The 57,671-nt window shown below is 35.1% G+C and carries 43 protein-coding genes, 1 tRNA gene and 3 pseudogenes (1 of these 47 running past the window's edge); 23 read left to right on the plus strand and 24 right to left on the minus strand.

Features of this window, described 5'->3' with window-relative positions; all coding sequences use genetic code 11:
• Window positions 1–430 (minus strand): annotated as a pseudogene (locus H8B04_RS06495) (hypothetical protein); the annotation flags it as partial.
• Window positions 431–650: 220 nt separating this feature from the next.
• Between H8B04_RS06495 and H8B04_RS06500 the strand changes: the two are divergent.
• Complete coding sequence (locus H8B04_RS06500) at window positions 651–1,316, plus strand: replication initiation protein (protein WP_223815305.1); 666 nt, start codon at window positions 651–653, stop codon at window positions 1,314–1,316.
• Window positions 1,317–2,092: 776 nt separating this feature from the next.
• Here the strand turns inward: H8B04_RS06500 and H8B04_RS17455 are convergent.
• The 4 genes and pseudogenes from H8B04_RS17455 to H8B04_RS06515 form a co-directional block, all read right to left on the minus strand.
• Entirely contained in the window at window positions 2,093–2,215 is a 123-nt protein-coding gene (locus H8B04_RS17455; protein ID WP_394354872.1) for an integrase core domain-containing protein, read from the minus strand.
• A gap of 74 nt (window positions 2,216–2,289) precedes the next feature.
• Window positions 2,290–2,943 (minus strand): annotated as a pseudogene (locus tag H8B04_RS06505) (IS3 family transposase); the annotation flags it as partial.
• Window positions 2,940–3,218, minus strand: a complete 279-nt coding sequence (locus tag H8B04_RS06510; protein ID WP_190301817.1) for a transposase — start codon at window positions 3,216–3,218, stop codon at window positions 2,940–2,942. The gene H8B04_RS06510 and the pseudogene H8B04_RS06505, both read right to left, overlap by 4 nt.
• A 14-nt stretch (window positions 3,219–3,232) precedes the next feature.
• Window positions 3,233–3,517: pseudogene (locus H8B04_RS06515) on the minus strand (transposase); the annotation flags it as partial.
• 90 nt (window positions 3,518–3,607) lie between these two features.
• On the opposite strand from H8B04_RS06515, the gene H8B04_RS06520 reads away from it, so the two are divergent.
• Window positions 3,608–5,098, plus strand: a complete 1,491-nt coding sequence (locus H8B04_RS06520; protein WP_190301818.1) for an IS1634 family transposase — start codon at window positions 3,608–3,610, stop codon at window positions 5,096–5,098.
• 315 nt (window positions 5,099–5,413) lie between these two features.
• Here the strand turns inward: H8B04_RS06520 and H8B04_RS06525 are convergent, their stop codons facing one another.
• Together H8B04_RS06525 and H8B04_RS06530 are read right to left on the minus strand one after the other, a co-directional pair.
• The gene (locus H8B04_RS06525) at window positions 5,414–6,862 is read right to left on the minus strand and encodes a sulfatase (protein ID WP_223815306.1); all 1,449 of its coding nucleotides are present in this window, start codon (window positions 6,860–6,862) and stop codon (window positions 5,414–5,416) included.
• A 55-nt stretch (window positions 6,863–6,917) separates the two neighbouring features.
• Window positions 6,918–8,288, minus strand: coding sequence for an alpha-L-fucosidase (locus tag H8B04_RS06530; protein WP_190301820.1), 1,371 nt, complete (start codon window positions 8,286–8,288; stop codon window positions 6,918–6,920).
• Window positions 8,289–8,525: 237 nt separating this feature from the next.
• On the opposite strand from H8B04_RS06530, the gene H8B04_RS06535 reads away from it, so the two are divergent.
• From H8B04_RS06535 to H8B04_RS06555, 5 genes are all read left to right on the plus strand, one after another.
• On the plus strand, window positions 8,526–9,050 hold the full coding sequence (locus H8B04_RS06535) for an RNA polymerase sigma-70 factor (RefSeq protein WP_149915216.1): 525 nt from the start codon (window positions 8,526–8,528) through the stop codon (window positions 9,048–9,050).
• 60 nt (window positions 9,051–9,110) lie between these two features.
• Window positions 9,111–10,220 (plus strand): FecR family protein, encoded by a 1,110-nt coding sequence (locus tag H8B04_RS06540; RefSeq protein WP_149915215.1) that lies wholly within the window; start codon window positions 9,111–9,113, stop codon window positions 10,218–10,220.
• Between the two features lie 137 nt (window positions 10,221–10,357).
• Entirely contained in the window at window positions 10,358–13,795 is a 3,438-nt protein-coding gene (locus tag H8B04_RS06545; RefSeq protein ID WP_223815307.1) for a TonB-dependent receptor, read from the plus strand.
• Window positions 13,796–13,804: 9 nt separating this feature from the next.
• Window positions 13,805–15,769, plus strand: a complete 1,965-nt coding sequence (locus H8B04_RS06550; protein WP_190301821.1) for a RagB/SusD family nutrient uptake outer membrane protein — start codon at window positions 13,805–13,807, stop codon at window positions 15,767–15,769.
• 151 nt (window positions 15,770–15,920) lie between these two features.
• Complete coding sequence (locus tag H8B04_RS06555) at window positions 15,921–16,385, plus strand: sulfatase-like hydrolase/transferase (RefSeq protein ID WP_223815308.1); 465 nt, start codon at window positions 15,921–15,923, stop codon at window positions 16,383–16,385.
• A gap of 1,675 nt (window positions 16,386–18,060) precedes the next feature.
• Here H8B04_RS06555 and H8B04_RS06560 read toward each other — a convergent pair.
• The 6 genes from H8B04_RS06560 to H8B04_RS06585 all read right to left on the minus strand — a co-directional run bounded on the left by H8B04_RS06560 (window position 18,061) and on the right by H8B04_RS06585 (window position 29,896).
• A complete protein-coding gene (locus tag H8B04_RS06560; RefSeq protein ID WP_190301822.1) occupies window positions 18,061–18,282 on the minus strand; it encodes a hypothetical protein in 222 nt (73 codons plus the stop codon).
• 165 nt (window positions 18,283–18,447) lie between these two features.
• A complete protein-coding gene (locus H8B04_RS06565; RefSeq protein WP_190301823.1) occupies window positions 18,448–19,584 on the minus strand; it encodes a DNA cytosine methyltransferase in 1,137 nt (378 codons plus the stop codon).
• Window positions 19,577–20,650: a PD-(D/E)XK nuclease family protein gene (locus H8B04_RS06570; RefSeq protein WP_190301824.1), complete on the minus strand. Its 1,074-nt coding sequence runs from the start codon at window positions 20,648–20,650 to the stop codon at window positions 19,577–19,579. Before H8B04_RS06570 ends, H8B04_RS06565 begins: the two co-directional genes overlap by 8 nt.
• Entirely contained in the window at window positions 20,647–26,685 is a 6,039-nt protein-coding gene (locus H8B04_RS06575) for a DEAD/DEAH box helicase (protein WP_190301825.1), read from the minus strand. The genes H8B04_RS06570 and H8B04_RS06575 overlap by 4 nt, the downstream gene beginning before the upstream one ends.
• Window positions 26,682–29,525, minus strand: coding sequence for a hypothetical protein (locus H8B04_RS06580; protein ID WP_190301826.1), 2,844 nt, complete (start codon window positions 29,523–29,525; stop codon window positions 26,682–26,684). The genes H8B04_RS06575 and H8B04_RS06580 overlap by 4 nt, the downstream gene beginning before the upstream one ends.
• A 284-nt stretch (window positions 29,526–29,809) precedes the next feature.
• Window positions 29,810–29,896 (minus strand) — tRNA-Ser (locus tag H8B04_RS06585).
• Between the two features lie 78 nt (window positions 29,897–29,974).
• On the opposite strand from H8B04_RS06585, the gene H8B04_RS06590 reads away from it, so the two are divergent.
• The 3 genes from H8B04_RS06590 to H8B04_RS06600 are packed head-to-tail and all read left to right on the plus strand — an operon-like array spanning window position 29,975 to window position 33,026.
• Entirely contained in the window at window positions 29,975–30,466 is a 492-nt protein-coding gene (locus H8B04_RS06590; protein ID WP_190301827.1) for a SixA phosphatase family protein, read from the plus strand.
• Between the two features lie 20 nt (window positions 30,467–30,486).
• Window positions 30,487–32,490 (plus strand): thioredoxin domain-containing protein, encoded by a 2,004-nt coding sequence (locus H8B04_RS06595; RefSeq protein WP_190301828.1) that lies wholly within the window; start codon window positions 30,487–30,489, stop codon window positions 32,488–32,490.
• A 35-nt stretch (window positions 32,491–32,525) separates the two neighbouring features.
• Window positions 32,526–33,026: an FKBP-type peptidyl-prolyl cis-trans isomerase gene (locus tag H8B04_RS06600; RefSeq protein ID WP_190301829.1), complete on the plus strand. Its 501-nt coding sequence runs from the start codon at window positions 32,526–32,528 to the stop codon at window positions 33,024–33,026.
• A 170-nt stretch (window positions 33,027–33,196) separates the two neighbouring features.
• Here H8B04_RS06600 and H8B04_RS17460 read toward each other — a convergent pair whose 3' ends face one another.
• From H8B04_RS17460 to mnmD, 3 genes are all read right to left on the minus strand, one after another.
• A complete protein-coding gene (locus H8B04_RS17460; protein WP_190301875.1) occupies window positions 33,197–33,385 on the minus strand; it encodes a lipocalin family protein in 189 nt (62 codons plus the stop codon).
• Entirely contained in the window at window positions 33,385–33,555 is a 171-nt protein-coding gene (locus H8B04_RS06610) for a hypothetical protein (protein ID WP_190301830.1), read from the minus strand. The genes H8B04_RS17460 and H8B04_RS06610 overlap by 1 nt, the downstream gene beginning before the upstream one ends.
• Window positions 33,556–33,653: 98 nt before the next feature.
• Window positions 33,654–34,340, minus strand: a complete 687-nt coding sequence (mnmD, locus tag H8B04_RS06615; protein ID WP_317166087.1) for a tRNA (5-methylaminomethyl-2-thiouridine)(34)-methyltransferase MnmD — start codon at window positions 34,338–34,340, stop codon at window positions 33,654–33,656.
• Between the two features lie 42 nt (window positions 34,341–34,382).
• Between mnmD and H8B04_RS06620 the strand changes: the two genes are divergently transcribed.
• The 5 genes from H8B04_RS06620 to H8B04_RS06640 all read left to right on the plus strand — a co-directional run bounded on the left by H8B04_RS06620 (window position 34,383) and on the right by H8B04_RS06640 (window position 41,170).
• Window positions 34,383–35,633: a dicarboxylate/amino acid:cation symporter gene (locus tag H8B04_RS06620; protein ID WP_190301831.1), complete on the plus strand. Its 1,251-nt coding sequence runs from the start codon at window positions 34,383–34,385 to the stop codon at window positions 35,631–35,633.
• Window positions 35,634–35,809: 176 nt separating this feature from the next.
• Window positions 35,810–36,214 (plus strand): cytochrome c maturation protein CcmE domain-containing protein, encoded by a 405-nt coding sequence (locus H8B04_RS06625; protein ID WP_165290483.1) that lies wholly within the window; start codon window positions 35,810–35,812, stop codon window positions 36,212–36,214.
• A 26-nt stretch (window positions 36,215–36,240) separates the two neighbouring features.
• On the plus strand, window positions 36,241–38,715 hold the full coding sequence (locus tag H8B04_RS06630) for a heme lyase CcmF/NrfE family subunit (protein ID WP_190301832.1): 2,475 nt from the start codon (window positions 36,241–36,243) through the stop codon (window positions 38,713–38,715).
• Window position 38,716: 1 nt separating this feature from the next.
• Window positions 38,717–39,484, plus strand: coding sequence for a Rossmann-like and DUF2520 domain-containing protein (locus tag H8B04_RS06635; RefSeq protein WP_190301833.1), 768 nt, complete (start codon window positions 38,717–38,719; stop codon window positions 39,482–39,484).
• Window positions 39,485–39,610: 126 nt separating this feature from the next.
• Complete coding sequence (locus tag H8B04_RS06640) at window positions 39,611–41,170, plus strand: FMN-binding glutamate synthase family protein (protein WP_190301834.1); 1,560 nt, start codon at window positions 39,611–39,613, stop codon at window positions 41,168–41,170.
• 41 nt (window positions 41,171–41,211) lie between these two features.
• Here the strand turns inward: H8B04_RS06640 and H8B04_RS06645 are convergent, their stop codons facing one another.
• Window positions 41,212–41,652 (minus strand): MarR family winged helix-turn-helix transcriptional regulator, encoded by a 441-nt coding sequence (locus tag H8B04_RS06645; RefSeq protein ID WP_165290487.1) that lies wholly within the window; start codon window positions 41,650–41,652, stop codon window positions 41,212–41,214.
• 107 nt (window positions 41,653–41,759) lie between these two features.
• Between H8B04_RS06645 and H8B04_RS06650 the strand changes: the two genes are divergently transcribed.
• On the plus strand, window positions 41,760–42,137 hold the full coding sequence (locus H8B04_RS06650; protein WP_190301835.1) for a hypothetical protein: 378 nt from the start codon (window positions 41,760–41,762) through the stop codon (window positions 42,135–42,137).
• Window positions 42,138–42,185: 48 nt separating this feature from the next.
• On the opposite strand, the gene H8B04_RS06655 is transcribed toward H8B04_RS06650, so the two are convergent.
• Both H8B04_RS06655 and H8B04_RS06660 read right to left on the minus strand, forming a co-directional pair.
• On the minus strand, window positions 42,186–42,977 hold the full coding sequence (locus tag H8B04_RS06655; RefSeq protein ID WP_165290489.1) for an amidohydrolase: 792 nt from the start codon (window positions 42,975–42,977) through the stop codon (window positions 42,186–42,188).
• A gap of 76 nt (window positions 42,978–43,053) precedes the next feature.
• Window positions 43,054–44,052 carry a polyprenyl synthetase family protein gene (locus tag H8B04_RS06660; RefSeq protein WP_223815309.1) on the minus strand — a complete coding sequence of 333 codons (999 nt, stop codon included), beginning with the start codon at window positions 44,050–44,052 and terminating at the stop codon, window positions 43,054–43,056.
• Between the two features lie 89 nt (window positions 44,053–44,141).
• Between H8B04_RS06660 and H8B04_RS06665 the strand changes: the two genes are divergently transcribed.
• Window positions 44,142–45,302, plus strand: coding sequence for a glycosyltransferase family 4 protein (locus H8B04_RS06665; RefSeq protein ID WP_190301836.1), 1,161 nt, complete (start codon window positions 44,142–44,144; stop codon window positions 45,300–45,302).
• A gap of 4 nt (window positions 45,303–45,306) precedes the next feature.
• Complete coding sequence (locus tag H8B04_RS06670) at window positions 45,307–45,639, plus strand: metal-sulfur cluster assembly factor (protein ID WP_165290491.1); 333 nt, start codon at window positions 45,307–45,309, stop codon at window positions 45,637–45,639.
• On the opposite strand, the gene H8B04_RS06675 is transcribed toward H8B04_RS06670, so the two are convergent.
• Genes H8B04_RS06675 through H8B04_RS06685 form a run of 3 tightly spaced genes read right to left on the minus strand, consistent with a single transcriptional unit; the run spans window position 45,636 to window position 48,261 of the window.
• Window positions 45,636–46,940: a cation:proton antiporter gene (locus H8B04_RS06675; protein ID WP_190301837.1), complete on the minus strand. Its 1,305-nt coding sequence runs from the start codon at window positions 46,938–46,940 to the stop codon at window positions 45,636–45,638. The two genes, H8B04_RS06670 and H8B04_RS06675, sit on opposite strands and share 4 nt — an antisense overlap.
• Before the next feature lie 3 nt (window positions 46,941–46,943).
• Window positions 46,944–47,423 (minus strand): cation:proton antiporter regulatory subunit, encoded by a 480-nt coding sequence (locus H8B04_RS06680; RefSeq protein WP_165290493.1) that lies wholly within the window; start codon window positions 47,421–47,423, stop codon window positions 46,944–46,946.
• Window positions 47,424–47,478: 55 nt separating this feature from the next.
• Entirely contained in the window at window positions 47,479–48,261 is a 783-nt protein-coding gene (locus tag H8B04_RS06685; RefSeq protein ID WP_165290494.1) for an MBL fold metallo-hydrolase, read from the minus strand.
• Between the two features lie 116 nt (window positions 48,262–48,377).
• Between H8B04_RS06685 and recJ the strand changes: the two genes are divergently transcribed.
• From recJ to H8B04_RS06700, 3 genes are read left to right on the plus strand one after another with little or no spacing between them, the layout of a single operon-like run.
• Entirely contained in the window at window positions 48,378–50,078 is a 1,701-nt protein-coding gene (gene recJ, locus H8B04_RS06690) for a single-stranded-DNA-specific exonuclease RecJ (RefSeq protein WP_165290495.1), read from the plus strand.
• 31 nt (window positions 50,079–50,109) lie between these two features.
• Window positions 50,110–50,844, plus strand: a complete 735-nt coding sequence (lptB, locus tag H8B04_RS06695; RefSeq protein ID WP_165290496.1) for an LPS export ABC transporter ATP-binding protein — start codon at window positions 50,110–50,112, stop codon at window positions 50,842–50,844.
• 26 nt (window positions 50,845–50,870) lie between these two features.
• On the plus strand, window positions 50,871–52,388 hold the full coding sequence (locus H8B04_RS06700; protein WP_190301838.1) for a GH3 auxin-responsive promoter family protein: 1,518 nt from the start codon (window positions 50,871–50,873) through the stop codon (window positions 52,386–52,388).
• On the opposite strand, the gene H8B04_RS06705 is transcribed toward H8B04_RS06700, so the two are convergent.
• Together H8B04_RS06705 and H8B04_RS06710 are read right to left on the minus strand one after the other, a co-directional pair.
• The gene (locus tag H8B04_RS06705; protein WP_190301839.1) at window positions 52,385–53,098 is read right to left on the minus strand and encodes a tetratricopeptide repeat protein; all 714 of its coding nucleotides are present in this window, start codon (window positions 53,096–53,098) and stop codon (window positions 52,385–52,387) included. The two genes, H8B04_RS06700 and H8B04_RS06705, sit on opposite strands and share 4 nt — an antisense overlap.
• Window positions 53,099–53,110: 12 nt before the next feature.
• The gene (locus tag H8B04_RS06710; protein ID WP_165290499.1) at window positions 53,111–53,665 is read right to left on the minus strand and encodes an RNA polymerase sigma factor; all 555 of its coding nucleotides are present in this window, start codon (window positions 53,663–53,665) and stop codon (window positions 53,111–53,113) included.
• Between the two features lie 70 nt (window positions 53,666–53,735).
• Between H8B04_RS06710 and H8B04_RS06715 the strand changes: the two genes are divergently transcribed.
• Window positions 53,736–55,748: a PKD domain-containing protein gene (locus tag H8B04_RS06715; protein ID WP_190301840.1), complete on the plus strand. Its 2,013-nt coding sequence runs from the start codon at window positions 53,736–53,738 to the stop codon at window positions 55,746–55,748.
• A 5-nt stretch (window positions 55,749–55,753) separates the two neighbouring features.
• On the plus strand, window positions 55,754–57,671 hold the 5' portion of the coding sequence (locus H8B04_RS06720) for a CHAT domain-containing protein (protein ID WP_190301841.1). It continues 626 nt past the right edge of the window; the window shows 1,918 of its 2,544 coding nt (coding positions 1–1,918); its start codon is at window positions 55,754–55,756; its stop codon lies beyond the right edge, outside the window.

The following is a 57,671-nucleotide window of genomic DNA, read 5'->3' on the forward strand; positions in this document are numbered from 1 at the left end:
AATCAATTTCTAAAAGTCTGCCTGGCTCATGATCAAAATGCATAGTAGAATTACCTTTACGCAAATGATCCTGTAAAAGTTCACAGAATCTAGAATAACCAAAACCATCCGGGTATTCAGAAATATAATCTTGCCACAACAATTGACGAGTTACACCTACACGGCGAAGTTCAGTAGTAAAATATTCATAATGGGATTCTAAATGTAATTGTCTTGCATCTTTTACTACAGTCTCCTTTTTATCAATATTGAGATAAACTTGAAGATCATGGTCATTAAACAATAGAAGCTCCTGAATGCTTAGGCCGCTAGAAGTAAAGGTTTTAATATACCCAGCTATCGTCCGTCTATTTATACCTGTCTCTCTTTCTATTGATCGTTGAGAAAAACCACGCTCGACAAACAGTAATATCTGTCTAATTTTTTGCATACTTAGAGGTTTATTTGCCATAATTAGGAATATATCTGATCCCTAACTTAGCAATCATTTTATCTAAATATCCAGTGGTGTACTTTGTCGCGGAATAATTGGTGTAGTATGCGCCGGAATGTCAGTTCAAAATATACATAAGATTATTCTAACTGATGAATCAAACCTGTACAACGCTATTAATTAGTGGTGTACTTTGGAGCGGAATGACTGGTGTACTTTGCTGTGGAATGGTGGTGTAGTATGGTCCGGAATATTCACTGATAAACCAAATAATTCCTCAATAGTAAAAATCAACATGAATGTTGTAGTTGCAAGACTTTTCATAAATTTCTGCAGGAATGAAAAACGTGAACCAATATATTATTCAAAAATCAATACAAATATCAGGCTTATTACAAAAAGCAAAAATACCATCAAACTTTATATTTATTTATGTCTCTGGAGAAATGTAAATTTTCTTAGAAAGAATTTTGTAGAAATTTGTGATATTTTAGGGTTACCTAAATCCTATTATAATCCCAATAATTTTAAGAAGCACATAATTGAGGTAGCCTATCCCATTTTAAAAAAATTTGGTGATGTATGGTATGAATTAGAGGATACAAAAATATCTAAGAATAACAAGAATGAATACATACTAGAATGTAAAATTTACACTAAAGAGAATGCAGAAAATGAGGCATTGAAGAAAAACAACATAATCAATATGATGAAGTTGCATTTCAATTTAAATGAAAAAGACATATCAGACATTAGTGACATTATATCATCTACCTCTACTAAAGCGTTGTCAGAAAAAATAATATATATAAATGATAACCTAAAAGGTGTTCATAATAAGGCAGAATACGTAAAAAAAGCATTAATCAATGAATTCAAGTAAAAAATGTTGGGTTTATTTAACAGAAGGAGTTATAAGTTGGGTTTTCTTACACGTAAATGTTGGGTTTCTTTAATACAAAGTTGGGTTTTCTTAATAGAAAAGTTGGGTTTTCTTAATAATTACGCCACAAAATTTAAAGATAAATAATTGAATAAAAGCGCTTTATAAGACTAAAAAATTTCCCTACAATATATCAATAGATTAACAAATATATTATCAAGTAAAATATGACAGCTGTTTAGTGAGAATTTCGCATTGTAAAAGTGGTATTTTTATTGATTTTCAATAAAATCAAATCTTTGATATTTTAGAATCAATAATGAAAAAGCGAAAGTTGGGTTTTCTTAATAACTCATTAAAAAATTGAAATTAATATAATTTATGTGACCTTTGGGTCACAAATTTTCGTTGTTTAGAGAATGATATAATTTAAATGCTTTAATATATATTATAATTACAGATTATGTTTTTTAAAAGTGATATTAGATTGTGACCCAAAGGTCACAAATGAAGATTGTAAATAATTCTTCATTGTCAGTTGGAAAATTGATACTTTGTTATATTGTTATATTGCTATATTGCTATATTGTTATATTGTTATATTGTTAATAACAATGTAGCAACCAATGTAGTAAAAAGGTGATGTCTACCCCAAGATCTTTTACTTTAGAGACATTGTATTTAACAAACTATTATTTAACGTGAGTTCGGTTTAAGCAGCAAGGAATATGATACTCCCTATTTGTTGGACAACTTTTTACTAAACTAAGATATAATTACGATACATTTTTAATTTCCTGATAGAACTTTTCATCCGGTGTTATTCGTCCTAAGGACTTATGCCTTCTTTCGGAGTTGTAAAATGATACGTACTCTTTAATCTGCCTGTACAGATCCACACCCCCATTGGTGGATTGAGATATATTTTCTCTCTTTTAAGTGATCCCCAGAATCTTTCAATGTAGATATTATCCAATGCTCTACCCTTGCCGTCCATCGATATTTTTACCTCATTTTTCTGCAAGACTTTCACAAAAACTTCAGATGTAAACTGAGACCCCTGATCGGTATTGAATATCTCGGGCTTACCATGCCTTTGGATCGTATCTATCAAAACATCCCTACACCATTCGGCATTCATCGTATTGGATACCTCCCAGCCCATTATCTTTCGGCTAAATACGTCGATGATAGCAAACATATACATAAAGCCTTTAAACATGGGTATGTACGTGATATCTGCCTGCCATACCTGAGCAGGCCTTTCGATCTTAAGGTTCCGGAGAAGGTACGGAAATTTATAGTCTGCCTTATTTGATTTGCTCAAGTTCTTTTTAGGATGTATGGTTTTCAGGTTCATGAGCTTATACAGCCTACGAACGCGCTTATATCCGACTAAATAACCTAGATCTTGTCTCAAATAATCTGTCATCCGCTCTACCCCGTAGAATGGACAATCCAGGAATTTGCGATCTATCGCATTCATAACCTGTAAGTTGAATAGGGATTCCCCCTTGGGTTTAAAATAATAACTGCTACGGGGTAACTCCATAACCTTGCACTGTCTGTAAACGCTCATTTTCTTATAGGATGGGCAAACAAGCCCGCGTTTCTCTTCTAAGCTCATTTGCCCAATACTTTTTTTAAGAAATCAACCTGTATCTGTAGTTCCCCAATCTTGGAATAAAGCTCTTTCTCTTTGGAATCATCCTTTATCGGGCTTTTCTCTGTGGTAAAAACCGATTCTGCATTATCTAGAAACTCCCGCTTCCAGCTGTTGATCTGTGTTGGGTGTAACTCGTATTTAACAGCCAGTTCCTGGATGGTCTGCTGCTCCTTGATGGCTTCTATGGCTACCTTCGCCTTAAAGCTTGCACTGAATTTCCTGCGTTCTTTTTTCATTCTCAACTGCTAATTTAAACATTTATGCAGTTGTCCAATATTTGGGTAGTATTACAGAATAATTGATTTTCTTGCTGTTCAAACTGAATGTTTAAAGAAGGTTTTTTAGGAAAAAAAGCATAGGCTGCCAAAGCTCCTAAAATATTTAACAAGAAGTTGTTTACCGACCTGTGTCTGGTATGTTGTAGCTTGCAAATGTTCTTTAGTTCATCATTTACACATTCAATAATCGCTCTTTTTCGGAGCATTATTTTATCGGTTTGACTTAAGTTCATTCCTTTCATATTTTTTCCTGACTTGTCCGGTCTAATTTAGGAAACTTTATAAGTTGCTGATAATGTTGCCATTAGTTCTTTAAAAATCGTGTTTTGCTGACCTAAAGTGTAAAAATGCTTAAAATCAGGCAAATTAAGTATAGTAAAGGGTCGACATCTGTACAAGTTTATGAAATCAAGAATCGTAAACGTGTTATTGTTCGGCACATTGGCACAGCTAGAGATTCAGATGAACTAAAAAAATTGATCACCTTAGCTCAAGATTTCATAAAGAAATTTAGTAGTCAGCTATTTCTTTATCAGGATGTTAATTCTAACTATATCATAAATGTTAAACAGACTGAATTCTTAGGTATTTATTATGGTTTTGTTTATGAATTAATTCATAAGTTATTCATTTCTATAGGATTTGATAAAATACAGAATCCATTTTTATTGGATTTAGTAATTATTAGGATGCTAGAGCCAGCCTCTAAACTTCGTTCGGTAAGTTTAATAGAAGAATATTTTGGTGTAAAGTATCATCGACAGCGATATTATGAATCTGCACCACTTTGGTTATCCTTAAAATCTAAAGTTGAGACAATTGCTGTTAAATTTGCACAGAAACATTATTTATTTGATTATAATCTAGTTTTTTATGATGTAACTACTTTATATTTTGAAACTTTTGAATCGGATGATCTACGTAAAAATGGTTTTTCAAAGGATAGTAAGTCGCAACAACCTCAGATTCTTATTGGATTAATGGTCACCAAAGAAGGAATTCCAGTTGCTTATGATGTATTCCCAGGCAACACTTTTGAAGGACACACCTTCATACCCATGATCGAGAAGTTTATTTCTAAATATAATGTGAAATCATTTACGGTTGTTGCTGATGCAGCTATGATTAGCCATCATAATAGTAATCAGCTGAATCTGAAGGGTATCAACTTTATTGTAGTTGCTCGACTACGCAACCTTTCAACTAACTTACTAGAAGACATTAACAAATCACTAGTGCGAAAAGACGGTCAAAGCATTCGAATAAAGACCGAGAATGGAGACTTAATTTGCAGTTATTCCTCCGTAAGTTACCGAAAAGATAAATATGAGATGGAAAAGCAAATCGAAAAGGCAAACTATTTAATTGCAAATCCAGGAAAAAGTAAAAAACTAAAGTTTACTAAAGCAACGGGTGAAAAGTTAGAACTCAATCAAGGACTTATTGATAAGACAATAAAATTATTAGGTGTTAAGGGTTATTACACTAATTTGAAAGAGTCTCAAGTTAGTAATCAGATGATTATCGAGAGATATCGCGAATTATACCGAGTAGAACAAGCATTTAGAATTACTAAAAGTGATTTACAAACTAGGCCAATTTTCCATTATAAGGAAGAACCAATAAAACTCCATGTGCTAATTTGTTTCATCGCTTTATTCAGTTCTAAGCATATAGAGTTAAAAACGGAAACATCAATAAAGAGCTTTATGCACGAATGCAAAAAAATAACAGATGCACGATTAAAAAACAAAATTACAAACGAAGAAATAAAAATGAGAGCTACCAGAACTCCTGAAATACTCAATTTTCTAACAAAATTGAACCTGCTGACCTAAATTGGACAAGTCAGGAACTTGTAGCTCACACAGTGGCTAAACACTGACAAATTCCTGTCAAACTAAAAAAGGCCGCCTCAATTATTTTGAGACGGCCTCATTCAACCATTGACACAGTTTATTTTACACTCCCGAAGGTTACTGCTATGTTATTTTAAAATATCTTTAGCAGTAGCCTTCATTATTTGTAGAAATTTTCGTTTTATTATACCATTAACTTTCCCCACTTTAAAATCATTCTCTATATTTATTAAATCCACTTTTATCACTTATTTAAGTATGCTTTAATTTATATTCCCTAATTTTTCAACTGTCTTATTTTTCAACTGTTTTTGAAGGTACGGGACTGCTGCTGCTTTTTATACGAGTATGTAAAATCTCCTTTAATTCAGTTGCTATACTCTGAACTTCTTTTACTGCAATTAGGTTATTCTTTTCCCCAATATCATCAATTAAATGGTAAAGTTCATAGCTATCTTGGCGCCAATTGTATATAAGTTTGAAGAAGCCTTTCCTTACCGCTGATTTATAGTTAAAGCCATCGCCATCATTCTGGGTCCATTTATTTGGAGTATGAAAAAATAATGGTCTACTATCCGTATCATTCTTTGTTTTTCCATCTAGATACCCCATAGCAGATCTACCATCGATTTTTTGCGGTAATGCACTATATCTGACTTTACTCATGTCTAAAATAGTAGGGAATATATCCTCAATAATAACAGGCGTGTCAATTCTTTTTCCCTTTACATTTCCTTTAGTGCCTTTTATGATCAGCGGCACTCTTATGCCACCTTCATAAATTGAACCCTTTCCTGAGCGTAACGGCGCATTATGCGTATGGGGCTCTCCATCTCGTGGTGGAGTAAGGCTTAATCCTCCATTATCGCTAATGAATATGATGTGCGTGTTATCTATAATTGCATGTTTTTCTAAGTATGCTAAAATATCACCCAAGCTCTTATCCATCCCTTCAATCATTGAGGCATACTTGGCTTCATTCTTACTCAAGCCCTGCGCTAGGTATTTTTCATAATACCTATTGTCTGCCATCAACGGGTCGTGAAGGGCATAATGACCTAAATTTAAAAAGAAGGGCAGCTTATTTTTGACGGGATAGTCTAGCGCTTTTAAAGCTTCCAAAGTCAGTGCCTCCGTCAAATAAATATCTTTACCAAAATATTCCTGCATATTTTCAACCCCATGGTAGTCTGCTGTATTTCTTCCAAAATTCTCTTTACCCAAAAAGCTGGCAGGTCTACCCGTGGATGTGCCTGCAATATTGACGATAAATCCTAAAGAATAAGGATTTGATCCAGGCGTTCCAGATGAGGCCCAGTGCGCTTTTCCTGCATGAATGGTAAAATAGCCGTTGTCTTTTAGAATTTGAGATATGGGGGTTGCATAAGCCGTATGGGGGATACCTGGAACTGGGCTAAGTCCATTGTGATTCCATTTGGGTTCAGCAAATTGCTTGTCTTTTTGGCCCGTAGGAGCATCTTTGAAAGGTGATGTCCAGTTGGTTACCTGATGTTGAAGGACATTCATACCTGTTAGTAAGCTCACGCGCGATGGCGTACAGACCGGTGTACTATAAGCGTTTGTAAAGGCAACACCCATTTTAGCCAATTTCTGCATATTTGGGGTGCTATAGATTTTATTATATGCGCTTAGCGCCGAATCAAAAGGATATGAGGTATCCTGCCAGCCCATATCATCTACCATAAATACAATAATATTAGGTTTCTTCTGCGCTTGAAGCATACTTATGTTTACAAGCAGGATTATTATAAAGGCAAATTTTAGTCTTCTTTTCATCTTATTTATTACTGTATAGTGAGAAATTAATGATTTTAGGTGTGGCCCTACTTGAAGTTACCCTCACACGCCAATTATTTGCAATAATAGGCATTTCTAATTTTTTAATGTACTTATGTCCTACAGCCGTTCCTGAATCTATTATCTTCCATGATTTACCCATCTTGACCTCTACCGCAAATTCCATTATTCGGTGGCCATAAGCTATATCTTCTTGTAGCATGATATGTGTGACAGGTATTTTTTTTTCGTTTTTAATTACGGCAATAAGTCCATCCGAATTCACTTTTGCGATAGGATTATCAAATAAGCGATTTATTTCTTTCCCAAATTCCTCTAATCTTTTAAAATCTCCAGCAGGGACTAGTCCCGATGTATCGGGCGTTATGCCTAAAATAAGAGTAGAATTTCGACCTACAGATTTCAGATACATATCCACTAAATCTGCTAGGGGATAAACGCTATTCTCGTCGCCTGGCTCCCAGAACCATTCATGTCTACCATTGTGCCCACGTAGTGGTGCATCCGACATAGCGGGGACGAAATATTTGCCATCTGCATCACCATGCTTTAATAGGTGGTATTTATTCTTACTTATTTCTGAAGGTGCAGATTCGCCAGATCCTGTAAAGTTAAAAGGAAATGTGGACCAATTCGGGTAGCCAACAGTTCCGCTTTCAGACCCTGCCCAACGTGCCTGGGCAAGCTGATCATTATGATAGAAAAGACAATTGGGTTGCAGCTTTTTAACAATAGGAAGCACATCGGGCGCACCCTTATCGGGATGGCTTGCCCCGCCGTCAAACCATATTTCAAAAAGTTCGCCATAATTGCTACAGATTTCTTCAACCATACCTTCAGCCATTAGGTTATAATGGGCTTGCCTATTTTCCTGCATTTCCCCATCTCCCTGCACCCTAAAATCATGCACTCCAAAAAAGCTATTCCACCTTATTCCAAGATAAACCCCAGGCTTAATATCATGTTTTCTACATGCCTGAACAAAATCTTTAACAAGATCAGCCTTTCCGTCTTTATAATTTAACTGACTAATATTGTACGGGTTGTATTTAGAGGGGAATAAGGCAAAGCCTGTCTCATGGGTAGCTGTAATTATAGCAAATTTCGCACCCATGGCCTTGGCACTTAGCACCCACTGCTCCACATCCAGCTTACTAGGATTAAAAATTTGGATGTCTTGAACCGGCATAAGTCTATTTTTACTTTGATTGTATTTAACACCATCAAAGACATGAAGATCATAGTGAAAGACTGCTCCTAACTCCGCTCTTTGCCAGTCTACTTGAGTAGAACTTGGCAGAATTATTTCCTGTGCATATAATTCAGTGCTTAGTATATTAAAAAAACTCATGCACAGTAAACCTAAGTAGTATTTCAACAAGTTTTGTATTCTCATAAATATGTTAAAAAATATCGTTTATTTCTTATAGGACGATTAACACTCTCAGGAGAATGACTCTAATTAAATATTATTTTTATAAAACGATTTTGATGTGCCGATTTGAAAAACAATTACTAATATTGTCAGTAATAACTAATTTGAATCCTGCAAGAGTGAATAGTAATTGTACTATTATACCTTTAGATTATGATTAAACCGGATAAAAAAACTGAAACTGAATTTCAATTAATTTATCGCGATCATTATGCGCAGTTGTATTTGCATGCCTTAAAAATGCTAAAGGATAATGAAGAAGCTAAGGATATTGTACACGAAGTATTCACTAGACTGTGGCTGAAATTTACGCAGCTCCCGGAAAACATAAATATCAAATCGTATTTACTAGTTGCTGTGCGCAATGCCGTTCTTGATCGCTTTTCGAAAGATACGGTACGAAGGAAGTATTTATCTCAGCTGGACCCCAGCGACTTTTTATATTTTAATGATCAGGCAGAAATAGAAACTGAGCTAATGGGCATCATTGAAAATGAAATAGCGCAGCTACCCGAGCAGATGCGAATCGTTTTTATGCAAAGTCGCTTCCACGATAAGTCCAATTCGCAAATCGCTGATGAACTAAATATTTCTATTAACACCGTTAAAACTCATATTAGCAGAGCCATTAAACGTCTTAAATTAAAGACACAGCATTTTTTTTCTCTTTTTATATAATCTCTTGTCATCCCTTTTCTATCTCATCCCGTTTGTAAGATAGTAGATAGCCAAATTAGGATGAACAATAATGCAATAGACGAGCTTTTAAGTAAATGGAAACAGGGAACTCTTTCTGAAAAGGAAAAAAAGGTTCTTATGTCCTGGTATATAAGACAGGCTAAACAGCAGCTCAATTATGAGATTGATACTGCTCAATTTTCAAAAGATTTACAAGAGCTAAAGAATTATAATTTTAAATCAAGGAAAACTAAAATTAGGTCTCTGAGGCCCTATTACTCTGCCGCAGCGTTAATACTGGTCTTCATAAGCTTCATCTTTATAGCAGTATATTATAACTCATCCACGAAGATGTCTTCCAGCGATCCTATATTTTCCCAAGGAAACCGTGCCATATTACATCAAATTAATGGAGAAAGTGTAGCCTTGGAAGACTTTAAATCAGGAGATAAGGTTATAAATGATCATTTTACGACAACAAAAATTGATAGTGGAACTATTGTATATTCTTTAAACGGAAACCATAAACAAATACCCGACTATTATGAGGAAATTACCACGCCAAAAGGTGGGGAGTTTAAAGTTATTTTAACCGATGGTACTAAAGTCTGGTTAAATAATAAAACCAAACTTAAATTTTTTATTTCTAGCACTACAGCTGAGCGTCACGTATGGCTCCAAGGGGAAGCTTTTTTTGAGGTGGCGCACGATAAGGATCGTCCGTTTTTTGTTACCACTGGCAAACAAAAAGTCAAAGTATTGGGCACTGCATTCAATATTAATACAAATGATAATCAAATTGTAACTACCCTAGTGTCTGGGAAAGTAGCAATTAATTCCAATAAAATAATACTTAAGCCCGGTGAGCAGTCAATAACCCATGATTACACCAATTATAAAGTTTCTCAGGTTGATATAGAAGCCTATGTATCCTGGAAGAATGGTTATTTTCTGTTCAATTATGAACCCCTTAGTGAGGTCTTAAGTAAGCTTGGCGATTGGTATGATGTGGATTTTGAAGTGGAGCAGGATTTGGGGGATGAAAAAGTATGGGCAACTGTTTCCCGAAAAAGAAATCTACAAGATGCACTAAAACTTATTGAGAAATCGGGCATTGCAAAATTCACGATTAATAAAGAAAGGAGGATAAGCGTACAGAGAGTGAAGTAATATATAAGTATACTGGAGAACTGCCATTCCCCAGTACATATTCATTAAATAAATAATTTAATTACTAACCAAATATAATGAAAAATAAACTTTTAGAGCAGAGCCACTACTGCTCTGTTAACAGATATATTTTATATATGAAATTAACACTTCTATTTTCTTTTTTTGTTGTACTAAACAGTTGGGCTACAGTGAGTGGGCAGGTAATTACAATAAAAGGAAAAAATATTCAGATTTCTGATTTTTTCAAAGCCATAAAGCAACAAACCGGATATGATGTGATTTCTCGGGGCCAAACAATACATCAGCAAAAATTAGATTTGAACTTCAACAATACGCCATTATCCCAGGCTTTAGATATGGTGTCAAAAAACAGAAATCTGACTTACATCATAGAGAATAAAGCCATCATTATCACTAAGAAATCTTCAAATACAGAGCGTGTTTCTAATTTGAAGGTGCCTGCTTTTAGCGACCCACTGGCTCAAAATCAGGTGCATGGAAGGGTGCTAGGGGCTAATAATCAGCCTCTTTCTAATGTGACAATAAACATCCTCGAGACAGAGCAAATTACCCAAACTGATCAACAAGGTAATTTTAAAATCAATGCATCTGTAGGTGATGTTTTAAAGTTTTCTTATCTAGGCTATCAGGCACAAAAGATTACTATTAAAGATTTAAATCAATTAACAATTACTCTGTTAGAATCTCAAGAGGGACTAGATGAAGTTGTAGTAGTGGGTTTCGGCTTGCAAAAGAAAACTAATGTAACAGGTGCAATAGCAACTGTTGATACTAAATTATTAGAATCACGGCCTGTAACATCAGTCACTCAAGCCCTACAAGGTACCGTTCCAGGACTTAATATTTCTACTAATTCCTTAGGGGGACAATTGGGACAAAGTATGAATGTTAATATTCGAGGTACAGGAACAATAGGTACAGGTTCCTCCGCGAGCGCACTAGTGCTTATTGATGGAATTGAAGGAAATATGAATAATTTAAATGCCGATGATATTGAGTCTATTTCTGTATTAAAGGATGCCTCGGCAGCCTCAATATATGGATCAAGGGCTGCTTTTGGCGTGATTTTAATCACTACTAAATCGGGAAAGTCAGGCTCTTCAATTATTTCCTACACCAATAACTTCCGTAATGCAGCACCCATGAACATGCCCCATTTATTGAACTCCTTTGATTTTGCCCATTATTTTAATGAATCTGCAATCAATAACGGGGGACAGACAATATTTGATGTTAACACCATTGAGCGTATTAGTGATTTTATTGCCGGAAATATCACAACAACGACTATTCCAAATGAGGGTAATGGCAACTGGCAATTTCATGAGCGTGCCAATGATAATGTGAATTGGTATGATGTGCATTATAAAAGTGCATGGTCGGCAGAAAATAATATAAATTTTAATGGTGGATCTGATAAATATCAGTACTACGCCTCGGCTAACTATTTGGATCAGAATGGAAATTTAAGGTATGGTGAGGATAGATTTAAACGTTTTCAAACCATGGGTAAAATCAATGCAAAAATTAATGATTTTGTAGATCTTAAAGTGACCTCCAGATTCGTACGTACCCATCTCAATAACCCGTATTACAGTAGTCTTTCAGGATTATTATATCATGATATTGTTCGCATGTGGCCTATGATGCCTTATAAAGATCCTAATGGACATTACATGCGAAATGGAAAACTAGCGCAGCTTACAAACGGAAGCAGGTCTATTACTAATAATGATAATGTTTTTTTACAAGGGCAAATCGTTATTCACCCGGCAGCAGGATGGAATATATATGCCGAGGCAGGGCTTCGTACCATTAATGAAAATAACCAAAGCAACGTAAATTCCGTCTATGAATATAATGTTAAAGGAGAGCCACTGCTTCTGCAATTCGATGGTACTCGACCATTAGGGGCAACGGAGGCTTCTCAGTCATATAGCAATCAGAACATGTATACCACCAGTATGTATTCTGATTATACCCAGCAGCTAGATAATCATCTTGTGAAAATGATGATCGGAGCCAATACAGAGCTATTTAAATTTAGAAATTTAGGCGCCATGCGGCCTAATTTATATTCGGAATCAGTTCCCGAAATAAGTGCCGCAGGTGGAATCGATAAGATTACAGCTGCTAATGTATATGACTGGGCTACAGCAGGATTTTTTGGACGTTTAAATTACGATTATGCAGATAAGTATTTATTGGAAGTAAATCTTAGATATGATGGATCCTCAAGATTCTTAAGCGATCAACGCTGGTCTCTCTTTCCTAGTTTTTCTGTGGGTTGGAATTTGGCTAAAGAAAATTTTATGTCCTTTAATACTTTATTCACCGTCATAAAGCCTAGGTTTTCTTGGGGGAGGTTGGGAAATCAAAATACCAATAATATTTACCCATTCTATCTTACGCAGCCTATCACTGCAAATGGAGGAAACTGGCTTGTGGGCGGCGTAAAACCTACAATAGCGTCTGTTCCTGGTATGATAAGCAGTACCCTTACTTGGGAGAAAATAAACACCAAAAACTTAGGTTTGGATATGGTGGGATTTTCCAATCGATTTAGCCTAAGTTTCGATTATTTCAATCGCCTTACAGAAGGAATGGTAGGACCAGCGGCGGAAATTGGAGCTATTTTTGGAACATCTTTGCCTAATACCAATAATGCAACTTTAGATAACAAAGGCTGGGAGCTCGTATTGGGATGGCGTGATAAAATAGGACAGCTGGGCTATAATATAAGTGCAAATTTAGCAGACAATATTGTTAAAGTTAAAAAATACCCTAATGCATCAAATGCGTTATCTACGTATTACAACGGCCAGGTTTTAGGTGAAATTTGGGGTTACCATACCCAAGGTATTGCCACCTCAAATGAACAAATGAACGACTGGTTATCCAATAATAAACCGACATGGGGGGCAAATTGGGGAGAAGGAGATATCATGTATAAAGATATAAATGGCGATGGCGAGGTGAATATGGGGTCCAATACATTAGACGATCCAGGAGACCGAAGTATTATTGGTAATAGCACACCGCGCTACTTATTTGGATTAAACATAGCGCTGGACTGGAAAGGGCTGGATTTTAGTGCTTTTTTGCAAGGGGTTGCAAAGCGTGATGCATGGTTAAGCGATCCAAACTTTTGGGGTGTGGGCACTGGACAGTGGCAGTCAACGGGTTTTGTCGAGCATCTTGATTATTACCGCCCTGAAGGCACAACATCTGTTTTTGGCGCGAATACCTCAGCCTATTATCCTAAACCGTATTTAAGTCAGACAATGAATCAAGAGGTACAAACTCGATATTTGCAAAATGCTTCATACTTGCGTTTAAAGAATATTCAGTTAGGGTATACACTAGATGCTAATTTATTGGCAAAAGCCAAAATTCGTAAAGCTAGATTTTACCTGAGCGCAGAGAACCTAATGACCGTAAGTAGCATATTAGATGTGTACGATCCCGAAGCAATTAATGGTCCTTATGGTAATGGTAAGACTTATCCACTTTCCCGTACCATTTCCTTGGGGTGTAATTTGACATTTTAAACTGACATTATGAAAACTATATATATTAGTGTTCTTCTTGCTTTACTATCTTTTAGTTCGTGTAATAAATTTTTAGATAGAGAGCCATTAGGAGAAATTTCTACAAACACTTACCTCAGAACAGACAATGACTTAGCCGCCTATGCCATAGGTTTATATAATATTTTACCTTCGCATGGGCCAGGAAGTTATGGTCTGGGTATTTTTGCAGTTGATAATGGAACCGATAATCAAGCTGCTACATCTCCAAACACCTTATTTATTCCCGGTCAGACGCGTGTCCCTAATACTGGGGGAGATTGGGACTTCTCTTCCATCCGTTCTGTAAACTACTTTATAAATACAGTAGAACCTCGAATGGAGAATTCTCAAATATCAGGCAACCAAAGTCATGTAAAGCATTATTTAGGGGAAGTATACTTTTTGCGCGCTTTTATTTATTTTAATAAACTCGTGAGTTTGGGAGATTTTCCAATTTTAACGCAGGAAGTTGGTCAGGATTATGCGAGTGTTTTAGAATTTAGCAAAAGGAGACCGCGTAATGAAGTTGCTAGATTTATTTTAGCAGACTTAGATAGAGCATTTTCCTTAATGTTACCCGTTGCACCTGCGCAAAATAGATTATCACGTAATGTAGCTGCATTATTTAAAAGTCGGGTTGCCTTATTTGAAGGTACATGGGAAAAATACCATAAAGGCACCTCTCGAGTGCCCAGAGGACCAGGCTGGCCTGGTGCTGGAGCACCTTATCTTAATGATTTTCAAATAAATATCGATCAAGAGATTAATTTTTTTCTTACACAGGCTAAAGAAGCTGCTAAAGTCGTTGCTGAATCACATTCTCTAGCGGCTAATTATCCTGCCATGTTCAATAGTAACACATTAAATGGAAATCCTGAGGTGCTGCTGTGGCGTGGATATAATGTTAGTACAGATGTTAGTGTCTTTCATTATGTAGTTGGATATATCCAGCGTAATGGAGGTGGGAATTCAGGGTTTACCAAAAGTATGATAGAAGCACATTTAATGGCTAATGGACTACCTATTTATGCTGCCAATTCTGGATATCAAGGAGATAATACCTATGAACATGTATTCCAAGGAAGGGATCCGCGATTAGGATATAATGTTTTAAAAACTGGAGACTTATTGGCAGATGATCCCTCCTTCAATGAATGGGCTGTCAACGGTAAAGGATATTTTTATAGACCACCAATTGTTATTGGGCAACAGGAAAATAGATCCACAACGGGATATTCTGTGAAAAAAGGACATACAGCGGATGCTGCCCAAGCGCCAACTAAACCAAGTACAATCGCAAGTGTTGTTTTCAGAGCTGCCGAGGCCTATTTGAACTATATTGAAGCGGATTATGAATTAACGGGTTTATTAGATCAATCGAGCATTAAATATTGGAAAGCTCTGCGTACACGGAGCGGTCTGAATACTGATATTGACAATACTATTCAGCATACCGATTTATCTAAAGAATCTGACTGGGCTAAATTTTCAGCTGGTAACCTTATCAGTCCTACCTTGTACAATATTAGGCGCGAGCGTAGAATAGAGTTTGCAGCAGAAGCTTTTAGATGGAATGATTTGAAAAGATGGAGAGCATTAGATCAAGTTGTAGATTATCATATCGAAGGATTTAACCTGTGGGATGAAAATTATAAATTATATACTAATCCTTCACATGGCATTGCTCCAATAGCATTAATTGAAAATGGTGCTACCAATTCTAATGTTTCCTCACGCTTGGAAAGTAAATATATTCGGCCGTATAGAGCAAATTCTGGAAACTTGGCTTATAAGGGTTATTCTTGGAATCAGCACAAATACTTAAACCCTATTGCAACAACCCACTTTAGGTTAACAACTATTCAAATAGGAAGTAGGGATTATTCTACATCGGTAATATATCAAAATCCAGGTTGGACAACAGTGGCCAATTCCTTAGCAGATGGCGATTAGTCTTTTTAAGGTTTGTATAATCTTGGAGTTATTTTATTAAAGAACATTAAACATTAGTTTTTAACTTCTATAGCGTGGTGGAATTCGGTGGGTAATTTTATCCACCGAATTGTAATTTTAATATGAAAAAAAAATATACGTTTTTATTTATTTGTCTATAATTAGTCTAGAGGTAGTTTTAGCTCAAAATCAGATTGCCAAGCCTAATATAATTATTATCCTTGCTGACGATTTAGGCTTCAAAGACTTAGGTTTTATGGGGGCTAAATATTACCATACCCCTAATTTGGATCAACTCGCTAAAGCCTCTCATGTCTATTATCAAGCTTATGCAGGGGCCTCAAACTGTGCACCAAGCAGAGCTTGTTTATTAACAGGTCAAAATACCCCGAAGCATGGCATATATACCGTAGGTAGCTCTTCGCGTGGAAATGCTAAAGACAGGAAATTAATACCTGTAGAAAACCAGGAGTTCTTACCGACAAGATTTCCTACAATTGCAACATTTCTTAAAGAGCAGGGCTATAATACTGCTTCTATTGGAAAATGGCACCTTTTTACTACATTGGTTGCTACATTGTTAACTATTAGAACGGTAAGGAATAAACTGGAATAAAATAATTGCCTGCAGATGGTCAACATTGATTAGTTATTTTTATTTAATATTTTAAATATAAAAAGTTTAATTTAAAATTCTGGGTATCTATATGTACTAAATTTTAGAAAATTAGATAATAAAAACTTATATATTCTTTATATAAAGTATGCCATTAAGGTATGAATCATGTTAGCATTAAATCCTAATAAAAATGATAACATAGGCCCTAAAAGTCAGTCTTATTACATGTATAAATTGTTGATACTTTGTTATATTGTTACTTTGATAACATGCAAGTTTATTATAAAAATATTCTATTGTATCTTCTAATTGAATGTTTTGATTTTATGGATTGTTCTATTGTAGAATTAATTTCTTTAAGTTTTGTTAACAAGTCTTTTTGTGGCTTGTTTTGGCTTATACTTTCTTCTATTGCAAGATGTGTTTTTGTACGTACAAAAACTTCTTGCAACTAATAGTTGGGAGGTAACACATCGGAACTCATAAACAAAAGAAAAGCTAAAACATATAAAGAACACATTAAAACTTTTCAAAAATTAATTTAATGTATATCAACAGATTAATCATTGAAAAATATACTTTCATTAAATATTGGCATGGGTAATTCAGAATTGTTGCTCGCCAATTTTTATTTGATATGGAGAAGCTTCATTGCCAACTGCATATGCTAACTATAATGTAAATGATTAGAAAATTTTAAGCCTACGGCGGCTCTATATAGATATAGGCCACAAGGAGACCTATATCGATTTAGAGCTCACTGACACAGTTTGCTTTACACTTCCACTACAGTACATGTATATTATTTATTAGGCCTCTTGAACAGTAAAATTGATTGTAGCTTAATAACTATTCAACTATTTCTTTTGTGACCCAAAGGTCAATTTTAAGTTTTGAATGAAATAAAAACTTAGTTATATTTTTTGTCTAGCTATTTTACTTTGTTACTTTGTTACTTTGTTACTTTGTTACTTTGCTACTTTGATACTTTGATACTTTGTTACTCTGTAATATAGAAGCATTCTTACTAACCATAAATACTAACCATAATTTATAGCTTAGTAAATTCCCTAGATATTTTAAATAAGTGTATAGACCAGTCTAATAGGTTGTAGCTTAATCACTATTCAACAATTATTTGTGACCCAAAGGTCAATTTTTTTTTAGGATCGAATTAAATTCTTAGTTGGATTTCTTTTAGGTAGCGTTTGTTACTTTGATACTTTGCTACTTTGTTACTTTGCTACTTTGTTACTTTGTTACTTTGCAATATACTATGGCTTTAAATAACTTTAATATATAAGCTAAAACCCTTATGTAATCTAAAAATTAGAATCAGTAACAATAGTCTAGGTATGGTCTCTATTTATTTATATTGCAAGATGTGTTATTGTGTACACAATAACTTCTTGCTAGCAACGATCTAGCAAAAAAATCGGAACTTATAAATTAATAAAATTGTCAAAAATGAGTTATTTAACGCTACTGAAAGTGATACATATCAGTATTAAAAAGCAGAAAATAGGGGGTGGAAAAAGTAAACAATTACAAATACTTTCTGTTACTTTTTAGGTGAAAGGAAAGGCATTAAAACGAATTATTTTAAATAATGTTATACTATTTTTTAAGTTTCAGAAACCTAAAATAGACACGAATTATTCGGGCCTATTTATTAATTCAATTGTAAAATATTGAGAACCTCTTCTCTAGTCATAATGGTTTCTTTTCTATTCATAACAAATACTATTTCGTTTTCTTTGCAACGTGTCGGATCAAATTCAGAAAATACAGTTCCATTAGTTAAAGCTAGTAGTTTCATTTCGGAAATACGTTCCTTCATGAGATTTACTTTTTCCTGCAATTGCTGTAAGTATTTTTTATTTTTTATCGTCATCGGGATTTATTCTTACTTGATTTAAAATTACGCGTTGTAAATCATGTTCGTCACGAATATCTTCAATCTTAATGCCATTAATTGGATTATAATATATTGTAAGACGAACTTAGTCATTTTATAATTTCTCCTTTAACCATATTAACTAGCTTTAAGATAATAAAATCACAAATTAGGTATTATTTCATTTACTCTTATAAAATCCTTTAAAGACTCCGCTACCGCTTTTGCTAGAGGAACTGGCACACCATTTCCAATCATTTTAAATTTTTTAGACAAAGAGAGATTTTCAGGAAGAACGTACTCATCAGAAACCCCTTGAATTCTCAATGCTTCTCTAGCAGAAATTCGTCGATGTAAATACGGATGTAAATGAACTTCATTATTTCCATAACATGCCGTTGGACTGTACTTAAAACGATGAAGCCTCTTAAATGAAGGTCTATTTGTTTCTCCCTCATCAATTGTGGCCAATTCACTTAACGGCTTATATAGAGTAAAAAACTCTCCTGCATTAGGAATTTTATCCATCTTATTTAATGGTATTAAACAACTTTCCACACACAGTTCTATCGGAACATTTTTGGGTTTTCTAAGCTTATTACCAAAAGGAGTTTGTTTTCCCCAATTAAACTTTATGGCAGCATTGTAATACTTTTCAGCGACAGGAAATGGAAACCATTTTCCAGACTCTGCTTTCACTCTTAATTTTTTCGATGCACAATCTTTTCTAATACCAATAAAAAAAACACGTTCTCTATGTTGGGGGACTCCGAAATTTAAGGAGTTTAATTTTTCAAAATCCACAATATATTCATTTTCAACATTTTGAAGAATTAATTTCAAATACTCTCTAGTCTCATTTCTTCTAATTAATCCTGGAACGTTTTCCATTACGAAGAACGTAGGTCTAAGTTCTAGAATTTTATTAAAGTAAACTACCGTTAGCTTCCCCCTTTCCCCATTAAAACCTTTTAAAGATCCATTCTGGCTAAAATCTTGACATGGGGGGCCTCCAATCATTCCAAAATGTTCAGGTTTTCCATTTGGAAACGCTTCTAAAATAATTTCCTCTGATTTTACTTCTGTGATTGATTTAGTATTAAAAATTTCTGCTTTAATTCCATTGCCTTGCGATTTCCGCCATGAAGTCATACCAGCAGCATGAAGTTTGGCAAAAATTTCATCAAATTCGTTCGTCCAAATTACTTCAAAACCAGCTTGTTCAAAACCCATATCCATAAAACCTCCTCCAGAAAAAAAAGACAGTATCGGAATTTTATGCTCCTTACGTTTACTCATAAATTACTGTAGTGTCCGTAACAGTATAAACAAAATCTGTTGGTTCCTTTTTTATATTATAAATCCTAATTTGTCTATTCCTGTAATTATTTAGTTTCTCAAAATCTTTCGTAGAAAAATTTTTAATGATTAAATTCTTATTTCCGTTTTGCAAAAATACATTCAAATTCCCATTCTGAAACTTCTTTACGTTATTAACTTCACCAATAACATCATTGTAGGAAAAATCTGTTTCAAGTTTCTTATGGAAGAAAGAGCAAGCTGGCCTATAAAGACAATACTTGCAATTTTCCTGTTTTGGGTTTGCTGAAAATGATTTTGTGTTTATAGAATCATTAGTAGATTTTAAAAGGGTTTTCGCTTCGTCAAAAAGTGATTTACATTCATTAACTGAAAATTCAACGGGAAATTTTTGCTTAGCGAGATCAACTAAACTTAAAGCCGTTGGGAACTTTTTTGTATTTTCAAAATATAAGTAAGCATAAAGTTTAATTTGTTCCTTGTATTCGTTCTTTATTTCTGAATAACTTTCGCCTTCATCATCTAAACAATCTTGTGTGATTGCTCCAGTTTTAAAATCAATTAATTCAATTTCGTTTCCATTTTCAATCACTAAATCAATTTTTCCACCAATCAATTTGTCGTAAGATTCAAACCATTTTTCAGAATGTAATTTGATATTACCTAAAGTTGTTAATTTTTCGGATTCGCTTTTCAAATGCTTTTTTAGTTGTATTTTTTTCAATCCGAAATTTTTCAACTTAACTTTTAACGGAACAAAAAATCCAAAACCTTTCTGTTTTAAATCTTCTTCAAGTGCCTTTATTTGATTGTCAAATTCAAAATTAAAATCATTTTCACTCTTTACAATTCCTTTTGCAATCAGCTCAAACATTTTGTGTAAAACTGTTCCAAAATAGGCATTAGGTGAAAGTGGAAGTAACGGCCTCTTATCAAACGCTTCTGCTAATAGGGACTTATAAGCACAATTTTTCATCGAATAAAATTGGCTTGGTGAAATACGTTTGATTGCCTTAAAATTTATCTCTCCAATTTTATTCATCATCTCTGAATTAATTTTTCATAACACCAACCCGGTCTCCGATGCAAGTTAAAAGTGTCAATTATACTAATTTTTCCTCCATTACATTCTGTATGTTCTTTTATTTCATTGTAAATTTCCGCTAACCAATTTGCTTCTGTGAAATTTCTCATATTCCAAAATGGGTGGACAATCATTATCACATTGCGTTTGTTTTTACCACCAAACTTGATGATTGGCAAACCTTTTATTTCTACTATTTCTGCCGTTTGAGAATTTGAATAAAAAGAGGAATAAAATGAATCGCATAGCTTTATAGCAAATGCAAGCCAATCTTTCAATTCAACATAATTGAAATTTCCGTCCGCACCGCAAACAAAAGTTGAATCATTCATTACACGAAGCATTGATAAACCTAAACGCCAATCAAGCAAACTATGATAATTCATATTCCGAAACACTTTCAAACAATCATAACAAGCATCATCACATTTTCCTTGATGAGTTTCCGAATGAATTTTTCCTAAATAACTATTTGAACTGCTTGGATTTATAGATTCTGAAAGTATGTTTACAAGATTGTTGTATAAATATCTTACAAAGCCGGAACCGTTCGGTAATTCATCACTCAAGATAATTTCAGCAATTCTTCTTCCGTCTTCAAGTTCTTTCATTGAAATATCAGCAATTTCAATTTCTGTTGGGTCAACGTCAAGTTTGTCTGCTAAAATTCTTTGAAGTAAAAATGCTGCGGAATAATAACCGGAACGCACTCCGGTACTTTGTGCTTTGACGTGTGGCAAATCTGTTTCACTAAAAAACATATTCAAGTCAAGTTCATACGGAACGTTTGTCGGTGCAATTCTGAATACCTCTGTGTTTTTATTGCTCGCTAACGCAATTTGCTCGTCTGCACTTGTTGTGATTTGCTGAATAAGCATAGAATAACCATTTTCATCGGGGACATTTGTTGCAAAGTCATTTAATAACCATTGGTTATTGAACCAATATCCTCTTGAATTAAAAGGGAAACGGTTATTTGTATTGTATAGTCGTCCCGTAAAAAATTTATCTGAATTTGTATTCACACGCCAAGTAACATCATTGTCAGAAATAGAAATTGAAGCGTTACTTCTAGTTTCTACGCTTGCAGAACCGATTTTCTCTGCAAAAATTGGCGGACGTGAAAGCAAAAATTCAGAATCATCTTTTGTGTCGCTTCCGGCTGAAAGATTTGTTCTGTATGCTCTTGGCGATTTCAGTTTAAATGGCGGTTGATATTTATTCGAATTGTCTTCACCACAATTTGGACAAACATCCAATTGACTTTGACTTTCCAATTCTGCTTTTCGTTCTTCCGAATACGTTTCAAAAAATCCGCAAGCCCTACAACGCACAAACCAACGGTTAAGTGAAAAGGGAAGTTGATTGGCTGTGTTAGCATTTTTAATTCCATTGTGCACATTGATAAAATCGCTTGTAAAACCAATTACTTGATGAATTGCTTTATCTTTTGTTTTCTGTGCTCCCGGTGCAAATTCATAAATTGCCATTGCTTGTGCTCTGTCAATTGAAAGTGGTTCTGGTTTTCTATTTATACCGTGGTACAAGTTTTTAACTGTGGTCGGCATTCCAAACATCGGCAAAATTCCGCCTTCGGCAAATTTTTCAGAAATGTCATTACTTGCAATTTCTTCATTCTCGATAATGCTTTCTGCTTTTTCAATTAAACCATTCGGTGTTGTTATATCAGCAACCCAATTTACAAATTCATCTTTTTTGTCATTTAGTTGGGGCGTTAGTAATGCATCAACTGTTTGTTCGATGGCAGTTCTGTTTTCATTTATCCAATTAGAAATTTCAGGTTTATAAATCGTCCAACTATCAACTGAACCAAATTCTCCGTGAACACTTGATTTATCATCGGAAGTAATGTTAATTTCTTTTTCAACGTATGCTCTCCGAAAAATTTCTTTTGCAAGCAAACGTTTAAAAATCCTTTCTTGTCCCATTGTCAAGAAAGGTGTTGGTGGGGCATCGCCTGTAATTTTTTGAGGGTTGGCAAAGTAAAACTCATCGTGGCTTCTACCTCTGCAAAATGTCAAAATAACAGAATAAGCTTGTCCTCTACGTCCTGCACGACCAACTCTTTGTTGATAGTTGAAACGTTGCGGCGGCATATTTCCCAACATAACGGCTTGCAATGCACCAATGTCAACACCAACTTCAAGTGTTGTTGTAACGCTCAATAAGTCTATTGTTTTGACTTGTTTGTTGCCTTCATCTGGTAAAATAATATTTCTGAAATGTCTTTGTCTTTCAAATTGGTCATCTGTTTGTCCGGTGAGTTCTTCGCAATGCAAACGGATTGGTTCACGTTGTTGCTTAATAGCGTTGAAAGAAAGATAATTTTCTTTCCAAACATCATCACAAATTCTGTCTGGCTGGTGTTGCAGTGCCGTAACAGAATGAGTGCAAATTCCACCGCTAAAATGTAAGTGTGGTCTGCTTCCTCTTTGACTTGTCCAAATTGGATCCGTTGAACGTGCTACTTTGATAAAAAGGTTTTCAATTTGAATGCCTGTGTCGCCTCTCAATAAACTACTTGTTGAAAGCGTATTAAAAACAGCATCGCCAATTTCGTTTTGATTTTTTGAATACCTTGTTTCAACTGCTCGAATATATTTTTTGACCTTACCGGGAAAATCGTTGTATTGCGTAAAGTTGAATGAACTTGCGTCTTCAACTTTGTTGTGTTTGTATTTATCACCTAAAATCCTGATTGTGGAATTTAGGATTTGTAAAAAATCATCTTTTGCTAAAGCAACAGTTCTTGCTTGGTCTGTGATAACCTGTAATTCAGGGTTTATACAAACATAACCCAATGCGGAAGATTCAAACGAATAAAACAGCGAACCGAAAAACATTGTAGCGAGTCCGTCAAATGAACCTTCTTTCAATGCGTCAATGTAATCTTGGTTTGCACCGGTAGCCCATTGAAAATTTGTAAAATCAATAAGGTCATACCAAGGAACAAAATTGTTGTTCAATAACCTTGTTTGCAATGAAATGTCATTACCACCTGGATTTATTCCTAGACCAACAAAGTGTTTAATGAGTGGTGCAAGATTTAATGAATTTGTGATGTGAACTAAACTTCTTACATTTAAAGTCAGCGAACGGATTTCGTTCAACTTTATTTCAGCTTCTTGTTTTTCTCGTATGCGGCTTGCGTTTGTTCCTGTGTAAGCGGAATTTTCAGCTAAGTATTCAATTTCATCAAAAATTGTTTGCGATTGCTCTTTTAGCTCTTGTTGTCTTGCTGTATTTCCTTTGTCAAAAGCATCTACAATTTGAAAACGGAACATCAAGTTTGAATGTAATTCTTTGACTAAAATTTCACGCACTAAATCAGAAAAATGATTGCGTTCAATGCCGTTTGCAATTTGGGCTGCATCTTCTCGGCTATCAGAAAAAACGACTAATTTTCTTTCGGCTTCGTTCCTCGGAAGTTGATACATCAGTTCTTTTGCAAACATTTGTGTTGTTTTAGCGAAACCGGTTCTAAAACCACGAATAGAAGAAGTTTTATTTTTATTCCAATCTTGTCGTCTTTTTTGATGATTTACGCCACAGCTTGGACAAACGCTTGGTAATGCTTTGTGTGTTTCAATCGTAGAAATGTTTCCATTTGCATCAGGCAAAGCAATGTCACGATTTGAATTGTTTGTAATGATGAAATAATATCCTTTTATCCATTGTTCAGGTTTTTCCTCCGCCTTGTTATGTGAATTATCAATGTCGCCCGAAATACAATTCAGTGAAGCGGGAATCCAATCTGCAAGAAAATCAGTTTGATTAAAACCGTTCATAGTTGGTTGTCGCCAACCAACTTGCGGAATACCTGCTTCCGCATCGTGTGGCGTGTATTGTTGATTTCCGCAAGCCCAAAATACAGCGTATTCTTGGTAACTTCGCCTTTCAACTAATTTTGCAGGCGTTTTTTCAGGAATACCTTCAATGTTAGGGCTAATCGGAAGCATTTCAAAAGAGTTGTTTCCCGATTCATTTCTTGTTACCAATCGGCTACCACCAAATAAGGTTGTTCCGCAATTATCACAATAGAGCAATTCTAAAACACGGTTTCCATTTTCCGAATTTATACGTGTGGTAGGATATAATTTTCCAACTGTTCTTTCTTCGTCTGAATATGCTTCGTCAATTTCATCTGACTTAACAGAAGCCCAAATTCCTTCGATGTTTCTAAAGAAATAGTGAAATCTAAAACGTGGTAACTTCCTATCGTCAGGAATTGTTTTTGCAATGTCTTCAAATTCTTTTTCATCTAACATCGCTCTTACAATCAACAAACCACGCAAAGCATTTTCTAAATCTTCTTTATCCATTGTGTTTTCAAAGATTGTTTCAGCAAAATATTTTCCGTTATCATCATCACCGTTTGCTTGGGTTGAACAAACTGCTTTGTAATCTTGACAAGGCAAAAACAAACGTTCTTTTAATTGAAAGCTTGGATTGAGTATTAATGAAAGTAGTTTTGCAATCCCGACACCATCTTGAGGTAAACTGAAAATTTTTGCAAGTTGTGTTGCACTTGCTTCGCAGGTTGAAATAAAATTTACGTCCGTAATATTTCCTTTTACTTCCGAAAATTTTTCTGCAATTTCTTTAAAAGGATTTATTGGGAGTTTTTTTCCATTTTCAGGAAATGCAGTAATCGGATTATTTTTTCCTTCAATAATTTTGAATTTTTGAAGGAAATGTTCTTGGCTCACACCAAAAAAATCACACACAAAATTTTTACTTGCCTCGTCACCTGCCTCTAATGATGCACTTGAAGCAAGGATTCTCAATTGTGGATGATGTGGATTTAAACCCAAACGATTAAGAACAAGCTTTAGCAAATAAGCAACCTCTGTACCTTGTGTACCTCTATACAAGTGCAATTCATCAATGATTAAGTGAAAAATGTTATTTTCGCTTTCTTCCAACCATTGTTTTGTTTCATCAAAAATTCCTTTGTCAATATCACGCATTAACATTATACTCAACATTGAATAGTTTGTAATCATAATATCGGGTGGCGTAACTTGCATATCAAAACGACTTCTCATTTCTGCACCGTCTAAGCGTTGGAAAAATGATTTTAAATCTTTTGCATCGTTTCCTGTTTTTCCTGTTTGCTGAATGTATTGTGCTACACGATTTGTATCCGTTTCAATTTGTTGTAACTGTTTTTTGAGTTGATTTACTTTGTTGGTATTGATTACAAAAGTTCCGTCATCTTTTATTTTCTTCAACTCACCGGCAACAGGCGAACTTCCGTTATATCGTCCAAAATAAATTTTATTTCCGTTTGTGTTTTTGCTCAACCAATTTCTTGTATCGTCAGAATCTAACGCTTTACGCAAACGGCTCATTTGGTCTTCCACCAAAGCGTTCATCGGATATAGAATCAATGCCCTTACCCCGGCTTTTCGTGTTTCGTGATTGCGTTGTCTTACTTCGTTGCTTAACGTAAAATTTGAAGTATTGACAATTTGCCTTGCAGGAAGTCCATCATTTTCACGCCACCAAGTATTTATACTTACAGATTGTTGATTGGGGGCTGACCAATTTGCAAGTTCTTTTGCAAGTTGAGCAAACAACGGAAGCAAAAAAGATTCTGTTTTTCCTGAACCTGTACCGGAAGTGATAATGCAATTATTTCCTAACAATGCTTGTTTCAACATTTCCGCTTGGTGCGAATGCAAAGGAAAATTCCCTACAAGCCCGGTATTTACAATTCCTTTGAATGTTTCGACTTCTCCTTCATTTAAAGCATTTCCTAAATCTTCGGCTGTTAAGTCACTTATTTTTTTTCCACTTGAAACATAGTCGGGCAATGGCTCAATCCAAGGTTTACGATAAAAAACTTTGTCATAATTCAGTAAATCGTAACGCTCTTTTTCAACGCCTTCAAACTTTGTTCCGAACGCTGTTTTAACATAGCGGATAAAATTTTCTTTTATGGTTTCAAATGAACCTATTGGATCCTTCATATTGATGTACTTATTGGTGTTTGGCCTAATTTTAATCTAAATAAGTTTTGAGTGAAAATACCAACTACATTTTCATAAACTCTATATTTTTTACCATCAATTTTTCTGAAGTCAGGTGCTTTACCGCTTAACAACATAATAGCTTCCGACAACAATCTTGGTAAAGGAGTTGCAACAGGAATTGCAACTTTATTTCTTGCATTGTCAAACAAAATGACTTCTTTTTGAAAATGTTTCAATGCAATGAATCTTCCCCAATTCATATCCACTTTATAGCATTTGTTATCTTTCCAAAGTTTGAATTCATATGTGTATTCATTCAGTTTGTATCTAACCAATGAGATTGATTTATCAAAAGTTGGCGTTTCAATTTTGTCAAATTCTAACGTTTCAGGATTGAAAACGTATCTCGCCCAATCGTAATCATTTTGATTAGCTTCTTGTAATGTTTCTTCGTAATCCGTAATTGTTGCAGAAAAATCTTGCAATGCAACTTGCGGATAATAATCCGTTGTAAATTTTATATTCAATTCGTTTGCAAATGCATTAATACTTTTTTCTCCATAGGAATCATTTGCTTGTTGAAAAGCTTGTATGGTAATTACATCAGGCAACAACAACCTTTCGTTTGAAGAAAATTGTTTTGTAATTTCTACTTGCAAATTATACTTTGCTGATGTGGTTATGATTTTTTCAATTAAAGCAGTATCTCTTGCTCCAATTAGTAAAACTCTTCTTCCTTTTTCTGTCGGGATAAAAATAAATTGCGGTGGATTTAAAACAATCTTTTTCGATTCATAATCGTAATCAAGTATTCCGGTGAAATCGTAAAAATTCAATGACGCTCTTTTTAATTTTGTAAGATTATAGTTTGCGTTTGTTTGATGCTCTGGAAACTCTTTTGAATAGAAAAACTCAAATGCTCTGAAAAATTCTTCGGTTGTTAACTCGCTTTTCATAGACAGGAAATTACAAAGATTATTTCCATTGTGATTGTTGAAAATAGCAGTTGAACACTTCGGTTGTGTTTCTTGAAATGTAGAAGTAAAAAGTGAACTATAAGTAGAGATATATCTTTGGCTAGACCTCATTGGATTTATAATGTTGCTACCCAAGCAAAACTGCTCTAAATCTGTTGTAACATTTCGTCCAAATGAATCTCGTTTCGGTAAATTTAAGCCGTCAACTTTTATTGCAGTATTATCTGATGAAACAAGGTTGTATGCAAGTGCATTCCCTGAAAATGTTTCATCTTCAACTTTTATGTGGAAATCGGTATTTAATGCCATTTTTTCGGGTAACAACCAACGGTTGTTGAGCGACTTTTTTTTAGAAAGAAAAATTTTTTCGTCCGCATCTTTGTATTGCAAATACACTTTTTCGTTTCCGTCTGAATTTACAATTTCAACTTCCGGTAAAAAATCATTAGAGTAGGTTCTGAAATTTACTTTTAGCCCTCCAACTAATTCAATTCGCTTTTCGGTGTAGAGTGTAAGAAATGGAATTTCGGCAAGTCCTTGTGTTGGGTTACGAAACCAAAACAAAGAATAGTTTTCAGGTAAGCCGTCAAAATCTTCTTGCTTAAAATTTCCGTTGCCAAATGTTTTGCCCCACTCTTTAATTAGTTCTTGTTTGTCATTTTTGCATAGCAAGTACATTCGTTCTGTTTTTGAAAGAAAGTCCGTTTCAATCCAAAAATCATTACTCAACTGAAATGTTCCCGCACTGACAAATAATCTTACATCACGGTTTGGGAATTTCGCAATCCATTTGTTGAAATTGTCTTTCAGTTCTAGTGTTTCGTTAAATTCAAGCGGTAGTGTTTTAGACCAACCGTTAATTTCATACAAGTTTTCGTGTTCGCCAAATTTCAAATCTTCCGGATAATCATTTGAAGAATACATTCTATAAGAAAACGAAATGACTTCATCATTTGTGTTTACTTTGAACTGAAGAAACAAAGGTGCAACGGTATAATTTCTTTTCTTTCTTGTTGTTGTTCCTTCTTCAATTTCTTCGTGTGTTTCGCCTGACCATTTTTTGTATTGACGTTGGATTGTTTGAATGATTGATTTGGACAACTCATCATCTTTTTTCAAAAAATCTAACGTGCTTTTCGGAATTAAATCTGATCTACTGTTTTTGATTTTTTCTTGTAAAAACTTGTCATCGTAAAACGCGTTCGGCACTAAACCAATAGATTCAAATAATACCGGTAAACGGGTTAAAAATTTTGGTGACAGAACACATTGAGAAAAAACTTTTCCAACATAAACCCAATTTGCGTTTTGAAATGGAATTACATTGAACAAACCTAAATCGCCATTGTTTTTTACATTAGCCCAATTCGCTAAATCATCCCACAAACAATTTATTTGATTGTTGCTAAAATCGGTTGTTCCGATGTTTTCCTTTATTTGATGACTCTGCAGAAAAGTATTAAGCCTTCCGTAATAGTTGTTTGTTCTTAGGTTAGTGTTGTCAAGACTTTCAATTAACGGAAGCACAATGAAAGTCAAATAAGAAATGTAAGGAGGATATAAAACAGGCACATCTTCTATTGTGGCAAATGTTCCGTCCGCTTTCTTTATACCAACAAGACTCATTTTAGAATGGGCGTGTTTTGCTTTTGCAATAACATTTCCTTTTGCACCCGGAATACCACGTTTAATAGAATTAATAAAATCAGTCCAAATTTCGTCCTCTGTTTCTTCGTTGAAATATTTTCTTGATAAATCAATAATATCATTCTTGGTTAAATACAAATAAACTTCTTTTCCAGCATTTTCAGGATTGAAAAAATAAGACGATATTATATTATTCCACTCTAAATACTTCATTAAAATCTAATATTAATATTGGGTCTTGCCGAATAATTGATTACGCTTAAAAATAGAGAATATTTTACGATTTAAAAGAGGGATTTCCGTAAAAACTAATGTTTTGTAAAATACATATAAATAATTGAAGTTATAAAATGGAGAGGAAGTAAAATTACTTTAATTTTTAACAGAATTAAAATACAATAGAACATACAACAGCAAAATCTCTCCCCTAATCATTCCCCTTAAGTTTATAAAACAACAAAACCAGCTGAAAATCAGTTGGTTTTGTTGTAATCAAGCAGAGAGGAAGGGATTCGAACCCTCGATACGGTTGCCCGTATACTACCTTTCCAGGGTAGCTCCTTCAACCACTCGGACACCTCTCTGTCGGCAAAAATAAACAAAAGCTGCATATCTAAAAGAGATAATTCATTTTTATTTTTTAAATATCTTATCTTTAAGATATGCCAAAGAAAATACTATACCTAATTCGTCATGGAAAAGCAGAAGATCACTCCTTTCTAAGGAGAGATTATGAACGGAATCTGGTGGAGAAAGGAATAAGCAGAAGTCAGATCGTGGCACAAAAGATTAAAAAGCAACTTTCTAAGGAGGAAATCTTAGTTGTAAGTTCTAGTGCTAACCGAGCATTACAAACTGCAGAAGTATTTGGTGAAATACTGGGGTATTCCAAGAGTGAGATTCAACAGGAAAGAAGCATCTACGAAGCTTATTATACCGAAATTTTAAAGGTAATTAACAAAGTCGACGATAATGTAAATACACTCTTTATTTTGGGACATAATCCTGGCTTGTCGGATTTAACTAATTACCTGTGTAATTCTTATATAGACCTTAAAACGTCTCATACTGCCAAAATAATTTTACCAGAAGGATTTAATTTCAGCGAAGTTTCAGGTAGTACCTGCCAACTTGAGAGTGTTATTACAGAATAAATTTCTGTACCTTCGTATATATGGCAAACAAACTTCAAAACGAAAATTCTCCATATCTTAAACAGCATGCACATAATCCCGTGCATTGGTTTCCTTGGGGACAAGAAGCACTCACCAAAGCTAAAGAAGAAAATAAGCTTATCATCATAAGTATTGGATATTCTGCCTGTCATTGGTGCCATGTCATGGAACGAGAAAGCTTTGAAAACGAAGCTATTGCCCAGACCATGAATAAATTCTATGTCTCGATAAAAATCGATAGAGAAGAAAGACCTGATATTGACCAAATCTATATGATTGCGGTACAATTAATGACAAATGCTGGAGGTTGGCCTTTGAATGTTATTTGTTTGCCTGACGGAAGACCTATATATGGAGGCACGTATTTCAAGCCACAAGATTGGCAAAATGTATTATTACAAATTGCACAAATGTGGGGAGAAACGCCCGAAACTGCCATTGATTATGCAGAACGCTTAACAGCAGGGATTAATAAAGCCGAAAAATTACCTATCGCTCCTATTCCGGAAGAATATACTTTACAGGATATAAAATCCATTGTATTGCCTTGGAAAGAACAGTTTGACCTTCGCAATGGTGGTTATCGACGAGCACCTAAATTTCCTCTTCCCAACAATTGGTTATTTTTCCTTCGATATGCGGTATTAGCTAATGATGAAGAAACGCTTAATCACGTCCATTTTACACTCGAAAAAATAGCAAATGGAGGCATCTACGACCACATAGGAGGCGGTTTCGCACGCTATTCTGTTGATGGTAAATGGCACGTTCCGCATTTTGAGAAAATGCTCTATGACAATGGACAGTTAATCAGTCTGTATAGCGAAGCATATCAACAAAAACCTAATCCGATTTATAAAAATGTAGTTTTCGAAACAATTGCATGGGCAAAACGAGAAATGCTAGCCGATAACGGAGGATTTTATTCTGCTCTTGATGCCGATAGTGAAGGAGTGGAAGGTAAGTTCTACACTTTCGAGTATAACGAGTTTGATATTTTGGGTGAAGATGCTGACTTGGCAAGAGCTTATTATAATATAACCCCAAACGGAAATTGGTCCGAAGAACAAATCAATATTCCTTTTGTTGATACTGCAAACAATAATTTGATTCAAAAAGCAGGATTCACAACAGAAGAATGGGACAACTATCTTCAAGAGATTAAATCCAAATTATTAGTTTATCGCAGTAATCGCGTGCGTCCAGGGTTAGATCACAAGCAACTGACCACTTGGAATTCGTTATTGCTGAAAGGTTTGGTAGATGCATATAAGGTATTTGGAGATCAAGAACATTTAGACTTAGCCTTAAATATTGCACAATTTATTCAAAACTATTGTACCCAAAACAATAATGAGTTACTTCATCAACCAGAAGATTCCAATCGTAGGATAGAAGGATTTTTGGACGATTATGCATTCACTATTGAAGCTTATATTTCCCTTTATGAAGCGACTTTTGATGAAAGCTGGGTATATAAAGCAAAAGACCTGGCTAATAAAGCGATAGAATTATTTTATGATGCCGCTACAAAAACTTTTTACTATACAGCTTCTAATGCAGAAGAGCTGATTGCCCGTAAAAGTGAAATCATGGACAATGTGATTCCTGCTTCCTCGTCAACGATAGTGCGTCAACTTTATAAATTAGGCTTGCTATTAGATCAAGAAGACTTTACCGCAATTGCAGATCAAGTATTTGCCAATGTATTTCCCTATATTAAGAGCTATGGCTCGGCTTATTCGAATTGGGCGATACAATTATTGGAACACCATTATGGAACCAACGAAATCGCATTGACAGGAGAAAATGCTTTAGAATGGCGCAAAGAGTTGGATAGACAAACTTATATTCCTAATAAAATTGTTCTGGGAGGAACAAAAAGTACACTTCCTTTGTTAATAAATAAAGAACAATTGGAGTCAAAAGCATACCTTTGTCGTAACAAAACCTGTAGTCTTCCGCAATCGTCGATTACACACTTATTAGAATTAATCAAATAAAAACGAGATGGATAGCATCTCATAACAATTACAAAATGGCAATAGAAAACAACAACGTTGTAACGTTGAATTACATTCTTCACACAATCGAAGAAAACGGTGAAAAAACATTTGTTGAACAAACGACTACAGAAAATCCTTTAACATTCTTATATGGTGTAGGTATGATGTTACCTAAATTCGAAGAAAACATCGCAGGATTAAACGAAGGTGACAAAACATCTTTTGACTTAGCTGCTGCTAATGCTTACGGCGAAAGAGATGACAGAGCTATCGCTCAATTACCTGCTGATATGTTCAAAGAAACTGGTTTACCTCCATTAGGTGAAGTATTACCATTACAAGATAATCAAGGAAATCAATTCCGCGCAGTAGTAGTAGATGTTACTCCAGAAGCTGTTGTTGCTGACTTGAACCACCCAATGGCTGGTAAAACTTTAAGCTTCGAAATCGAAGTATTAAACGTACGTCCTGCTACTCAAGAAGAATTGTCTCATGGACATGCGCACGGTATCGACGGTACTCAAGGTCACTAATTTTTGCAAGTGAAACATAAAAAGCAAGCCAAATGGCTCGCTTTTTATGTTTCATATTATTTTTTATTAATTCCAAAGTAGCTCTTTCTATACCATCTTCATCGGACTCTCCCTCAAAAATTAAATACAGCTTATTATTCTTAATGAGATATTCAAATTCCATTTCGAATTCAAAACTCATTCCTTCGTAACCCCCCTTTAAATGAGATTGTTAAAATTTTTCCTGCTACAGAATAGGTAAAATTCTCAGTAGTCCATTCTCCATCTTCAAACGATCTTAAAGAGCCAGTTTTATCTGCTTTAAAAACATAAGTTTGCTTTTCCTCCGTATCCGTATAATTGATGATGTCTGAATCAATTAATTTCCCCTAGCATCGAATAATTCATATTTCTCCAATAGTGATTCCCAAGTACCTATTATGTTAACTTGTTGAGTCGTCTCTGAATCAGGAGAATTGTAATCGTTCTTATCACATAATACAATGAAGGTGAAAGATGCAAAAAAGAAAATAAGGGCTTTAGCGTTCATGCGAAATTTTAAGTTAAAATATTATCACATAAAAATATACACTTACAATTTAATTAAGATTAATTATTATCCAATTATTCATCTCTGTAAGTAATACACTACAATTTTAACGCTCGCAACATTTCTCTTTTTCCAGGAGCTCCAGGCGCTTTTTCGATGGAGAATCCAAGGGCTTTCATACTTCTTTTTAGATTTCCTGTAATCGCATAAGTAACAAATACTCCTCCAGGCTTTAAGAAACTAGTTACATGAGCTAATGTCTCATCAGACCACATTTCCGGCTGGTGAATCGCAGCGAAAGCATCAAAATAAATCACATCAAACAACTTTGTCGATGCAAATTCCAAAACTTTAGTATGCGCTATTTGTAAGTGGATAGATTCATTTATAATAACATCATTTTTCAATGCTTTGTCATACTGTTCACAATAAGCATCCCAAATTTCTGAAGACACATATTCGTTATATCCAATATTTTCAATTACTGCTTTGTCCAATGGATAAGCTTCAATACCACAATAATCCAATTTTATATTTTCAGCAGCACAATAATCTGCCGTCAATATAAAATTCAAGCCTGTACCAAATCCAATTTCTAAAATAGAAGCCTCTTTTATATTTTCCTTTTCTAAATAAAATTGTAATCCAGTTTTTAGAAAAACATGCTTACTTTCTTTCAAAGCACCATGTTTAGAATGATAATTTTCACCTATTTGAGCATTAAAAATCGTTTTGGAGCCATCGCCTGTCGTCACAAAATCCATAATCCATAATTTTTGTGTCAAATCTAAAACAAAAAAACTATTTTAGCCTTAGATAATCTCTACATGAAAACTATTCTAAAGAATTACAGCAGCATCATTCTTCTTTTAATTGGGATAACTATCGGTAGTTTGATCGGTTTGTTCCTTCCGAATGTGGTTGAATACATTAAGCCTATAGGTGATATTTTTCTAAACTTACTTTTTGTCGCTGTAATACCTTTATTATTTTTTGCTATTTCATCCGCCATTGCAAACATTGAAAGCAATGGAAAACTCGGAAAAATCCTAGGCGTCATGACATCTGTGTTTGTAGTGACCATTGCGATTGCTGCCGTACTGACAATTGTCGGTTTATGGGCTTTTCCGGTGACAGCCATCAAAGACGCTTCTGCCATTTCGGAAACCATCAGTACCAATCCAGAAGACAGTTGGGGAGATAAAATTGTCCGTTTTGTTAGTGTGGGTGAATTTGTTAATCTTTTGTCGCGTCAAAATATTTTAGCCTTTGTTATTTTTTCTTTTCTAATTGGTATTTCTGTTCGCAAAAGCGGTGAAGTAGGAAAACCTTTTCTAAACTTTCTTCTTGCTGGAAATGAAGTCATGCAAAACCTATTGACTATCATCATGAAGCTTGGCCCCATCGGCTTAGGCGCCTATTTTGCTTATCAAGTACAGACATTAGGTCCCGAATTATTTGGCTTCTATGCTAAGCCTCTAGCTTTTTATTACATATTTGGAACCGTATTCTTTTTCGTTATTTACTCGCTTTATTCTTTTATAGGTAATGGAAAGTCAGGAATAAAAAATTACTGGCGCTTTAATATTACACCTTCATTAACCGCTGTAAGTACCTGTAGCAGTTTGGCAACATTACCCGCAAACTTACTCGCAGCAAAAAAAATGGGAATTCCTAATTATATCGCCTCTGTAGTTATTCCTTTAGGAAACACGCTTTATAAAAACGGATCTTCCATTTCGTCCATTCTGAAAATATATGTAGCCTTCGCTATTCTGGACTGGAACTTTTTCGAGCCTACAACATTGATTACTGCTGTGGGAATTACTTTATTGGTAAGTATGGTTGCGGGCGGAATTCCGAATGGTGGTTTTATCGGGGAAATGCTTATGATCTCCATCTATGGTATTCCAAATGAAGCTGTCCCTGCTATTATGATTATCGGAGCATTAGTAGATCCCTTAGCGACAATACTCAATGCTACAGGAGATACAGTAGCAGCCATGTTGGTCACCAAATTTTCGGGAGAAAAATTCTTTTCTAATGAAACAGAGCTAGAAACCTCCACAGAAATGTAAAATTGCTTATTGAATATTATTTTTATTATCCTCAATAAAGATAAAGCGCAAATAACTAAGAACTTATAAAACCAAAACATTATTAAGAACGATTCTAAATAAATAGCTTAACTTGCTAAATTCATTCTTTCATGAAGCTTTTCGTAATTTTGCATTTGGTTAAGTGAAATTTTAGTATGAAAAAAAGTTCAATCATTCTGATTGTTATCATTGCAATTGCGATTGCTATGATTTTGGTTATCTATACGGATTCAAGTACGTATTCAACTTTTTCTGAAGCAAAAGAAAAGAAAACTGAATTGTATGTAGTAGGCGTGTTGAATAAAGAGAAGGATTTGCATTATGACCCAGTAAAAGATGCTAACCACTTTTCATTTTATATGTACGACAATGACGGTACAGAGTGTAAAGTTGTTTTCAATGGTTCAAAACCTCAAGATATTGAACGCTCAGAACAGATAGTTTTGACTGGTAAGATGGAAGGCGACACATTTCACGCTACTAAAATCCTGATGAAATGTCCTTCAAAATACAATAAAGACGAAATGGAAGTGAAAGAAGCTACTAGTGCTTCGATTTAATCATATTTTTTTAGCAATTCTATTCAATGGATATCAATTACGTAGGTGAACACCTATTACCCGGTAAGATAGGCCAGTTTTTTGTGATTTTATCATTTGGAGCGGCGTTACTTTCCTTTATAAGTTACTTTTTTGCGACCAAAAAACCGGATGAGAAATCATGGAAAATGATGGGTCGTATTGGCTTTATTCTAAATGCTATCTCTGTAGTTACAATTGGCTCATTATTGTTCTACATGATATACAATCATATGTTTGAGTACTATTACGTATGGTCACATTCGGATACTTCATTACCTACACATTATATTATTTCCTCCTTTTGGGAAGGACAAGAAGGTAGTTTCTGGCTATGGATGTTCTGGCAAGTCATTATCAGTACAGTATTGCTTTTCACTGCAAAAACTTGGGAATCCCCTGTGATGACCTTTGTGATGTTGTGTCAAACTTTCTTGGCAAGTATGCTAATTGGTGTTGAAGTTTTTGGCAGCCGTATTGGTAGCTCGCCATTTATTTTGTTGCGCGATGCAATGGATGCACCGATTTTCAAAGATCCAAACTATCTATCCATGATAGACGGCAAAGGTTTGAATGCGTTATTGCAAAACTATTGGATGGTTATCCACCCTCCTACTTTATTCTTAGGATTTGCTTCTATGATCGTTCCTTTTGCTTATGCAGCAGCGGGATTATGGACACGACGTTTTAAAGAATGGACAGTTAAAGGTTTGCCATGGGCATTATTCGCAGTAATGATCTTGGGTGCAGGTATTATCATGGGATCTTTCTGGGCATATGAAGCATTGAACTTTGGTGGTTTTTGGGCTTGGGATCCTGTTGAAAATGTTTCTATCATCCCTTGGTTTACACTAATTGCAGCAGTTCACGTTATTTTGGCCTATAAATATTCAGGCCATGGGTACTTTACTGCGACTCTACTATCGTTAGTAAGTTTTGTCTTGGTGATCTATGCTTCATATTTGACACGTTCAGGTATTTTGGGTGAGACTTCAGTCCACTCCTTCACCAGTCTAGGTATGTCAGGTCAGTTGATTATTTTCAACTTGGTATTCTTAGGAATTATGATTGGATTGATGGTTTGGAGAAGAAAAGAATTGCCAACGACACAAAAAGAAGAAGAGATTTACTCCAGAGAATTCTGGTTGTTTATTGGTGCTTTAGTACTGACAGTTGCTTGTGTCCAAATGATTGCAACTACTTCTATACCAGTATTCAATGCATTATTCGACACAAAAGTAGCTCCTCCAATCGACCCTATCGCGCATTATAATAAATGGCAAGGGGCTTTTGCAGTTGTGATTTTGTTATTGACGGCTATCGCACAATTCTTAAAATATAAACGCACTGATGGCAAGAAATTCTGGGCTTCTACAATAGCTTCCTTAATCGTGTCTTTAGCTTTAGCAGCTGGTGCAATTTACTTGACCAAAACCTACACGAATGTAATGTACATTTTGATCATGTTTACAGGTATATTCTGTATCGTATCTAATGTACGTATTTTAGGAGATGCTATTAAAGGCAAATGGAAACTTACAGGCTCTGCGGTTTCACATATTGGTTTCGGTTTCCTAGTAATCGGTGCTTTGGTTGCTGCAGCGACAAATGAAGTAATTTCTGTAAATCAAAGCGGATATATCGGCGTTAAAAACTTCGGTAAAGAAGGTGACAAATTCACTGATCCAGGAGAAAACTTATTCTTAACAGAAGGCGAACCTGTACAAATGGGCGAATACCGAATTACGTACACAGGAGATAGCATTTCTGCACCGAATGTTTTCTATCACATCAAATACGAAAAGATTGATGAAGAATCTGGTAAAGTAAAAGAGTCTTTTACTTTAAGTCCTTTTGCGCAGAATAATCCAGATATGGGTGGTTTAATCGGAACACCAGATACTCGTCACTATATTACACACGATATTTATACCTTGATCACAGCTGCAGCTGCTGATTCTCAAGCTCCTTTGACTAAAATCAAAGAAGAAGACAAAACAGGTTTTGAGGAATACGATGAACCAGCAACCTATCAAGTGAATATCGGCGATACATTACGCTACAGAAATGGTGTATTTGTAATCGAAGGTGTTAACAAACAAGCTAAACTAGAGAACATACCGTTACAACCAACTGATGTTATCGTAGGCTTGAAAATCAAAGTTATTGCTGCTGATCAAAAAGAATACAAAACAGAACCTATATTCTTATTGAAAGATGGTAATGCTTATGACTTTAATAAGGATGTAACTGAGCAAGGGTTGAAATTCCGATTTACTAATATTATCCCTGATAAGGATAAATTAGAAATCATGGTTTATCAAAAACCATTACCTGAGAAAAAATGGATTGTGTTCAAGGCGATAAAATTCCCTTACATCAATTTCTTTTGGGCTGGTACAATAATAATGACTATTGGTTTTATCATGGCCATTGTAAGACGTATCAAAGAAGGTAAATCAAAAGTTCAAATCGAAGATTAAGATGAATATAGTAATTATTGGAAGTGGAAATATCGCTACGCATTTAGCAAAAGCATTCTACGCTACAAATAATACTATTTCACAAGTATATAGCCGTTCATTAGCCAATGCTCAAGCATTGGCTAATGTAGTTTCAAGCACAGCTTTAATAGACCTCAAAGAAGTCGACAACGATGCAGATCTTTATGTTATTGCGGTTTCAGATAGCGCAATTGAGGAAGTAGTGCAACAATTACCTGCAGATTTAGAAGGTATTGTAGTGCATACTTCTGGTGCGACCGACATCAACGTGCTAAGCAAATTCAGCAATCATGGTGTAATTTATCCTCCGCAAAGTATTAATAAAAACATAGCAACTGACCTTTCATTAATTCCTTTCGGAATAGAAGGAAATACTACACAAGTTTTTGACAAACTATTCAAACTTATAAAGGATATTGCTGCTAAAACATTTGTTTGTTCGACCAAACAAAGACTAGCATTGCACCTTTCCGCAGTAATCGCCAACAACTTTAGTAATGCGCTATTTTCAGTGGCAAAAGAAATTATGGATCATGAAAATTTAGACTTCGAATTATTGAAACCTATAATTTCAGAGACTGCATCAAAAGTACAAAACCATGATCCCATCCAAACCCAAACAGGTCCGGCTCGCAGAGGGGATTATGTAGTCATTAATAAGCATTTACAATTCTTAAGTCAATACCCTACAGAAAGGGAAATATATCAAGTTTTGACAGATTTTATTATTAAAAGGTATCACAATTAGTCTTTTATTTACGAAAAAGGTAAAAGTTTGGCACTGTATCTTAATACTGAAATTACTTACTAATTTTGCTTAGTTAAAAACAAAAGCAAACTAATATTAGTATATAATATAACTTCAGATTAAATCATGGCAGTTAGAAAACTAATTCTTATATCTATCATCGTAATAAACCTTATCATCATTTCCTTTGGTCTTATATTTACTCCAAGATGGTTTTGGTTATTAATTATCCCTATTCCGCTTCTGATAGTTGCTGTATATCATAGTATACAGACACATCACGCTATTCTTAGAAATTATCCTTTAGTAGGAGCATTTCGTTATTTCTTTGAATCGTTTAGACCAGAACTAAGACAATACTTTTGGGAATCGGATACTGATGGTAGACCATTCAACAGAAGACAACGCTCGATTGTATATCAACGTGCGAAGAATCAACGTGAAACCGTGGCTTTTGGTATGCAATCAGACCCACAAGCTGTAGGTAACGAATGGGTAGCACACTCTATCTTTCCAACACATATTGAGAACCACGATCTTCGTACGATGGTAGGTAATAGCGCCTGCAAACAGCCTTATAGTTTAAGTATATTCAATATCTCCGCGATGAGTTATGGCGCATTGAGTAAAACAGCGATAACCGCTTTGAATAAAGGAGCTGCTCTACAAAAATTTGCGCATAACACAGGTGAAGGTGGCATTAGTAATTACCACATCAACGGTGGTGATTTGATTTGGCAAATTGGTACGGGGTATTTTGGATGTCGTGATGAGAATGGGTATTTTGACGGTGAATTATACGCTGAAAAATCAAATAGACCTTATGTCAAAATGATTGAGCTTAAGATTTCTCAAGGTGCAAAACCAGGCCATGGAGGTATTCTTCCGGCGGCTAAAAACACACCAGAAGTTGCAGCTATTCGTCACGTGATTCCAGGAACAGATGTCATGTCTCCACCAGCGCATAGTGCTTTCTCTAATCCAATGGAGATGATGTATTTTATCCAAAAATTACGTGAATTATCAGGATACAAACCCGTTGGTTTTAAAATCTGTATAGGTGATAAGCAGGAATTTATCGAAATCTGTAATGCCATGCAGAATACACAAATCTACCCAGATTTCATCTCTATTGATGGTTCGGAAGGTGGTACTGGTGCCGCACCATTAGAATTTACCGATAATATCGGTATGCCACTATATGATGCATTAACTTTTGTTACGACAACATTGATCAATTATGGTTTGAAAAAACACATTAAATTAATCGCCTCTAGCCGTATTGTAACAGGTTTTGATTTAATGAAAGCTTTAGCTTTAGGTGCTGATGCATGTTATAGTGCGCGCGGAATGATGTTCGCATTAGGTTGTATACAAGCCCTAAAATGTAATGAAGACGTATGTCCTGTAGGTGTCGCAACACAAAAGCCACACTTATACAAAGGTCTTGATGTCGCAGATAAACATGTGCGTGTAGCGCAATTCCATCGTAACACACTACGCGCTACAGTAGAAATCATGGAAGCATGTGGTTTCAAAACTGTTGATGAAATTCGGGCAGAAAAATTCTACAGAAAAGTGGATGCTGTGACGACTTTAAGTTTCCACGATATATACTTCAAGAACACCGGAAAATACAATAAAAAAGAAAATACTTTTCAGAAAGAAGAATTCTTGGATGATTAAAATAAACCAAAAAGGTCGACTACTTAGTCGACCTTTTTGGTTTATTTTATATTATGAAATACCTTATCTAAAATATGCTGCGCAGCTCGTAGTTCTTCCAAATCCAACCCCTCAAGTGCTTCATTTAGTGTAATCGCGGATTGCTTCATACCTTCTTCTTTCAATTTTCTTCCTTCTTTCGTCAGATAAATTAAATTTGAGCGACGATCTTGTTTATCATTTACCCGAATAACTAACGACATCTTCTCCAGATTGTTTATTAAGCGCGTGATACTGGGTTTATCTCTGAAAGTCAAATTTGCAAGCTCTTGCTGTGTTAAACCTTCTTCCTGCCACAGATGATATAGAATAGTCCATTGTTCAGAAGTGATGTTCAACTTACCCAGCTTCAAATTACGCTGCAGTCGACGCGAAATAGCTGTCGAAACTTTTCCTGTTAGGAAGGAATAAAATTCATCTGATAGTATTAACGAATCATTCATTATCTAGTAATAATTTAGGTTGCTTATGCAATTAAAGAAGATTTTATGAATTTTGCAAATTTTTATCATTTTCAAATTAAATCTTTAATATTTAATATATTTAGACTATGGAAAATTTCATTGTTGTACTAATATCCGTCGGGTTCGTTATATATAATATATACCGAAATTTCCAGAAGGAAGTCGAGAAATCAAAATCTCGTCGTCCCACCGTACGTCCGCAAACAGTTCCTGTAGAAACGTATAAACAGCCGTTAGAGAAAGTTAAGCACAAAGAAGAAAAAAAACAAAAAATAAAAAGTGTTTATGCGCCAGAATTACCTGCTGAAGTCATAGCCGCTCAAGAAAGAAGACGACAAAGCAAAATTGAAAAGCCTATTCCACTCAAACGCATTCAAGAGGTAGAACAAGAAAAATCAGGTGTTGAATTTGATTTAAGACAGGCTGTCATTCAATCAGCCATTTTAGATAGACCTTATAAATAAAAAATGCTCATAATATTTTATGAGCATTTTTGTTATAGTACAATAGCATTATAAAATGCTGAATTTATCGCCATCTTGTAAGAAAGGAAAATTTTCTCTTGCTTTTTGCAAATCCTGTGGATTAAGCGTGAATGTGTACAAATCCTCATCTTCAGGTTTGTAATAAACCACATCTCCAAGCGGCGAAATACACATCGAACCTCCAGAATAATAGACTTCATTACCATCATGACCTACCCTATTTACGCCGATCACATATGCTTGATTTTCTATTGCTCGAGCAGGAATTAATGCACGCCAATGTGATGAACGTTTATCTGGCCAGCTAGCAGTATACACCAATAAATCATAACCATTTTCGGCATTTCTTGACCAAACAGGGAAACGCAAATCATAACAAATCATGGGACAGATTTTCCATCCTTTTAATTGCAACATGATTCTTGACTTGCCTGCTGTGAAAAAATCCTTCTCCGAAGGTTGATTCTCTTTGCTCATTCCAAATAAATGACGCTTATCATAATGTACGTAACTACCATCAGCAGACATCCATACAAAACGATTGTAATAATTGCCATTTTCTTGAATAATCAATGTACCTGCGACCACACATTCGAACTTTTTTGCTGTCTCGTACAACCATCTCATCGTCATTCCATCCATCGCTTCCGCACATTTTTCCACATTTGTAGTAAAACCAGTATTGAACATTTCTGGTAAAATGATCAAATCCGTTTTTTCTCGTAATGATGATAGACGCAAGCTTAGATTTTGAAGGTTTTTTTCTACGTTTTCCCAGAAAAGATAAGCTTGAAATATGGTAATTTTTATAGGTTCCATTAATAGGTACTTCCTTCTTTGAATTTTATATGTCCTAATATACTAAAATTAAACAAAAAATATAATTTATAGACCTTTATTTATTGCGATTCAATAAATTGTTAGATAAAATTACTAAGTCTTGTTTATTTTCTTCCAAAATGTCAATAGCATTTAAACTATCTAATGATTTAGATGAATATCCATTTTTTAACGTATTAGCAAGATCAAATATTTTATATTTTTGATATAAAATTTTCATTCGACTTACTTTCTCTTCAGCGTTTTCTTCACTTAAAGCTAATATCTTATCAAATTCAATCTGATCCTCAATACTTAAGGATTTTTTGAGCAAAATATGTAAGATCGTTTTTTTATTGACAATAATATCACCTCCTACCTGCTTTCCAAAAGTTTCCGGGTTTCCAAAAGTGTCCAAGATGTCATCTTGCAACTGAAAAGCAATGCCGAGATTTACGCCAAAATCATAAAGCTTTTGTCTATTTTCCGCATTAGCACCTGCAATAATCGCACCTAATTCCAGTGCTCCACCCAATAAAACCGAAGTTTTTAAACGGATCATATTGATGTATTCGGACTCTGACACATCGTTACGTAGTTCAAAATCCATATCATGTTGCTGACCTTCACACACTTCCAATGCTACACGATTGAAAGTTTTTAATAATTCAGACACGGCAAAAGCTGGACATTTAGATAGTTCTTCGTAAGATTTGACTAATAAGGCATCTCCAGAAAGAATAGCAACATTTTCATTCCACTTTTGATGCACGGTTTGCTTTCCTCTTCGCAAAGGCGCCTTATCCATGATATCATCATGCATCAATGAAAAATTGTGAAAGTATTCTATAGCTATTGAAGCAGGAAGTACTTTACCCCAATCCTTGTATCCAAATAAACTAGCGCCCATAAATACCAATTGAGGACGAATACGTTTTCCCGAAAGGGACAATATATAATGAATTGGTTCGTAAAGATTATTCGGTGATTCAGGTAATTGTATATTTTCTAATGCATCACTGATTTTCTCAGCATAGTACGGATTTCCAAACATATGTAGTACGTGAATATTCATACGAAGATACATATATATTTTTTAACGCTTTTACAATTCCTTGTAAATTGCCTTTTGTATTAATAGTATATTTGTAGAAAAGGTATTTAATGCGAATATTAATAGTCCATAATTATTATCAGCACAAAGGAGGTGAAGATGTAGTCTTCGCGCAGGAAGTCGAAGCTTTGCGTAAAAACCACCTGGTGGAGACTATAACTTTTCAGAATAAAAAAGGGCTCGCTGGCTTAAAACAATTTGCATTATATCCTTGGAATGTCTTTGCCGCTGCTAAAATTGTGCAGAAAGCAGAGGAAATTAAAGCGGATATTGTTCATATTCATAATACACATTATGCTATTGGTCCGTTAGTTTTTCGAAAATTGCATCAAGCTAAGTTCAAAACTATCCAAACTTTACATAATTACCGCCTGTTAGATCCGTCAGCAACTTTATTCGTAAATAATAAAATCTTTTTGGAAACGATTAACAAAGAGTTTCCATGGAAATCCATAAGACTTAAAACATTGGATAATTCGCTATTCAAGACATTTTGGGTTGCTTTTACTTATTATTTACACCATAAGTTAGGAACTTGGCATATGGTGGATAAATATTTGATATTTTCTTCTTTTATGAAAGATTTGACTCTTCAATCTTCGAAAAAAATCCGACAAAATCAACTTGCTATAAAAGTTAATGCTATAGAAAGACCTGATATTATTCATGAATCACGAAGTACTCATTTTGTTTATTTAGGTAGGCTTTCTGTTGAAAAAGGCATAGAAACATTACTCGAAGCATTTATCCAAAAACCAGCATACAAGCTTGATATTTATGGCGACGGACCTTTAGTAGAAAAAGTAAAGAAAATTGCCAATCTCCATTCAAACATTGAATACAAAGGTTTTCAACAAAAACAAACTTTAAATAAGGCGTTGGCATCCAGTCACGCTTTGATTGTTCCTTCAATTTGGTTTGAAGGAATGCCCATGACAGTCTTAGAAGCATTTGCTTTGGGCACTCCTGTTATTAGTAGTAAGATTGGAGCCTTAGCAGAAATGATCAAAGATGGAGATACAGGTTTTCATTTTGAAGCGGGAAATGCAGAAAGCTTAATTCAGGCTTTAGATAAATATGTAAGCCTTTCACTAAAAAGTAAACAAATCTTAAACACTAATTGTCTAAAAGAATACGAAAGCAAGTATCAGCTCAATAAAAATATAGAATCGCTACAAGCAATTTATAGCGAAGTAATTAACGAAAATTAGAACTATGAATAGTATCATTATTATAGATCATTTGGGTTTAGCACCAAAAATCAGAGAGGTGCTAGAAACGGTATACGATCCTGAATTGAAACCTGCAAATATTATAGATCTGGGATTGGTATATGAAATCATAACCAAAGAAGGTGGAATAGCGAAAGTTGTCATGACTTTAACAGCACCTGGCTGTCCTGTAGCAGGAGACATCATGGATGAAGTACAACGCAAAGTCGCTGGAATCGAAGGTGTGAATGAAGCATTAGTAGAACTTACCTTTGATCCACCTTGGAACAAAGATATGATGAGTGAGGAAGCGAAACTGGAATTAGGATTCCTTTAATCTGGCTCCTTAACTGAAGCTTCCAATTCCGCTAAAGTCTTTTTCGGTTTGGGAGCTTTCTGTTCTTTACCAAACAACGCATTCCAAATATTTCTTGATTCCTTAGTTAATAAAGGCGAAACAATGGATAGAATCAACACGTAAACAACCACAAAGGATTGCAATACAGGTAATAAACCTCCAGCTTTACCTATATTGGCCATAATAATAGAAAACTCCCCTCTCGCAGAAAGCGTAAAGCCAATATCAAATGAGGTTCTTTGCTTCATTCCTGAAAAATGAGCAGCAAAATATCCAGAAGCCACATTTCCAATTACTGTAACAACCGCTGCAATAGCTGCCCAACCTACGGCTCCTCCTAAGGAATATATATCAATAGATAATCCAAAGCTAAAGAAAAACATGGCTCCAAAGAAGTCTTTATAAGGCAAAACCATTCCTTCAATTTTCTTCAAATATTTAGAATCGGCAAATACTAATCCTGCCATTAACGCACCAATTGCTTCGGCCACATGGATTGTTTCAGAGAAACCCGCTATCACAAACAGTAAGCTGAAGATGATTAGAATAAACAATTCCGAAGATTTGTCCTGTAAAATCCTATCTATAAAAGGAACGAGCTTACGTCCGAAAATCAAGAAAGTAAGAATAAAACCTAATGCGAGCACCGATGTACCTAATACGGACCAGAAAGAAGTTCCACCAGTCAATATAAGCCCTGATAAGAAGGAAATGTGCATAGCAATGAACAAATCATCAAACATAATCATGCCCATAATGACCTCGGTCTCGGCATTTGCTGTACGTTTCAGATCGGTTAACACTTTAGCAACAATAGCTGTAGAAGAACTGGTCATCAAACCACACAATACCATCAATTCTTTGAATGGCAAATCCATCAACCAACCAATTAGTAAACCAGAAACAAAATTTAGCAGAACATACAACGTTCCTCCTGTCACTATGGATTTACCAGATTTGATGAGTCGACTGACAGAAAATTCCAGCCCCAAATAAAAGAGCAGGAATAAAACGCCCAATCTTCCCATAAATTCAATAAAAGGCTTACTTTCTGTGAAAGTAAAGAAAGACCAAATTTGATCTATAGAAGCTGTAAGATTGGGATTATTAATTTGAGAAAGTAAATCAGCAATAAATCCGGGGTATTCTTTATTGCCTAACAACATACCTATAATGATAAAAAATGGAATTACAGAAAAACGTAATTTATTAGCGAGCAAACCTACGCCTGCGACCAATAAAATGGCAATTCCTATTTCTAAAATTATAATATGCGACATAGATTATACGAGTAATTCTTTTAGTAACTTAATATGTTTAGCTTTTCCGGCAATCACCAAAGTATCCCCTGGCTCAATAACATAATCCGGACCCGGATTGATTTTTGTTTCTGAATCTTTGATGGCAGCAATAATAGAAGCGCCTGTTTTTTGGCGAACGCCCAACTCCCCTATGCTTTTATTTACACCATCGTTTGAAGCCTCTACTTTGTACCACTCAATACGCAGATCGTCCAAAGCAACTTCAATAGTTTCCAAAGCTTTAGGCTTATAAGACAAGCCACCAATTATTCCAGCCACTTGACGGGATTCCTCATCAGATAATGTCATCACACAACGTGTCTCATTATCTTCGTCATCATGACGGTACAATTCACGACGACCATCGTCATGAATAACTACGACCATATTGTCACCAGCTTCTGTTTCGATCTGAAACTTTTTACCAATACCAATAAGATCACTTTCTCTAACTACTGACATAGTAATATGTTATGAGTTTATAACAATTGATTTATTCAAATATAATAAAAATGGCCTATTTATTAGGATCAACTAACATATATGTGCCATCGTCTTTTAATTTTGGTAGTCCCATAGCCAAAGATTTGCCATGGTAAAATAAATAAATCCATCCCTCTGGTGCACCTTGCTGCCAATATTCCTTACGCTTGTCACGGGATGCTCTTCCATCAAAATCATATTTCGCAATGAAATTCTTGAAAAGCTCCTCTGGCTCCGGCAACACATCCCCACCAAAGAAGAAATGCTCACCACCAGTCTCGATATGAAATGCTTGGTGAAATTCGGTATGACCGCCATTTACCTCATAGCGAATTTCATAATTCACCACACCATCACCTTCAACCAAGTTTAGATTTCCACTACGTTGAATCACATCAAAAACTTCCGTACGATAAGACGGAGATTCAGACGAATATGCATTTTCCCATTCACCTCGCTGAATAATATATTCCGCTTCTGGAAATGCCACGCGTCCTACACCATTCTTGAAATCTACCAAACCACCTGTATGATCTTTGTGCAAATGTGACATCAAAACATACTTCACGTCTTCTGGTTCAAATCCCAATTTACGAATATTATGATGTATCAACAACTCATCATCTTCTGTTCGAAATCCTAATCCTGCATCACAAAGAATTAAACCATTGCTCGATTCAATCAAAAATGGGTGAACATGAACAAACAAAGAGCCTGGACGACTTTTGGGATCGTCTTTCAAAGGATCAAAAGGAACAAATTTTTTAGTGGCATCAACAGAGAAGGAACCTTCGAATAAAGAATACGCTTGAATCATTCTTTTATATTATTGTAAATATGATAGTTAGGAAATCCTAAATTAATTATCGACTGCGAGTATTAGGTTACTACACCTATAAAATGTATATTTACATACAAATACTGCGCAAAGATATGCAAAAAAGGTGGGTCCTAAAACCAAAAAGTAATAGCAACAAAGTTAGTCATTTAAAATCAGAACTAGGTGTCAACGACATCGTTGCAAATCTTTTGGTAAGTCGAGAAATCGAGACCTACGAACAAGCTAAGTATTTCTTTAGACCTTCCTTGGATCATTTACATGATCCTTTTTTGATGAAAGATATGGATGTTGCCATATCACGCATCGAAAGAGCAATAGGCAATAAGGAGAAAATCTTAATCTACGGAGATTACGATGTGGATGGCACGACGGCGGTTTCTGTTGTATATAGTTTTTTCCGAACATTTCATTCTCGTATTGAATTTTATATTCCGGATCGCTACTCGGAGGGCTATGGTATTTCAACTCAGGGGATAGACTACGCCGCCGAAAATGGTTTTTCTCTTATTATCGCGTTAGATTGTGGCATCAAAGCCATTGATAAGGTTAATTATGCGAATAGCAAAGGCATTGATTTTATCATTGGAGACCACCACTTACCGGGAGAAACTATTCCAAATGCGATAGCTGTATTAGACCCAAAACGCATAGATTGTGCGTATCCCTACAAAGAACTTTCAGGATGTGGTATAGGCTTCAAGATTATTCAAGCTTTTATCATCAAAAACAATATGGATATGGAATCTGCCTATCAATATTTGGATTTGGTGGCAGTAAGTATTGCATCAGATATCGTTCCTATTACAGGAGAAAATCGCACCTTAACTCATTTTGGTCTTAAAAAATTAAACAGCAATCCTTCTGTAGGTTTCAAAGCTTTAATAGACTTATCTTCTAATCGTACACGTACATTTACTGTCAACGATATTGTTTTTCAGATTGGTCCTCGTATCAATGCTGCCGGACGCATCGAACATGCAAAAGATGCTGTTAAATTATTAATTTCAAAGTCAGAGGAAGAAGCTAAAAACTTTTCAAGTGCTGTGGATGATCAGAATAACGTGCGTAAAGATTTTGATTTGACTATTACGCAAGAGGCTTTATCATTAATAGAATCATCTTCAGAAAATCAGCTTCGAAAATCAACAGTTCTCTACAAAGCAGATTGGCACAAAGGTGTTATTGGCATCGTGGCTTCTCGTCTGACAGAAAAATATTACCGCCCTACTGTTATTTTGACTCAAACGAATGGGCATATTGCAGGTTCCGCACGTTCGGTACTAGGATTTGATTTATATGAAGCACTAAGTGAATGCAGCGATTTGCTCGAACAATTTGGTGGGCACAAATATGCTGCTGGTCTGACTATGCGCGAGGAGAATATCAGCTTGTTTCAACAAAAATTTGAAGCTGTAGTGGAAAAAACCATTAAGCCCGAAATGTTGCAACAAGAAGTAAGCATCGATCTTGAGATAGCACTAAAAGATATTGACAGTAAGCTGTATCGTATTCTAAAACAATTCGAGCCTTTTGGCCCACAGAATGAAGCTCCAGTTTTTATGTCCCGTAATGTGCGTATCATTGGATCAGCATACATAGTTGGAAATAATCATTTGAAGCTTACAATTGTTCAAGATGGTTCAGCTAGTTTTGAATGTATAGCTTTTGGATTGGCAGAACATTTGGACCATATTCAACGACAAAATCCATTCGATATTTGTTATACGATTGAGGAAAACAACTGGAGAGGGAAAAAGAATTTACAATTAAATATTAAAGCAATACGATATTAAAATATATTTGCAATAGCTGAAATATTGATTCATGATACTTAGAGCAGAACATCTCATCAAAAAATATAAACAACGTACTGTTGTAAATGATGTTTCATTTCACGTGGAGCAAGGTGAAATCGTGGGACTACTAGGACCAAATGGTGCAGGAAAGACCACATCATTCTATATGATCGTAGGGCTTATTAAGCCTAATGAAGGTCATGTATTTTTGAATGACGAAGAAATTACCAAAGATGCGATGTTTCAACGCGCACAAAAAGGTATCGGTTATTTAGCACAAGAAGCTTCTGTTTTTCGTAAGCTTTCTGTAGAAAACAATATTCTAGCAGTTTTGGAAATCCATTATCCCAACAAAGAGGAACGTATGGCTAAACTGGAAGAGCTTTTAAGCGAATTCAGTTTGCATCGTGTACGCAAAAATCGTGGTGATTTATTGTCAGGCGGTGAACGCCGTCGGACCGAAATTGCACGCGCATTAGCTGCTAATCCACACTTTATTTTGTTGGATGAACCTTTTGCTGGGGTCGATCCTATTGCCGTGGAGGAAATCCAATCTATCGTTTCTAAATTGAAAGCCAAAAACATCGGAGTTTTAATTACGGATCACAACGTACAAGAAACTTTGTCCATTACGGATAGAGCTTATTTGCTGACAGAAGGAAAAATCATGTTGACAGGTAAGCCCGAAGAAATCGCAGAAAATGAAATGGCGCGCAAATTCTACTTAGGTCAGAATTTTGTATTACGTAGAAAAAAACTCTAACTTAAAGCTAGATAACTACCTAAGGTATGGCGCTATTAAATTCTATCTTCTCTTGGATAATGCAAAAAAGAATTCACCAGATTGAACTCTTTATCAAATATCCTCATGATGTGCAAGAAGAATGGTTCCAAAACTTAATTTCTGCAGCTGAAGCTACCGAATGGGGCAAAAAATACGATTACAAAAGTATTTTCACTCCTGAAGAATTTAAAAATAGAGTACCTATCAGCGATTACGATGACCTAAAAGGCTATATCGATCGCATGATCAAAGGCGAACAAAATATTTTGTGGCCTTCGGACATAAAATGGTTTGCTAAATCATCAGGTACTACAGCAGACCGCAGCAAATTTATTCCGGTGAGTCTTGAGGCTTTAGAAGAATGTCATTTCCAAGGTGGCAAAGATATGCTGACTATATTCTGTCACAACAAGCCAAACAATAAAGTTTTTACAGGCAAATCTGTTGTAATCGGCGGTTCATCCCAGATAAACAACTTTAGTCCAGATTCATATTACGGGGATTTATCTTCTATTTTGATACGAAACCTTCCTTCTTGGGCTGAATTTTTACGCACGCCCAATGTTGAGGTCACGCTAAACCCAAATTTCGAAGAAAAAATAGAGCAAATCGCTCAAATTACTATAAAAGAGAATGTAACAAGTCTGGCTGGTGTTCCAACATGGAATATCGTTATGGCAAAACGAATTCTCGAAATCACAGGCAAAGACAATTTATTGGAAGTCTGGCCTAATTTGGAATTTTATGGCCATGGAGGCGTAAGTTTCACGCCTTATCGAGAGCAGTTTAAACAACTGATTCCTTCGGATAACATGTATTATCTGGAGAATTACAATGCTTCTGAAGGATACTTTGGCATTCAAGACCAATCCGATTCGGATGATTTATTACTCATGCTCGATTATGGAATTTATTACGAATTCCTTCCAATGGATAATTTGGAAGACGAACATCCCAAAACCTTAGGCTTGCACGAAGTAGAATTAGGTAAAAATTATGCCTTGATCATTTCCACCAATGCTGGTTTGTGGCGTTATAAAATTGGTGATACGATTAAATTCACTTCCCTATCGCCATATCGTTTCCAAATTTCTGGGCGCACAAAACAATACATCAATACTTTTGGAGAAGAAGTGATTGTCGATAATGCAGATCAAGCCTTACAAGCTGCTTGTAAAGTGACAGATGCTATTATTCGAGATTATACCGCTGGCCCTGTTTATTTCAGCAACAAAGAAGCTGGCGCGCATGAATGGATTATTGAATTTGAAAAACAACCTTCAGATTTCAACAAATTCTGTGAAACTTTGGATACTACTTTGCGTGAAATAAACTCGGATTACGACGCAAAACGCTTCAAAAATCTAGCATTAGGACAACCTATTATTCACAATGCACCCCAGGAAACCTTCTACACTTGGATGAAGTCCAGAGGAAAATTAGGCGGTCAAAATAAAGTTCCTCGTCTGGCCAATAACCGTGAGTATTTGGAACCTTTGTTAAAGTTGATACATCAACCTTAATTCAATTTATCTAATAGTTTTTGAGCTTTTCTACCAAGTTCTCCTTGATTTGGAATCGTTTTCAAAAGCACTACAGCTTCTTCTTTACTTCCCAATTTTTCTAAACTCACCGCTAAATAATATTTTGCTTCGTCTTTAAAGATGGATTCACCATTAGCAATAGGATTCAACTTAACTTTTGCTTCATTATAATTTTCTTCACCTAAATAAGTCAATGCAGCATAATATTGATACTGTATAACTTCTGGTTCTTTATTGATGAGGTTATTCAAAATAGTGCGGGAATCTGCATACGATTTTTGATTATACAGACGTACAGCCTCTTCATATTGATCATTAGATTCTTGACCACGAACGATCTCAGATTGCATAGTTGGCAACTCATACAAAGCGGTGTTATTATTAAAGAAAAACAAATACCCAAATAGCAGCACACAAGCGGCACTTGCAATGGTGACAATAGGTTTTATCCGCTGAAACAAAGTTTGTTTAGGATAACGGTATTCCGTTTCTGCATGAAACAAAGATTCTCTTAAGTCGGATTCGTTGGAGTTCAGCCTTTTATTTATAATATCATGCACTTCTGTTTGCAACAGAACCAAATTTCGAAAATCTGTATCCTGCTCCATATGAGTTTCAAATTCTTGCAACTCCTCTCCTTGCAATTGCCCTTCGATATAATCTTGAATTTTGTCTGCTAAATGTTCCATTTCAATAATTATTTAAAATAACCCACTCTCTTTAACTTTCCTTACTAGTGTGGCCATACATTCACTTTTCTTTTTTCGAAGATAAGCATAGGTTATACCCATGGATTCTGCTATTTTCTCCTGATGTTTCTCCTGCATACATCGCTTGATGATTTGCTGACAACTTTCACCTAAGGTATCCAATAGCGACATCACAATATTTTCACGGTTTACCGTTTCTAACATTTCGTCCCATGCTTTATTTGATTCATCTTCAACATATAATACACTTTGTTCAAGATTTGTTACCGGCATCCGTTGATTTTTTTTCAAGGCATTCAGCCATTTACGCTTACAAACTAATTTAAGGAAGGATGAAAAACTGGTGGTAAGTTGGAAATCTTTTTGATGTGCCATATGATAGATATCCACTAAAGATTCCTGAAAAATATCATAACCATCATCCTCTGACCCATTATTTTGTTGAATAAGGGTAACAATTTGTTTTGAAAATTTATTATATATTAATTGAATACCTGTGCTATTGTTATCCTTTAGGTATTGAATATAAATTTGGTCAAGATGCATTTAATTGGCAATTACTTAGTAAATTTAATAATATTTTTAATTTTTCATTACCCTTAATGAACCTAAATATATGATTCAAAAACTACTACCTATAATACTTGGTCTGCTGGTGCAAATTGGTTACGCACAGCAAGATACTATGCTGACACCTATTGATACTTTTCAAAGCAATATAGAGATATACGAAGTGGATGGTGTATTCCATTTCAAGCCGATTTTACGTCCCTTAGTACAAATACCAGGAGGTCGCACGCCCTATTATAAATATTTATGGGATTTTGGTGATGGTCATTTCAGCACGCAACCAGAACCTACTCATCAATATGCCCAACCAGGGAACTATGAGGTTTCTGTTTATGCGGTGAATAATTACGATTACGGTCCTAAACCCAAAAGACCTAAGAAACCATTACAAAGTAATAAGCCAGCGAATACAGCTATAGCGAGCTTACAGCCCAATGCTTTTGAACAGAATTTCTTTTCTTCTAATGGTATTTTTCAAATCTATAAACTTTCTGACGCTAAACCAGGCGAAGACATTCAATTGGTGGTAGGTGTCAATACAGGTGGTCAAAAAGGAAAGGTTTTTATTCTTTCTAATGAAAAAATTGCAGGCTTGAATGGTTTTAAATTTGCAAACCAAAGCAAGTATTATCAAGAACAATTAGATTCGCTAGTACAAAAAGACCAGCTTCACAGTATGTGGGCATCTGTAAAACAATCTACTTTTACCAAAACAGGCAGCCCCGATTACGGTATCAAAGAAGTTTCAGATTTTAAATCTAGTCAACAAGCCATAGACTATTTCAAAGATCTATATGGTGCATACAATTCCCTTTCAGCATATGATATCGAACCTTCTATTGCAGAGCAGCAATTTTCATTGATAAATCTAGATGTTACGCCTGATATGTTGGTGGACACCAATACTATAGTGACGCTTACTGGAGTTTTCATCCCTGAAAATGGTATAGCCAATGTCCACCAAGTCGATATTCCTGTGGTGAAGTCACACGATCCTAACAAAATGTCTGTCCGACCTGCACGCATGAGTTATCGTTTTCAATCCAAAAACAAAACATTGACGTATAAAGTGCAATTTCAAAATGATGGTGAAGGCGATGCTAGACATGTTCGGTTGGAAATGTTTTTGCCTCCCGAAGTTCGAAAAGAAACATTTCGTTTAAAATCATTATATCCCAAATGCGATACTTGTGCTACTCCAAACGCATTAGGCTGTTATCAATACACAATCAAAGATAATGGGGCTTTACTCTTTCATTTTAAAGACATTGCTTTGCCTGGTACTGCTTCCAAGACATTAACAGACCCAGATAGTTCCAAAGGTTTCATCCTTTTTGAAGTTGATATGGAGAAGAAAAAGTTCAAGAACAAATCTTTTAAATCCTATACGGACATTTATTTTGATAATAATCCTCCTATCACGACGAATATTTCTACTTCTAGATTTAGACAAATTTGGTCTCCTATTGTAACTGTGGGAACAGCAGCTACATTTGGAACACCTGAAGAAAACACCCTTAAGCATCAATTTAAACCAGGCATTCAACTTGGGTTTGGTTTAGCACCAATGGCCCCTTACAACAAACCATTTTGGCAAGCAGAAATTTACACTTCATACTATAGCAGAAGTAGTGAAACAGGACAATTAGAGGAAAAAGGTGTCATTACTTTTGTTGAGAATGGCCGAGATATGAAATACGAATATCAAGCTACAGATAGCACGGTTAATCGGGATTTTCTATCTATCCAAGTGCCTCTTCAGATTCGTTATAATATTAATTCTTGGGTTTCTGTTGGCGCTGGTGTCGCATTTCGCAAAGATTTTAACACAAAATTTAGCAACTCGAAGACTTATTTTTTTACCTCCGCTCAAGGCGTAGAAAACCAGCATACAATAGAAAATACCAATATAGAAAAAGAAGATAGCCCGATAAAATACAATCCATTCTTTGATATCAATTTGGGTCGAGTATATATGGGACCTGCTATTGGATTTAGATTGAGTTATGACAAAAATCAGAAATCGTATAGTGGCATTTATGGGGTTTGGCGTTTCTAAGTGTAATGAGGAATAAACTATTTAAGCTTCTATCTTATATACTTATTACTTTTTGCTGGAGCTGCCAGAATCCTGAGAAAGAAGATTCTACAATTCCAGCGGAAAAGTCCATGCTATCTTTCGATGAATTTGAAGAAATAGCAGAAAATCAACCGCAACAGTATATTGCTAATCCCGACTCATTCATACGAGCTATTAATCTACAACCCAAAAACGATTTTGAGAATGAGAGTTATGCCTATGGATTGGTTTTCATGGCTTATAATCTTCGCGAACAAGGAAATATTTTCCACAGCATTCAATTTTATGAAAAGGCTTTGAATTTTGCTAAAGAAAAAAATGTAGAAGATATTGACATTTCTCTTTACATACTGAAGCCTTTGGCAGCTCTATATATCCATGTAGATGACAATAAAAAAGCAATTACCTTGATAGAAGATTTATTGCAAACCATTTCGCCAAAGGAAGATGCGCAACATTTGGGATTAATAAATAATCTAGCAAATGCATACATCTACAATGGCGAATCCCAAAAAGCGATTCAGTTGCTTGCCAATAAGATAAATACATTGCCCCCTTCACTCTCCAAAGCCTTACTTTTGAATACCCTTTCGACAGCCTACGAAATGGAAAATGACCAGGAAAGTAGCTCAAAATACAATCAATCGGCTATCGCTGAATTTGAAAAATATCAACTTCAAGGTGATACGCTAATATGGTATGCTTCTGCCTTGACACAATACGCCACGCTAAACAAATCTCAAAAAGAAGTCGAAAAAGCATTGAATATCCTTCATCAGAGCTTCCCTCACTCTCAATTCCGAAATAAAGCCAATGCCTATTTAACTTTGGCAGACATTGAATTAAACCATAACAACCTAGATTCCGCTCATAAATATTACAAAGCCGCATATCAAAATTTTCAACAAGAAAAAAAGAAATATGTTCTTGACTACAAATATACGTATGCGCTTTTGGGTCTGGGTCGAACCAGCCATAAAGAAAATAAAATTGATTCGGCGATATATTACTACGAATGGGCTATAGAAAATGATTTTCGTACACAGCAGCTCATCACAAGCGAAAGAGATCAATTGCGCAACAATATTTGGAATAAGAAAATTTTGGAGGAATTAATCCAACTTTATATTGAAAATCCTGAAATACAAACTCAATCAAACAGAGAAACATTATTATGGTGCATAGAGCTTAGCAAAGCTAGACTCTTGATAAATGAAATCAATCGTTCGGAAAATTGGTCTTCAGCGGATCAAAAAATAAAAGATGCCATCCAAGAAATTCGACGATTATATGTAAAGTATGATGCTACGGATGCAGCACAGGAAAAGAAAAGTATTGCAGATCAAATAGGAAAACTGAAAACAGAGTTCCAATTAGCGGAGAATTATTTTGAAAACGTGAATTTCAATCCCTCGAAATCTTCCTTCTTAGAAAAATTTCAAAGCAAAAAGGAGGCTTATTATAGCTATTATATACATCAGGATAGGTCCATGAGCATCGTATATACGAAAGCTGATCAGCTAGCCTTTCAAAAAATTGAAGATAAAAATTTGGTGGATAGTCTAATTCACTTTAAATCAAATTACTTTTCCTCTTCACCAAACTCTTTTAATAGCAATCCAGAAAAATATTATAAAGAAGCACGATACTTTTATCATCATCTATTACCTGAACTTTCATCTGAGAAACACAATATTTTTCTTTCGTTAGATGGCGAATTGTACGGCTTACCATTTGATGCCTTATACGACAAAGAGTATTTAATTCAATCTTATAATTTTGCGTATTTAAATTCCTTCTTGCTTTTTGATTTTATTACAAACAAAGCGCCTACCACGTCCAAAGAAATTTCATTATTATATCGATCTGAATTTCCAAAACCTTTACCGCATCTGGCTTTTG

Origin of the sequence: Sphingobacterium litopenaei (genome assembly GCF_014692495.1) — a bacterium.
Taxonomy (GTDB): Bacteria; Bacteroidota; Bacteroidia; order Sphingobacteriales; family Sphingobacteriaceae; genus Sphingobacterium; species Sphingobacterium litopenaei.

Coding starts and splice junctions, on each gene's coding strand:
- H8B04_RS06705 (WP_190301839.1), bottom strand. CDS start 53,098: ATGGAACATTTAGCAGACAAAATTCAAGATTATATCGAAGGGCAATTG.
- H8B04_RS06675 (WP_190301837.1), bottom strand. CDS start 46,940: ATGTCGCATATTATAATTTTAGAAATAGGAATTGCCATTTTATTGGTC.
- H8B04_RS06700 (WP_190301838.1), top strand. CDS start 50,871: ATGGCGCTATTAAATTCTATCTTCTCTTGGATAATGCAAAAAAGAATT.
- H8B04_RS06670 (WP_165290491.1), top strand. CDS start 45,307: ATGAATAGTATCATTATTATAGATCATTTGGGTTTAGCACCAAAAATC.
- H8B04_RS06595 (WP_190301828.1), top strand. CDS start 30,487: ATGGCAAACAAACTTCAAAACGAAAATTCTCCATATCTTAAACAGCAT.
- H8B04_RS06530 (WP_190301820.1), bottom strand. CDS start 8,288: ATGAGTTTTTTTAATATACTAAGCACTGAATTATATGCACAGGAAATA.
- H8B04_RS06535 (WP_149915216.1), top strand. CDS start 8,526: ATGATTAAACCGGATAAAAAAACTGAAACTGAATTTCAATTAATTTAT.
- H8B04_RS06645 (WP_165290487.1), bottom strand. CDS start 41,652: ATGAATGATTCGTTAATACTATCAGATGAATTTTATTCCTTCCTAACA.
- H8B04_RS06620 (WP_190301831.1), top strand. CDS start 34,383: ATGAAAACTATTCTAAAGAATTACAGCAGCATCATTCTTCTTTTAATT.
- H8B04_RS06600 (WP_190301829.1), top strand. CDS start 32,526: ATGGCAATAGAAAACAACAACGTTGTAACGTTGAATTACATTCTTCAC.
- H8B04_RS06665 (WP_190301836.1), top strand. CDS start 44,142: ATGCGAATATTAATAGTCCATAATTATTATCAGCACAAAGGAGGTGAA.
- H8B04_RS06685 (WP_165290494.1), bottom strand. CDS start 48,261: ATGATTCAAGCGTATTCTTTATTCGAAGGTTCCTTCTCTGTTGATGCC.
- H8B04_RS06560 (WP_190301822.1), bottom strand. CDS start 18,282: ATGACGATAAAAAATAAAAAATACTTACAGCAATTGCAGGAAAAAGTA.
- H8B04_RS06550 (WP_190301821.1), top strand. CDS start 13,805: ATGAAAACTATATATATTAGTGTTCTTCTTGCTTTACTATCTTTTAGT.
- H8B04_RS06650 (WP_190301835.1), top strand. CDS start 41,760: ATGGAAAATTTCATTGTTGTACTAATATCCGTCGGGTTCGTTATATAT.
- H8B04_RS06680 (WP_165290493.1), bottom strand. CDS start 47,423: ATGTCAGTAGTTAGAGAAAGTGATCTTATTGGTATTGGTAAAAAGTTT.
- lptB (WP_165290496.1), top strand. CDS start 50,110: ATGATACTTAGAGCAGAACATCTCATCAAAAAATATAAACAACGTACT.
- H8B04_RS06525 (WP_223815306.1), bottom strand. CDS start 6,862: ATGCTTCAAGCGCAGAAGAAACCTAATATTATTGTATTTATGGTAGAT.
- H8B04_RS06570 (WP_190301824.1), bottom strand. CDS start 20,650: ATGATGAATAAAATTGGAGAGATAAATTTTAAGGCAATCAAACGTATT.
- H8B04_RS06545 (WP_223815307.1), top strand. CDS start 10,358: ATGAAATTAACACTTCTATTTTCTTTTTTTGTTGTACTAAACAGTTGG.
- H8B04_RS06610 (WP_190301830.1), bottom strand. CDS start 33,555: ATGAACGCTAAAGCCCTTATTTTCTTTTTTGCATCTTTCACCTTCATT.
- H8B04_RS06510 (WP_190301817.1), bottom strand. CDS start 3,218: ATGAAAAAAGAACGCAGGAAATTCAGTGCAAGCTTTAAGGCGAAGGTA.
- recJ (WP_165290495.1), top strand. CDS start 48,378: ATGCAAAAAAGGTGGGTCCTAAAACCAAAAAGTAATAGCAACAAAGTT.
- H8B04_RS06520 (WP_190301818.1), top strand. CDS start 3,608: ATGCTTAAAATCAGGCAAATTAAGTATAGTAAAGGGTCGACATCTGTA.
- H8B04_RS06630 (WP_190301832.1), top strand. CDS start 36,241: ATGGATATCAATTACGTAGGTGAACACCTATTACCCGGTAAGATAGGC.
- H8B04_RS06635 (WP_190301833.1), top strand. CDS start 38,717: ATGAATATAGTAATTATTGGAAGTGGAAATATCGCTACGCATTTAGCA.
- H8B04_RS06625 (WP_165290483.1), top strand. CDS start 35,810: ATGAAAAAAAGTTCAATCATTCTGATTGTTATCATTGCAATTGCGATT.
- H8B04_RS06710 (WP_165290499.1), bottom strand. CDS start 53,665: ATGCATCTTGACCAAATTTATATTCAATACCTAAAGGATAACAATAGC.
- H8B04_RS06660 (WP_223815309.1), bottom strand. CDS start 44,052: ATGAATATTCACGTACTACATATGTTTGGAAATCCGTACTATGCTGAG.
- H8B04_RS06540 (WP_149915215.1), top strand. CDS start 9,111: ATGAACAATAATGCAATAGACGAGCTTTTAAGTAAATGGAAACAGGGA.
- H8B04_RS06580 (WP_190301826.1), bottom strand. CDS start 29,525: ATGAAGTATTTAGAGTGGAATAATATAATATCGTCTTATTTTTTCAAT.
- H8B04_RS06655 (WP_165290489.1), bottom strand. CDS start 42,977: ATGGAACCTATAAAAATTACCATATTTCAAGCTTATCTTTTCTGGGAA.
- H8B04_RS06565 (WP_190301823.1), bottom strand. CDS start 19,584: ATGAGTAAACGTAAGGAGCATAAAATTCCGATACTGTCTTTTTTTTCT.
- H8B04_RS06575 (WP_190301825.1), bottom strand. CDS start 26,685: ATGAAGGATCCAATAGGTTCATTTGAAACCATAAAAGAAAATTTTATC.
- H8B04_RS06590 (WP_190301827.1), top strand. CDS start 29,975: ATGCCAAAGAAAATACTATACCTAATTCGTCATGGAAAAGCAGAAGAT.
- H8B04_RS06715 (WP_190301840.1), top strand. CDS start 53,736: ATGATTCAAAAACTACTACCTATAATACTTGGTCTGCTGGTGCAAATT.
- H8B04_RS06640 (WP_190301834.1), top strand. CDS start 39,611: ATGGCAGTTAGAAAACTAATTCTTATATCTATCATCGTAATAAACCTT.